General features: G+C 67.9%; 54 protein-coding genes and 2 tRNA genes (2 of these 56 only partly in view). 28 read left to right on the top strand and 28 right to left on the bottom strand.

Annotated elements, in window-relative coordinates:
- On the top strand, window positions 1-479 hold the 3' portion of the coding sequence (locus tag ACTIEW_RS07395) for an LptA/OstA family protein (RefSeq protein ID WP_439477255.1). 19 nt of this gene lie to the left of the window's left edge; the window shows 479 of its 498 coding nt (coding positions 20-498); its start codon lies beyond the left edge, outside the window; its stop codon occupies window positions 477-479.
- A 68-nt stretch (window positions 480-547) separates the two neighbouring features.
- Complete coding sequence (gene lptB, locus ACTIEW_RS07390) at window positions 548-1,291, top strand: LPS export ABC transporter ATP-binding protein (RefSeq protein WP_439477297.1); 744 nt, start codon at window positions 548-550, stop codon at window positions 1,289-1,291.
- Between the two features lies 1 nt (window position 1,292).
- Here the strand turns inward: lptB and ACTIEW_RS07385 are convergent, their stop codons facing one another.
- On the bottom strand, window positions 1,293-2,588 hold the full coding sequence (locus tag ACTIEW_RS07385) for a M20/M25/M40 family metallo-hydrolase (RefSeq protein ID WP_439477254.1): 1,296 nt from the start codon (window positions 2,586-2,588) through the stop codon (window positions 1,293-1,295).
- A 90-nt stretch (window positions 2,589-2,678) separates the two neighbouring features.
- A complete protein-coding gene (locus ACTIEW_RS07380) occupies window positions 2,679-3,899 on the bottom strand; it encodes a TadE/TadG family type IV pilus assembly protein (RefSeq protein ID WP_439477253.1) in 1,221 nt (406 codons plus the stop codon).
- 195 nt (window positions 3,900-4,094) lie between these two features.
- Here ACTIEW_RS07380 and rpoN point away from each other — a divergent pair, with 195 nt between their 5' ends.
- The 3 genes from rpoN to ACTIEW_RS07365 all read left to right on the top strand — a co-directional run bounded on the left by rpoN (window position 4,095) and on the right by ACTIEW_RS07365 (window position 7,074).
- Window positions 4,095-5,612, top strand: coding sequence for an RNA polymerase factor sigma-54 (gene rpoN, locus ACTIEW_RS07375; protein WP_439477252.1), 1,518 nt, complete (start codon window positions 4,095-4,097; stop codon window positions 5,610-5,612).
- Between the two features lie 253 nt (window positions 5,613-5,865).
- Complete coding sequence (gene hpf / locus ACTIEW_RS07370) at window positions 5,866-6,531, top strand: ribosome hibernation-promoting factor, HPF/YfiA family (protein WP_439477296.1); 666 nt, start codon at window positions 5,866-5,868, stop codon at window positions 6,529-6,531.
- 75 nt (window positions 6,532-6,606) lie between these two features.
- Window positions 6,607-7,074: a PTS sugar transporter subunit IIA gene (locus tag ACTIEW_RS07365; protein ID WP_439477251.1), complete on the top strand. Its 468-nt coding sequence runs from the start codon at window positions 6,607-6,609 to the stop codon at window positions 7,072-7,074.
- Between the two features lie 119 nt (window positions 7,075-7,193).
- Here the strand turns inward: ACTIEW_RS07365 and ACTIEW_RS07360 are convergent, their stop codons facing one another.
- The 4 genes from ACTIEW_RS07360 to ACTIEW_RS07345 all read right to left on the bottom strand — a co-directional run bounded on the left by ACTIEW_RS07360 (window position 7,194) and on the right by ACTIEW_RS07345 (window position 8,817).
- The gene (locus ACTIEW_RS07360) at window positions 7,194-7,454 is read right to left on the bottom strand and encodes a DUF1150 family protein (RefSeq protein WP_439477250.1); all 261 of its coding nucleotides are present in this window, start codon (window positions 7,452-7,454) and stop codon (window positions 7,194-7,196) included.
- An 86-nt stretch (window positions 7,455-7,540) separates the two neighbouring features.
- Window positions 7,541-7,963 (bottom strand): Hsp20 family protein, encoded by a 423-nt coding sequence (locus ACTIEW_RS07355; protein ID WP_439477249.1) that lies wholly within the window; start codon window positions 7,961-7,963, stop codon window positions 7,541-7,543.
- A gap of 150 nt (window positions 7,964-8,113) precedes the next feature.
- Window positions 8,114-8,189, bottom strand: a tRNA-Ala gene (locus ACTIEW_RS07350).
- A gap of 169 nt (window positions 8,190-8,358) precedes the next feature.
- Window positions 8,359-8,817 carry a TIGR02300 family protein gene (locus tag ACTIEW_RS07345; protein WP_439477248.1) on the bottom strand — a complete coding sequence of 153 codons (459 nt, stop codon included), beginning with the start codon at window positions 8,815-8,817 and terminating at the stop codon, window positions 8,359-8,361.
- A gap of 125 nt (window positions 8,818-8,942) precedes the next feature.
- On the opposite strand from ACTIEW_RS07345, the gene aroA reads away from it, so the two are divergent.
- The 4 genes from aroA to ACTIEW_RS07325 all read left to right on the top strand — a co-directional run bounded on the left by aroA (window position 8,943) and on the right by ACTIEW_RS07325 (window position 13,301).
- Entirely contained in the window at window positions 8,943-10,259 is a 1,317-nt protein-coding gene (aroA, locus tag ACTIEW_RS07340) for a 3-phosphoshikimate 1-carboxyvinyltransferase (protein WP_439477295.1), read from the top strand.
- Window positions 10,256-10,915, top strand: coding sequence for a (d)CMP kinase (cmk, locus tag ACTIEW_RS07335; RefSeq protein ID WP_439477247.1), 660 nt, complete (start codon window positions 10,256-10,258; stop codon window positions 10,913-10,915). The genes aroA and cmk overlap by 4 nt, the downstream gene beginning before the upstream one ends.
- 145 nt (window positions 10,916-11,060) lie before the next feature.
- On the top strand, window positions 11,061-12,767 hold the full coding sequence (rpsA, locus tag ACTIEW_RS07330) for a 30S ribosomal protein S1 (protein WP_439477246.1): 1,707 nt from the start codon (window positions 11,061-11,063) through the stop codon (window positions 12,765-12,767).
- Window positions 12,768-13,013: 246 nt separating this feature from the next.
- Window positions 13,014-13,301, top strand: a complete 288-nt coding sequence (locus ACTIEW_RS07325; RefSeq protein ID WP_292026284.1) for an integration host factor subunit beta — start codon at window positions 13,014-13,016, stop codon at window positions 13,299-13,301.
- Between the two features lie 9 nt (window positions 13,302-13,310).
- Here the strand turns inward: ACTIEW_RS07325 and ACTIEW_RS07320 are convergent, their stop codons facing one another.
- Window positions 13,311-14,408 carry an N-acetyltransferase gene (locus tag ACTIEW_RS07320; RefSeq protein WP_439477245.1) on the bottom strand — a complete coding sequence of 366 codons (1,098 nt, stop codon included), beginning with the start codon at window positions 14,406-14,408 and terminating at the stop codon, window positions 13,311-13,313.
- 204 nt (window positions 14,409-14,612) lie between these two features.
- Here ACTIEW_RS07320 and ACTIEW_RS07315 point away from each other — a divergent pair, with 204 nt between their 5' ends.
- The 3 genes from ACTIEW_RS07315 to ACTIEW_RS07305 are packed head-to-tail and all read left to right on the top strand — an operon-like array spanning window position 14,613 to window position 20,060.
- Window positions 14,613-15,266 carry a hypothetical protein gene (locus ACTIEW_RS07315; RefSeq protein ID WP_439477244.1) on the top strand — a complete coding sequence of 218 codons (654 nt, stop codon included), beginning with the start codon at window positions 14,613-14,615 and terminating at the stop codon, window positions 15,264-15,266.
- Entirely contained in the window at window positions 15,172-16,779 is a 1,608-nt protein-coding gene (locus ACTIEW_RS07310) for a Y-family DNA polymerase (protein ID WP_439477243.1), read from the top strand. Before ACTIEW_RS07315 ends, ACTIEW_RS07310 begins: the two co-directional genes overlap by 95 nt.
- Entirely contained in the window at window positions 16,776-20,060 is a 3,285-nt protein-coding gene (locus ACTIEW_RS07305; RefSeq protein ID WP_439477242.1) for an error-prone DNA polymerase, read from the top strand. The genes ACTIEW_RS07310 and ACTIEW_RS07305 overlap by 4 nt, the downstream gene beginning before the upstream one ends.
- Window positions 20,061-20,187: 127 nt before the next feature.
- Here ACTIEW_RS07305 and ACTIEW_RS07300 read toward each other — a convergent pair whose 3' ends face one another.
- The 6 genes from ACTIEW_RS07300 to arsH all read right to left on the bottom strand — a co-directional run bounded on the left by ACTIEW_RS07300 (window position 20,188) and on the right by arsH (window position 27,005).
- The gene (locus tag ACTIEW_RS07300) at window positions 20,188-20,373 is read right to left on the bottom strand and encodes a hypothetical protein (protein WP_304928519.1); all 186 of its coding nucleotides are present in this window, start codon (window positions 20,371-20,373) and stop codon (window positions 20,188-20,190) included.
- Window positions 20,366-21,469: a 4-hydroxyphenylpyruvate dioxygenase gene (hppD, locus tag ACTIEW_RS07295; protein ID WP_439477241.1), complete on the bottom strand. Its 1,104-nt coding sequence runs from the start codon at window positions 21,467-21,469 to the stop codon at window positions 20,366-20,368. Before hppD ends, ACTIEW_RS07300 begins: the two co-directional genes overlap by 8 nt.
- 109 nt (window positions 21,470-21,578) lie before the next feature.
- On the bottom strand, window positions 21,579-22,892 hold the full coding sequence (locus tag ACTIEW_RS07290) for a serine hydrolase domain-containing protein (protein WP_439477240.1): 1,314 nt from the start codon (window positions 22,890-22,892) through the stop codon (window positions 21,579-21,581).
- A gap of 3 nt (window positions 22,893-22,895) precedes the next feature.
- Window positions 22,896-24,848 (bottom strand): M1 family metallopeptidase, encoded by a 1,953-nt coding sequence (locus ACTIEW_RS07285; protein ID WP_439477239.1) that lies wholly within the window; start codon window positions 24,846-24,848, stop codon window positions 22,896-22,898.
- Between the two features lie 93 nt (window positions 24,849-24,941).
- Window positions 24,942-26,201: a multidrug effflux MFS transporter gene (locus tag ACTIEW_RS07280; protein WP_439477238.1), complete on the bottom strand. Its 1,260-nt coding sequence runs from the start codon at window positions 26,199-26,201 to the stop codon at window positions 24,942-24,944.
- 78 nt (window positions 26,202-26,279) lie between these two features.
- A complete protein-coding gene (gene arsH, locus ACTIEW_RS07275; RefSeq protein ID WP_439477237.1) occupies window positions 26,280-27,005 on the bottom strand; it encodes an arsenical resistance protein ArsH in 726 nt (241 codons plus the stop codon).
- A 22-nt stretch (window positions 27,006-27,027) separates the two neighbouring features.
- Between arsH and ACTIEW_RS07270 the strand changes: the two genes are divergently transcribed.
- From ACTIEW_RS07270 to arsC, 3 genes are read left to right on the top strand one after another with little or no spacing between them, the layout of a single operon-like run.
- Window positions 27,028-27,378: an ArsR/SmtB family transcription factor gene (locus ACTIEW_RS07270; protein WP_439477236.1), complete on the top strand. Its 351-nt coding sequence runs from the start codon at window positions 27,028-27,030 to the stop codon at window positions 27,376-27,378.
- Window positions 27,379-27,381: 3 nt separating this feature from the next.
- On the top strand, window positions 27,382-28,437 hold the full coding sequence (gene arsB / locus ACTIEW_RS07265) for an ACR3 family arsenite efflux transporter (RefSeq protein ID WP_439477235.1): 1,056 nt from the start codon (window positions 27,382-27,384) through the stop codon (window positions 28,435-28,437).
- 1 nt (window position 28,438) lies between these two features.
- The gene (arsC, locus tag ACTIEW_RS07260; protein ID WP_439477234.1) at window positions 28,439-28,843 is read left to right on the top strand and encodes an arsenate reductase (glutaredoxin); all 405 of its coding nucleotides are present in this window, start codon (window positions 28,439-28,441) and stop codon (window positions 28,841-28,843) included.
- Between the two features lie 41 nt (window positions 28,844-28,884).
- Here the strand turns inward: arsC and ACTIEW_RS07255 are convergent.
- The 9 genes from ACTIEW_RS07255 to ACTIEW_RS07215 form a co-directional block, all read right to left on the bottom strand.
- Window positions 28,885-28,969: transfer RNA gene (locus tag ACTIEW_RS07255), tRNA-Leu, on the bottom strand.
- A gap of 94 nt (window positions 28,970-29,063) precedes the next feature.
- Window positions 29,064-29,846 carry a hypothetical protein gene (locus ACTIEW_RS07250; RefSeq protein ID WP_439477233.1) on the bottom strand — a complete coding sequence of 261 codons (783 nt, stop codon included), beginning with the start codon at window positions 29,844-29,846 and terminating at the stop codon, window positions 29,064-29,066.
- Window positions 29,843-30,388 (bottom strand): DUF1453 domain-containing protein, encoded by a 546-nt coding sequence (locus ACTIEW_RS07245; protein ID WP_439477232.1) that lies wholly within the window; start codon window positions 30,386-30,388, stop codon window positions 29,843-29,845. Before ACTIEW_RS07245 ends, ACTIEW_RS07250 begins: the two co-directional genes overlap by 4 nt.
- Window positions 30,389-30,601: 213 nt before the next feature.
- Window positions 30,602-31,609 (bottom strand): fumarylacetoacetate hydrolase family protein, encoded by a 1,008-nt coding sequence (locus ACTIEW_RS07240; RefSeq protein WP_439477231.1) that lies wholly within the window; start codon window positions 31,607-31,609, stop codon window positions 30,602-30,604.
- Window positions 31,610-31,660: 51 nt separating this feature from the next.
- Complete coding sequence (locus tag ACTIEW_RS07235) at window positions 31,661-32,317, bottom strand: hypothetical protein (RefSeq protein WP_439477230.1); 657 nt, start codon at window positions 32,315-32,317, stop codon at window positions 31,661-31,663.
- Between the two features lie 183 nt (window positions 32,318-32,500).
- Entirely contained in the window at window positions 32,501-32,767 is a 267-nt protein-coding gene (locus tag ACTIEW_RS07230) for a hypothetical protein (protein WP_439477229.1), read from the bottom strand.
- Complete coding sequence (locus tag ACTIEW_RS07225; protein WP_439477228.1) at window positions 32,758-33,264, bottom strand: methyltransferase family protein; 507 nt, start codon at window positions 33,262-33,264, stop codon at window positions 32,758-32,760. Before ACTIEW_RS07225 ends, ACTIEW_RS07230 begins: the two co-directional genes overlap by 10 nt.
- Window positions 33,264-33,635 (bottom strand): cupin domain-containing protein, encoded by a 372-nt coding sequence (locus ACTIEW_RS07220; protein WP_439477227.1) that lies wholly within the window; start codon window positions 33,633-33,635, stop codon window positions 33,264-33,266. Before ACTIEW_RS07220 ends, ACTIEW_RS07225 begins: the two co-directional genes overlap by 1 nt.
- The gene (locus ACTIEW_RS07215; RefSeq protein ID WP_439477226.1) at window positions 33,632-34,696 is read right to left on the bottom strand and encodes an isoaspartyl peptidase/L-asparaginase family protein; all 1,065 of its coding nucleotides are present in this window, start codon (window positions 34,694-34,696) and stop codon (window positions 33,632-33,634) included. The genes ACTIEW_RS07220 and ACTIEW_RS07215 overlap by 4 nt, the downstream gene beginning before the upstream one ends.
- Window positions 34,697-34,971: 275 nt before the next feature.
- Between ACTIEW_RS07215 and ACTIEW_RS07210 the strand changes: the two genes are divergently transcribed.
- Window positions 34,972-36,912, top strand: a complete 1,941-nt coding sequence (locus ACTIEW_RS07210) for a peptide MFS transporter (protein WP_439477225.1) — start codon at window positions 34,972-34,974, stop codon at window positions 36,910-36,912.
- Between the two features lie 107 nt (window positions 36,913-37,019).
- Here the strand turns inward: ACTIEW_RS07210 and ACTIEW_RS07205 are convergent, their stop codons facing one another.
- Together ACTIEW_RS07205 and ACTIEW_RS07200 are read right to left on the bottom strand one after the other, a co-directional pair.
- The gene (locus tag ACTIEW_RS07205) at window positions 37,020-39,068 is read right to left on the bottom strand and encodes a TonB-dependent receptor plug domain-containing protein (protein ID WP_439477224.1); all 2,049 of its coding nucleotides are present in this window, start codon (window positions 39,066-39,068) and stop codon (window positions 37,020-37,022) included.
- A 112-nt stretch (window positions 39,069-39,180) separates the two neighbouring features.
- Complete coding sequence (locus tag ACTIEW_RS07200; RefSeq protein WP_439477223.1) at window positions 39,181-41,223, bottom strand: TonB-dependent receptor plug domain-containing protein; 2,043 nt, start codon at window positions 41,221-41,223, stop codon at window positions 39,181-39,183.
- A 170-nt stretch (window positions 41,224-41,393) separates the two neighbouring features.
- Here ACTIEW_RS07200 and ACTIEW_RS07195 point away from each other — a divergent pair, with 170 nt between their 5' ends.
- Window positions 41,394-42,365, top strand: a complete 972-nt coding sequence (locus ACTIEW_RS07195) for a TraB/GumN family protein (RefSeq protein WP_439477222.1) — start codon at window positions 41,394-41,396, stop codon at window positions 42,363-42,365.
- Window positions 42,366-42,513: 148 nt separating this feature from the next.
- Here the strand turns inward: ACTIEW_RS07195 and tldD are convergent, their stop codons facing one another.
- The 4 genes from tldD to ACTIEW_RS07175 are packed head-to-tail and all read right to left on the bottom strand — an operon-like array spanning window position 42,514 to window position 45,756.
- Window positions 42,514-43,944: a metalloprotease TldD gene (tldD, locus tag ACTIEW_RS07190; protein ID WP_439477221.1), complete on the bottom strand. Its 1,431-nt coding sequence runs from the start codon at window positions 43,942-43,944 to the stop codon at window positions 42,514-42,516.
- 39 nt (window positions 43,945-43,983) lie between these two features.
- A complete protein-coding gene (locus ACTIEW_RS07185) occupies window positions 43,984-44,778 on the bottom strand; it encodes a GIN domain-containing protein (protein ID WP_439477220.1) in 795 nt (264 codons plus the stop codon).
- A gap of 13 nt (window positions 44,779-44,791) precedes the next feature.
- Window positions 44,792-45,376 (bottom strand): DUF1700 domain-containing protein, encoded by a 585-nt coding sequence (locus tag ACTIEW_RS07180; protein WP_439477219.1) that lies wholly within the window; start codon window positions 45,374-45,376, stop codon window positions 44,792-44,794.
- Entirely contained in the window at window positions 45,373-45,756 is a 384-nt protein-coding gene (locus ACTIEW_RS07175) for a PadR family transcriptional regulator (protein ID WP_439477218.1), read from the bottom strand. Before ACTIEW_RS07175 ends, ACTIEW_RS07180 begins: the two co-directional genes overlap by 4 nt.
- A 255-nt stretch (window positions 45,757-46,011) precedes the next feature.
- Here ACTIEW_RS07175 and coxB point away from each other — a divergent pair, with 255 nt between their 5' ends.
- From coxB to ACTIEW_RS07120, 11 genes are all read left to right on the top strand, one after another.
- A complete protein-coding gene (gene coxB, locus ACTIEW_RS07170) occupies window positions 46,012-46,998 on the top strand; it encodes a cytochrome c oxidase subunit II (RefSeq protein ID WP_439477217.1) in 987 nt (328 codons plus the stop codon).
- Window positions 46,999-47,021: 23 nt separating this feature from the next.
- Window positions 47,022-48,692 carry a cytochrome c oxidase subunit I gene (ctaD, locus tag ACTIEW_RS07165; RefSeq protein ID WP_439477216.1) on the top strand — a complete coding sequence of 557 codons (1,671 nt, stop codon included), beginning with the start codon at window positions 47,022-47,024 and terminating at the stop codon, window positions 48,690-48,692.
- A gap of 173 nt (window positions 48,693-48,865) precedes the next feature.
- Entirely contained in the window at window positions 48,866-49,834 is a 969-nt protein-coding gene (locus tag ACTIEW_RS07160; protein WP_439477215.1) for a heme o synthase, read from the top strand.
- Between the two features lie 5 nt (window positions 49,835-49,839).
- Window positions 49,840-50,019, top strand: coding sequence for a hypothetical protein (locus tag ACTIEW_RS07155; protein WP_439477214.1), 180 nt, complete (start codon window positions 49,840-49,842; stop codon window positions 50,017-50,019).
- Window positions 50,016-50,603 carry a cytochrome c oxidase assembly protein gene (locus ACTIEW_RS07150; protein WP_439477213.1) on the top strand — a complete coding sequence of 196 codons (588 nt, stop codon included), beginning with the start codon at window positions 50,016-50,018 and terminating at the stop codon, window positions 50,601-50,603. The genes ACTIEW_RS07155 and ACTIEW_RS07150 overlap by 4 nt, the downstream gene beginning before the upstream one ends.
- A gap of 51 nt (window positions 50,604-50,654) precedes the next feature.
- A complete protein-coding gene (locus ACTIEW_RS07145; protein WP_439477212.1) occupies window positions 50,655-51,563 on the top strand; it encodes a cytochrome c oxidase subunit 3 in 909 nt (302 codons plus the stop codon).
- A 142-nt stretch (window positions 51,564-51,705) separates the two neighbouring features.
- Entirely contained in the window at window positions 51,706-52,053 is a 348-nt protein-coding gene (locus tag ACTIEW_RS07140) for a DUF983 domain-containing protein (protein WP_439477211.1), read from the top strand.
- Window positions 52,054-52,791 (top strand): SURF1 family protein, encoded by a 738-nt coding sequence (locus ACTIEW_RS07135; protein WP_439477210.1) that lies wholly within the window; start codon window positions 52,054-52,056, stop codon window positions 52,789-52,791.
- 50 nt (window positions 52,792-52,841) lie between these two features.
- A complete protein-coding gene (locus ACTIEW_RS07130; RefSeq protein ID WP_439477209.1) occupies window positions 52,842-54,053 on the top strand; it encodes a M16 family metallopeptidase in 1,212 nt (403 codons plus the stop codon).
- A 24-nt stretch (window positions 54,054-54,077) separates the two neighbouring features.
- The gene (locus tag ACTIEW_RS07125; protein WP_439477294.1) at window positions 54,078-54,668 is read left to right on the top strand and encodes a GNAT family N-acetyltransferase; all 591 of its coding nucleotides are present in this window, start codon (window positions 54,078-54,080) and stop codon (window positions 54,666-54,668) included.
- Window positions 54,643-55,005: the beginning of a putative bifunctional diguanylate cyclase/phosphodiesterase gene (locus ACTIEW_RS07120; protein ID WP_439477208.1), read on the top strand. 1,362 nt of this gene lie beyond the right edge of the window; the window shows 363 of its 1,725 coding nt (coding positions 1-363); the start codon lies at window positions 54,643-54,645; its stop codon lies beyond the right edge, outside the window. Before ACTIEW_RS07125 ends, ACTIEW_RS07120 begins: the two co-directional genes overlap by 26 nt.

Genomic DNA, 55,005 nt, shown 5'->3' with positions numbered 1-55,005 from the left:
TGGCGGTGATCGCGCTGACCGTGCTGGCGATGCCGGCGACCGGCGGAGCGCAGACGGCGCCGCCGGTCGCGCGCGCCGGCGGAGACGCAGTCTCGTTCGGCGCCGACGGCGGCGAATACACCTCGACGGGCATCGCCCTGCGTGGCCGGGCCGAAGTGGTGCAGGGATCGAACCGGCTGCGCGCCGACTCGATCAACGGCGCGATCGTCAGCGGCGACCTGACCCGGGTCGAGGCTTCGGGCAACGTCTATTTCGTCACGCCCGACCAGACCATTCGCGGCGACCGGGCGGTCTATACCCTCGCCAGCGACGAGGTTGTGGTGACCGGCGATGTGATCCTGACCCAGGGCCAGAACGTCCTGACCGGCGGCCGGCTGGTGTATAACACCCGCACCGAGTCGGCCCGCATGGAAGGCGGGGCCGGATCGAACGGCGGCCGCATTCGCGGCGTCTTCTACCCAGACAACAGCGGGAATTGAGCCCCGGCTCGGTCTGACCATTGGCGCGCAAGGAACTCTCAGCCCTCAATGTGATCGAGGCCCCGGCGATGCCGGCGGCCGAACCCGCGCGGATGACCGGCCTGCGCGTCGAACACATCGCCCGCTCATTCGGCCAGCGGCAGGTGGTGCGCGACGTCTCCCTGCACGTCGAGCGCGGTCAGGTCGCGGGTCTGCTCGGCCCCAACGGCGCCGGCAAGACCACCTGCTTCTACATGATCACTGGCCTGATCCCGCCCGACTCGGGCACGATCTGGCTGGACGGCGAGGACATCACGGCCCAGCCGATGTACCAGCGCGCCCGCATGGGTCTGGGCTATCTGGCGCAGGAGGCCTCGATCTTCCGCGGCATGACGGTCGAGCACAATGTCATGGCGGTGGTCGAACTGCATCACACTGGTCGCGCCGCCATAGCCGACGAAACCAGCCGGCTGCTGGAAGAGCTGCGCATCGACCACCTGCGCCACGCCCCGGCTGCGGGCCTGTCGGGCGGCGAGCGGCGGCGCTGCGAGATCGCCCGGGCGCTCGCCGGCAAGCCCAGCTTCATGCTGCTGGACGAACCCTTCGCCGGCATCGACCCCCTGGCCATCGCCGACATCCGCCAGGTCATCCGCTATCTGGCCGGCGAAGGCATCGGCGTCCTGATCACCGACCACAATGTGCGCGAGACGCTGGAGATCATCGACCACGCCTCGATCATCTCGGGCGGCTCGGTGCTGTTCGAGGGCAAGGCCGAGGACGTGATCCGCGACCCGGAAGTGCGCCGGGTCTATCTGGGCGACATGTACGGCTGAGTCACAGCCCTTCGAGACTTAACCGGCTGATCAGCACCGCCGCCCGTTGGGCCTGGCGCACCAGACTGTCCAGATCGACCCATTCGCCGTCGGCGTGCGCATTGCCGCCGGCGATGCCGAGGCCGCCCAGGGTGTCCACGTCCGCGGCCACAAAGCCGCTGTCGGCGGCGCCCCGCCGCGCCGGGTCGTATTCAGCCATCTCGGGCAGGCCGAGGTCGCGGTTTATGGCGTTCAACCGGGCCAGCAGGGCGCGGTTGCCCTCGGTCGGGGCCATGGGCGGATAGCCGTTCCCGGCGAAGACCAATTCGGCGCCCGTGCGCGGCAGGTGTTCGTCGACAATGGCCTGCATCCGGGTGCGGACGCGTTCGTCCTGTTCGCGGGTCAGGGTGCGCAGGTCGCCGCGCGCGATGGCCGTCGAGGCGACGATGTTGGTCTTGCCTGAGGCGGTGACATTGAACCCCTCGGCATCGATCGCGGCGGGCGTGCCGCCGGCGACGACCCCGACATTGTAGGTCAGGTTGGGCTCGGACAGTTCGCGGCGGAAGCCGTCGAGGATGCGGGCCAGCTCATAGATGGCGCCATAGCCCAGGGCGTCGTTGAACACACCGCTGGAATGACCGGTGCGGCCTGTCGTGGTCAGGGTCCAGTTGGAGGAGCTGCGCCGCGCGATCGTGCCGAAGTCGGCCTCGCCGTCGACGGCCAGGTTCTCGAACTCCAGCGCATAGGCCGCCGCGCGCCCGGCCTCGATCAGGTCGCGGCGGGCGATCGTCGCCGGCGATCCGATTCGCTCCTCGTCCCCGGTCAGGAAGACGGTGACATTGGCGTTCTCCAGCGTCCCGGCCGCCTGCATGGCCCGCAGGGCGGCGATTATCACCACCACCCCGCCCTTGTCGTCGCCGATGCCCGGTCCGACAGCGCGGGCGCCGTCGCGCTCGAAGCGCTGGAACGGGTTCTCAACCTCGAACACCGTGTCGAGGTGGCCGATCAGCAGGATGTTGCGGCCCCGGCCCTGACGGGTGGCGATCAGGTGGCCTGAGCGACCGGCTTCGGACATGTCGGCCCATCGGACGTCGAAGCCCAGCGGCTCCAGCTCGGCCCGGACCATGTCGCCGACGATCCGCACCCCGGCGAGGTTCAGCGTGCCGCTGTTCTGGTTCACCAGCCGCTCCAGCAGGGCGATGTGGCGGTCGTGCTCGCTCGCGACGGTTTGCATCATCGTCTGCTCGGCCGGGCTGGACTGGGCCTGGGCAGCGGCGGGCAGGGCCATGAGCATCAGGGCGGCAAGGATCAGGCGCATCGGGGCTCTCGCTCGGGACGGGTGATCCGGCAGGGGAGCAGGGCGCGAGCCCCAGGTCCAGCGGTTTGAGTGGCGACAGGAACCCGCGCGTTACTCGATCAGGCGCACGCCGGCCCCGGTCCTGGCCCTGGCCTTGCCTGCGTTCAGAAAGACGCGCCCGTTGCCGCGAAGTTCAAGCCGGTTGACCACAAAGGCCCGCGTCGCCCCGGTCGGGTCGGCGAGGCTTCCACCTCCCGTCAGGTATAGCAACTGGGTGGGCAGATAGACCGCCCCGTCCAGGACGATCTGCCCACCGCCCAGGATTTCGGATGTCCGCTCGGTGGCTTGGGGCTTCACGGCGATGGCGACGCCGGCCCACGGACCCGTTGTCGGAGCTGTTATCCTCAATTCGGACTGGGCCTGGATGTCGAGCGTGGAAGACTCGCCGACGAACACCAGGCTGGAGCCCTGCGTTGCGATCAGCCTCGCGCCCGCCCGCATGGTCAGGCTGCCCGTGATGATATGGACTCCGGGTCCCATCACCAGCTCACTGCCGGACCCGAGATCGATGTCGCCGCAGTGCACGCCGGCGGCAAGCGAGAGCACTGTCTTCTTCACACTGATGTCCAGGCGCGCGCAGGCGCCCGCGGCTGGCCAGTCCGTGTCTGCGTAGGGATCGGTCAATCGCGGCGCGCCGAGGGTCGGGGCCGGAGTGAAGCCGCCGATGTCCGTCCCGGAGCCGGTGACCCGGGTTTGCAGCATCTCGACCGTCCCGCTGCCGCGCGACTCGATTGCTTCGGGCGAGGAGGAGTTCACTTGGGCGACACAGTTCGGCCCTTCGAGCGACGAGGCTCCGCGCCGCGAAAGCGCCTGTGGCTGGCTGGCCGAAAGCACGAGCAGACAAACGGGTTTGCCGGCCTCGACGACGGCCGTAGCCCGCCGTGTGACCTGAACCGTCTCGCGCCCGATGAGAGGCCCGAGAATGGGGCGCACTTCGCGGGATGCGGTGAAGGACACGGTGATGGGCGTCCGGGAGATCAACTCAACCCGGTTGCGCCCGTTGCGCCCGCCTGTGCTGGTGTCCGCCAAGGCCTCAAGGGCGTCGGGATCGCCGCCGTCCCGGATGGCCACAGCGACGTTGACGGCCCCGGCGTCGGCGCTGTCTTGAAGATAGCCTCCGGCGGCGCTGACCTGGGCAAGCGACACGGCGCCGCCGATCAGGCCTGACAACGCCAGCGCCGAAATCCCGAACAGCATGGTGATGTTGCCGCGCGTGCAGCGCGCCGCGCGCGTGGCGAAAGCGAGAACGCGACCCCCGGTGAATCTGGACATGGCGGATTTTCCGATGACTTCGTGGAGTAGCGGGATCCATATCGCCCGGGGGTTAAGACCCCCGCACCGGAAACCGTTAATTTCAGAGGGGTGATGGGCCTCAGGTCGAGCGTTTAGAACGCCGTTAACCGCTGGGGCCACAAGGTGGCCCCAGCAAGTTTCGGGCCACACGCCTGACGCGGCAGGGGGACTAAGGTGCTCGGACAAAGGCTGGAGATTCGGCAGGGTCAGGGGCTGGTCATCACGCCCCAGCTGCAGCAGGCGATCAAGCTGCTGCAACTGTCCAACCTCGAGCTTGACGCCTTCGTCGAGGCCGAGCTGGAGCGCAATCCGCTGCTGCAACGCGAGGACGCCGAGCCCGGCGGCGAGGTCGACGCCCCGGCTGCGGCCGAGAGCCATGACGCCGCCGAGATGACCTTCGACGAGGGGCGGGTGCAGGACGCGGACCGGACGCTGGACGCCCGCTCCGACGATGTCTATGGCGACGCCAGCCCCGGCGAGCGCACCTCGGACCGGATGGAGGATGTCGGGACCGGCGAGGCCCAGATCGGGCTCAACGACTGGTCGCGGGCCGGTTCGGGTGGAGGCCTGCCTGACGGCGAGGGCCGCGAACAGCCCGACAGCCGCGAGATGACCCTGTGGGAGCACCTTCAGGCGCAGGCGTCCCAAGCTGGCTTCGACGCCGCCGACCACGCCATCGCCCTGACCCTGATCGATAGTGTCGACGAGGGCGGCTATCTGCGCGGCGAACTGGCCGAGATCGCCGACCGGCTGGGGATCACGCTTGAGCGGGCCGAGGCGGTGCTGGCCGTCTGCCAGGGCTTCGAGCCGACCGGCGTGATGGCCCGATCGGTGCCGGAATGCCTGAAACTGCAGCTGATCGAGCGCAACCGGTTCGACCCGGCCATGGGCTGTCTGCTCGACAACCTTGACCTTCTGGCCAGGCGGGACCTGTCGGGGCTGCGCAAGGCCTGCGGCGTCGACGCCGAGGACATGGCCGAGATGATCGCCGAGCTGAAGGCCCTGACGCCGCGACCCGGCGCCGGGTTCGGCGGCGAACCGGCCCAGACCGTCATCCCCGACGTCCATGTGCGGGCCGACCCGGCGGGCGGCTGGAAGATCGAGCTCAACTCGGACACCCTGCCCCGGCTGATCATGGACAAGCGCTATCACGGCGTGATTGCTGCGGGGTCGCGTTCCGACGTGGAGAAGACCTTCGTCGCCGAGTGCGCGGCCCAGGCCAGCTGGCTGGTCAAGTCGCTGGACCAGCGGGCCAGGACCATTCTGAAGGTGTCGTCCGAGATCGTTCGCCAGCAGGACGCCTTCCTCGCCTTCGGCGTCGAGTTCCTGCGGCCGCTGAACCTGAAGACGGTAGCCGACGCCATCGGCATGCACGAATCCACCGTCAGCCGGGTCACCTCGAACAAATACGTCTCCACCCCGCGCGGGGTGTTCGAGCTGAAATTCTTCTTCACGGCGGCGATCCAGTCGTCGGACGGCGGCGCGACCCATTCGGCCGAGGCCGTGCGTCACCGGATCAAGGCGATGATCGACGGCGAGGGCCGCGACGGCGATGTGCTGAGTGACGACCGGATCGTGGAGATTCTCAAGGAGGCGGGCATCGACATCGCCCGCCGCACCGTCGCCAAATACCGCGAGGCCCTGCGCATCCCCTCGTCGGTCGAACGCAAGCGGATGCTCCGGACGGGCTGACGCCGCGACTTGCAGAGCTTGTCAGGCTTGTCGTGGACCGATGTCGCGGTTGTCGCGGCGGATTGTCTCGCATGTCGCGCCGGATTGTCTCGCATGTCGCGGTCGATTGTCGTGCTTGTCCCGCCTGACAGTGGTCGAAGTCGTCTTCCAGGGACCAACTGGCGTGGTCGAATTCCTCGCGTCGAATGCGCCACGTCACCACAAAATTGTGATCGGCGTTGACACCAAACGCGGACGGTCGCGTTCTATCGACATGCAAATCCAGGTCAGCGGTAAGCACGTAGATGTCGGCGACGCGTTAGGCTCGCGCATCTCCCAGGAACTCGAAGACGGGATCGGCAAATATTTCGAACGAGGGGCTCAGGACGCCGAGGTCGTGGTGTCCAAGGACGGCCATGGCTTCAGGGTGGATTGCTGGGTTCGCCTCGCGTCCGGAGAGGCCATCGTCACCAGCGGCCAGGGCGGCGACGCCCACGGCGCCTTTTCCGACTCGCTTGAAAAGCTCGAGAAGCGGGTCCGACGATACAAGCGCCGGCTCAAGAACCACCACGCCGGCCCGCGCGGCCTGTCGCCCGAGAAAACCGAGAACGCCGCCCGCGACGTGGCCCGCAGCATGGTCCTGCGTAGCCCGGACAGCGTGGACGACGAGGCCTTCGGCGACGCCGGCGCCCCGGACGAGCCCCCGCCCGTCGGCATGGTCATCGCCGAGACGGAGCACGAAATCCGCACCCAGACCGTCGGTCGGGCGGTGTTGGAGCTCGACATGACCGGCTATCCGGTCGTGCTGTTCAGGAACGCCGCCCATGGCGGACTTTCGGTGGTCTATCGCCGCCCCGATGGCAATGTGGGCTGGATCGATCCTGAGCGAACGGTGAAGTCGATCAATGGACACGGTTCGGTAAACGGTAGCGGCGTATAGTCTTCCCCAATCGAGGCGGGTGGTCTAAAGGGCCCCCGCCCATTCGGGATGTATGGGCAGAGTCGGGAACTCCTCATGGACATCGGTGAATTGCTGGCGGACGGCGGCGTCGTCCTGCGCAGCGGCGCCTCGTCAAAGCGTCAGGCCTTGCACACGGTGGCTGAAGCCGCCGCGCAGACCCTTGGCATGCCGGAAGGCCGCATCATGGAGGCCTTGCTCGAGCGCGAGGCCCTGGGTTCGACCGGCCTCGGATCGGGTGTCGCGGTTCCGCACGCCCGGCTTGAAGGCATCTCGCGGGTGACGGCGGTGTTCGTGCGGCTGGAAACCCCCGTCGCCTATGGCGCGGTCGACGACCGGCCCGTGGACCTGCTGTTCGCCCTGTTCGCTCCGCCGCGAGACGGCGCTGAACACCTGCGCGCCCTGGCTGCGGTCTCGCGGGCCCTGCGCTCGTCCGAGATGCGCGGGCAGCTCCGTCAGGCCCGCACCACTGACGCGATCCGCGCCCTGTTCGTCAGGGACAGCCTTCCCGCCACGGCGGCCTGATTTTGTAGTGCGCTAACGACGCGCGCGCGGCGCGCGTCTGCTTGAGCGCGGCGCTTCGCGCAGACTCCGAACGCGCTCAAGCAGCCCCGCGCCGCGCACGGGGCGATAGCGCCCTTTACTCAGTGAACTGACACCGGCTCCAGTTCGTGGGCCACGGCGGCGGCGAAGGCGGCTTCGCGGTCCATCATCACCGCCAGACGTTCGCCGTCCGCGCCATGCACGGCGTACAGGGTGGCCTCGGGATCGATCGACAGGCCCTTGGTCTCCGTTACGGCGACATCAGCCATGACATCCGATGCCCGGATTTCGCGCACATAGACGAGGTCCGGCGCGCCGAGTCCCCTGAAATCTTCCTTGGTCATGATCGTGGTGGGCGTCATCGAGACCGCCTCCTTGTAGTGAACTAACGCCCGGAACGGGCTTTGGGGTCCGGTCCGGGAGGCGGCGACCGGAAAACAGCCGGCGGTCAGCCCGCCGTGATGGGGATCCGCCGGACCGCGGGCAGGTCTTCGGGCCGGCTCATGTCGACATGCAACAGACCGTGCTCGAGTTGGGCCGCATCGACGTCGAGCCCGTCGGCGAGGACGAAGCTGCGCACGAAGCCGCGGCCGGCGATGCCGCGATGCAGAAAGGCCTGATCGGCCTGGTCAGGCGCGGGCTCACGCTTGCCGGCGATGGTCAGCTGGCGGCCTTCCAGGGTGATCATCAGGTCATCGGGCCCAAAGCCGGCGACGGCCAGTGAGATGCGCACCGAATGCTCGCTGCGCTGTTCGACATTGTAAGGGGGATAGCTGTCCGCGGCGGCGCGGGCGGCCCGGTCGATCAGGGCCCGGGTATGGTCGAAACCGAGCAGGAACGGGCTGTCGAACAGGATGGTGCGCGTCGTCATCGTCTCTCGCCCCCGAAGCAGGCCTCGGGCCGTCTGCGCCCCCCGTCATCGGCGAGGCGTCGGCCAGCACCCTAGATGGGACGGGATAGCGGAGAGATCAACGGGAGCCGGATGGGACGAAGGCCCCGCGGTTTCCCGCGGGGCCTTCGATGGTGGAGCTTAGCGGAGTCGAACCGCTGACCTCTTGCATGCCATGCAAGCGCTCTACCAGCTGAGCTAAAGCCCCGAACCTCAGGCGTGCTGGCCTTTTGGTCGGATCGCGTGAGGGCCGGGAGGCCCTGCGGCGAGGCGGCGGAACCTATGTCAGGGCCTGATCGCGATCAAGCCCGGTTCAGCCATTTATTTTCGTCTCCGCCGGACCGCTGAAAAACAGCCCGACGGAGGACCGAAAAAGCTTATTCGTCTTCCTTGGGCGCCTTGATCTCGTCCTCGAAACCATCGTCATCCTCGTCCTCGATGAAGGGGACGGAATCGTCATCATCGTCGGCCAGGACGTCGTCGTCCTCGGTCGCCTCGCCCATGCCGGGCTCTTCGGTCGGGTCGACGGGAGCGTCGTCATCGTCGTCCGGCGTCAGGATGGGCTCGTGGCCTTCCTGATCGATCTCGGGCGTCGCGACCGCTTCTTCTTCCTCGTCCTCGTCGCCGTCGGCCTTCTTGTCCTTGACCTGATCCTCGGCCTCGTCGTCGGCGGGATAGCCGGCCGGCCGGCCGCGGCGGTTGCGCAGCTTCAGCGCTTCCTCCGGATCAAAGTCAGTCGCGCATTTGGGGCAATGGGCAGGGCGACGGCCCAGGTCGTAGAATTTGGCCTGGCAGTTCGGGCAGACCTGCTTCTGGCCCAGTTCGGGTTTGGCCACGGTTGAAGACCTTTGGCGGGAGTGGAGAAAAGGGGCGGCTCCCTTGCCACCCCCTGACGCCGCTGTCAAAAGCCATCTCCGCGCGCCCGCGCTTGTTGAGCCTTTCCGGAGACCGCCGGGTGTCGATTCCCACCCATCTGACCGCCCGCCGCAGCCCCGCGCTGTCCGGCCGGGTGCGAGCTCCGGGCGACAAGTCGATCTCCCACCGCGCCTTGATTTTCGGAGCCCTGGCGACCGGCGTGACGGAAATCGAGGGCCTTCTGGAAGGCGACGACATTCTGGCCACGGCTGGAGCGATCGAGGCTTTCGGAGCCAAGGTGGAACGGCTCGGCGAGGGTCGCTGGCGGATCACCGGGCAGGGCGGGTTCAAACAGCCCGCCGGCGCCATCGACTGCGGCAACGCCGGCACCGGCGTGCGGCTGCTGATGGGGGCGGCTGCGGGCTATCCGGTCACAGTGACGTTCGATGGCGACGCCTCCTTGCGGAAACGGCCGATGAAGCGGGTCACGGGGCCGCTGGCCGATATGGGCGCCCGGCTCGATTGGCAGGGCGTCGAGGACCGACTGCCGGTCGCGGTCGCCGGCGGCTGTCTGTCGGCCATCGACTATGTCCAGACCGTCGCCTCGGCCCAGATCAAGTCGGCCATCTTGCTGGCCGGGATCAACGCCGACGGCGTCACCACGGTGTCGGAGGCCGAGCCCAGCCGCGACCACACCGAACGCATGCTGAGGGCCTTCGGCGTCGAGATAGGCGTCCTGCCGGTTGGCGGCGGCTGGCGCGTCAGTCTCCAGGGCGGCCAGGCGCTGACCGGAACCGCCGTCGCCGTCCCCGGCGATCCATCCTCCGCCGCCTTCCCGCTGGCGGCGGGCCTGATCGTCCCCGGGTCGGAGGTCACGGTCGAGGGCGTGATGCTCAACCCGCTGCGCACCGGCCTGTTCGAGACATGGCGCGAGATGGGGGCGGACGTGACCGTCTCGAACCGACGCATGGCCGGCGGCGAGGAGGTCGGCGACGTCACCGCCCGGCATTCGGCGCTGAAGGGCGTGGTCGTGCCGCCGGAACGGGCCGCCTCGATGATCGACGAATATCCCGTCCTCGCCGCCACCGCCGCCTTCGCCGAGGGCGCCACGGTGATGCGGGGCATCGGCGAGATGCGGGTCAAGGAGAGCGACCGCATCGCCCTGATGGCCGCCGGTCTGACCGCCTGCGGCGTCCGGGTCGAGGAGGAGCCGGAGGGTTTCACAGTCTTCGGAGGTCCCGTGCGAGGCGGCGCGACTGTGACCACCCACGGCGATCACCGCATCGCCATGAGCCATCTGGTGCTGGGTATCGCGGCCGACGCGGTGGTCGCGATCGACGAGGCGGGTATGATCGCCACCAGCTTCCCGGGCTTTGTCGAGTTGATGCGGGGCCTCGGGGCCGATATCGCAACATCTGAATGACCGCACCCCTCATCATCGCCGTCGACGGACCCGCGGCCTCGGGCAAGGGCACCATCGCCGCGCGGCTGGCCCGGACCTATGGCTTGCCGTGCCTTGATACCGGGCTGCTGTACCGCGCCGTGGGCATGGGCGTGCTGGAGTCGGGCGGATCGCTAGACGACGGCTCGGCGGCCGAGGCTGTGGCGCGGGCGCTGATGGCGGAAAATCTGCAGGACGCCGACCGGCTGACCAGCGGTGATGCCGGGGAGGCCGCCAGCCGGGTCGCCGGCTATCCCGGCGTGCGCGCGGCCCTGCTGGAATTCCAGTGCGCCTTCGCGGCCCAGCCCGGCGGCGCGGTTCTGGACGGGCGCGACATCGGCACCGTCATCGCCCCCGACGCCCCGGCCAAGCTGTTCGTCACGGCCACGCCCGAGGTCCGTGCCCGGCGTCGCTGGAAGCAGTTGATCGGACGCGGCGACGCCATTGCCTATGAGGACATGCTGGCTGACATCATGCGTCGCGACGAGCGCGACGCGGGCCGGGGCGCCGCGCCCATGGTCCAGGCCGAAGACGCCGTCTTGCTGGATACGACCGATATGGATATAGAGACTGCCTTCGATGCGGCCCGCCGTATCGTCGAGGCGGCGCGTGTCCGGAACGGTCTCCAGGGACCTTAAGGCAAATCCAGCGCGTCATCCTCGGCTTCCGCGGGCGATCTGGCTTCATCTGCCTCGCATCCCGACGACCTGATTACCCTTTCACACTCACCTCGCGCGGGGCCGTCCGGTCGCGCGCCATAACCGTTAGAAACCCAACCACCGCATGACTGACACCAGCTTCTCTCCCTCGCGCGATGATTTCGCCGCGCTGCTCGACGAAACCCTTCAGGGCCGTGACCTCGGCGAGGGCCAGGTCGTCCACGGCCGCGTCGTCGGCATCGAAAAGGACATCCTGATCATCGACGTCGGTCTGAAGACCGAAGGCCGCATCCCGGCCCGCGAGTTCGGCATCGGCGAAGGCGCCGTTATTCCGAAGCTCGGCGACAATGTCGAAGTCTACCTCGAACGCGTCGAGAACGCCCTGGGTGAAGCCGTCATCAGCCGCGACAAGGCGCGCCGCGAAGAAGCCTGGACCCGTCTGGAAGTCGTGTTCGCCGAAGGCCAGCCGGTCAACGGCGCCATCGTCGGCCGCGTTAAGGGCGGCTTCACCGTCGACCTCGGCGGCGCCTCGGCCTTCCTGCCCGGCTCGCAGGTCGACATCCGCCCCGTGCGCGACGTCGGCCCGCTGATGGGCAAGGAACAGCCCTTCGCCATCCTGAAAATGGACCGTCCGCGCGGCAACATCGTTGTCTCGCGTCGCGCCATCCTGGAAGAAGCCCGCGCCGAACAGCGCACCGAGCTGGTCGGCCAGCTGCAAGAGGGTGAAGTTCGCGAAGGCGTGGTCAAGAATATCACCGACTACGGCGCGTTCGTTGATCTGGGCGGCATCGATGGCCTGCTGCACGTCACCGACATGTCTTGGAAGCGCGTCTCGCACCCCTCGCAGGTCCTCGCCGTCGGCGACACCGTCAAGGTCCAGATCGTCAAGATCAACCCGGACACCCAGCGCATCAGCCTCGGCATGAAGCAGCTGCAGACCGATCCGTGGGACGGCGTCGAAGCCAAATACCCGGTCGGCGCCAAGATGACCGGCCGCATCACCAACATCACCGACTACGGCGCGTTTGTTGAGCTGGAAGCCGGCGTCGAAGGCCTGGTGCACGTCTCGGAAATGTCCTGGACCAAGAAGAACGTCCACCCGGGCAAGATCGTCTCGACCTCGCAGGAAGTCGATGTGGTCGTGCTGGACGTCGACGCCTCCAAGCGCCGCATCTCGCTGGGCCTCAAGCAGGCCCAGGACAATCCGTGGGACGCCTTCGTGGCCGCCAACCCGATCGGCTCGACCGTCGAGGGCGAGGTCAAGAACGCCACCGAGTTCGGCCTGTTCATCGGCCTGGACAACGACATCGACGGCATGGTGCACCTGTCCGACCTGGACTGGAACGTCTCCGGCGAGGAAGCCATCCAGCGCTACCGCAAGGGCGAAACCGTCAAGGCCAAGGTGCTGGACGTCGACGTCGAGAAGGAACGCGTCTCGCTGGGCATCAAACAGCTGGGCGGCGATCCGATGGAAGGCGATGTCTTCAAGAAGGGTCAGCAGATCACCGTCACCGTGACGTCGATCGAAACCGGCGGCATCGAGGTCAAGTTCGGTGAAGACGACGCTCCGGCGACCGCCTTCATCCGCAAGTCCGACCTTTCGCGCGACCGCGCCGAGCAGCGCACCGAGCGCTATTCGGTCGGCGACCGCGTCGACGCCATGGTCACCGGCATCGACAAGGCCTCGCGCCGCGTCTCGGTGTCGATCAAGGCTCTGGAAATGAAGGACGAGGCCTCGGCCATCGAACAGTTCGGTTCGTCCGACTCGGGCGCTTCGCTGGGCGACATCCTGGGCGCGGCCATGCGTGAGAAGGCGGCGGCGAAGGAATAGTCCCCTTCATTCCGGTGAAACGGATCAGGCGGCCGGAGCGATCCGGCCGCCTTTTTCGCGGCCCGGGGCCGTACCGCATTGACGGCATTCCCCGCCTTCGCGCCCGTTAACCGACATTTCGGCGCTGAATCCGTCACGGGGCCTTTTTCCCCCGACGGGTGAAGGCTAGGGTGGGGTTGCATCCTGCGCTCGGATGCACCCGTATGCGTCTGGGGAAGCGCGGAACAGGGCGGGGGATCTGGCCAGATGATCAAGTCGGAGCTGATCGAGAAGCTCGCAGCCGAGAACACCCACCTGACCCATGCCGAGGTCGAACGGGTGGTCAACATCGTGCTGGGGCGGATGGTGGATTCTCTGGGCGACGGCGGTCGGGTCGAGCTGCGCGGCTTCGGGGCCTTTTCCGTGCGGGGTCGCCCGGCGCGGGCCGGGCGTAATCCCCGGACCGGCGAGACCGTCGATGTGCCCGCCAAGGCGGTGCCCTTCTTCAAGAGCGGCAAGGAGCTGCGCGAGCGGCTGAACGCCGGGGACGCCTGACCCCGCCGTTCAGGACGGGGAAGCCGCCACCTGATGCTCGGCATGCGCCCGGACGGGTGCTCCGGCCCGGGCCGGAACGGGCCTCAGGCACATGGCGTAGTCGCCGTCGTAGGGGGTCGGCGACCACAGGGTCGGATCGGGACCGCCGGGCGCGAACCGCACATGGCAATGTCCCCAGCCGCCCTCGCGACGCGTGCGCCGGGTGTGGTCACCCAGCCGTTCCAGCAGCCGGGGGCTGACCATCTGGAGGCGCAGCTTGGCCGTACCCATCTGTCCGGCGGCGCCCCTCAGGGCCTTCATCAGGGCCGGAATGGCCTCGGCCTCGTCGGCCAGGGCCTCAAGGTCCAGGATTTCCAGAACCGGCGGCTCCAGTATGTTGGACTTGGCGACCATGGCCATGGCGTAGCCGGTGATCTCGCGTCCCCGGTTGAAGGCGATCACCAGCGGCGGATCGGTCAGGTCCGGGTCGGCCAGCCGCCAGCGGAGGACCTCGGGACTCCGGTCGGCCAGCAGGCGGCCTTCAGCGCGCAGGGCCGTCCAGAATTCCGCATATCTTGACTGATCCCGAAAATCGCTCAGCAGCGACACCCCCGGCGGCAAGGCCAGGCGGGGCTTTGCAGACAGACGGTTGTTCAGCAGCCGCTCGCCCCACCGGGACACGATATCGGGCGCCAGCCCGTGGGCCGCGCGGTAAAACCGGCCGCAGGCCAGTGTCACGGGATTTATGATCCAGCTCAGTTTCAGCGCGTGGGTCGGCTCGGGCCAGGGGCCCATGCCGTGATGGACGTACAGGGGCTGGGACTTGCGATTGGCGTTGAAGACCCAGGCGGCGAACATGCCGGGCTGGCGGGCGAAGGCGCCGAGCATCTCTCTGCTGGCCCCGCGAACTGGCGGGGTCACGATGATCGAGAAACCCGTCGCGCCATGAAGCGGCTGATCGTCCAGCCAGAATCGCTGGACCAGATTGCCGACATGTCCGGCCGGTTGGCCGTCCGGGCCATCGACGACCCAACCCGCGGGCGCGCCCACGCTGACCCGCGCCGGATTGGCGTACAGCCATCGCCAGCCGGCCAGCGACCTCTGGGGCCAGCCTACATGGCGGTGCAACGCCTGTAGGGCTGGAAAGTCGGTTTCGGATATGGGTCGACAGATCATGGCGAGCGAGCGTCTCGTTATGGAGCGAAGCCTGCCCACGAAGGCTTCCGCTGCATCAGCCGGGCCATTCAGACACGAAGATGACGCCACCAGGATTCAGGTTTGACTCCCGGACAATTTGGAACAAAGAGTGAACAATCTGATCTCCGGACTCCCATGACTTCCGCTCACGCTCCTTCTTCAGAACCCTGGCCCGAGCGGCCCGCGCCGCTGGAGGAGGCGTGCGCGTCCGGGCCGCGCGACATGGCGGCCCTGCTGCTGTTCGCCCTGTCGCGGCGGATCGGGGGCGACCGGCGGCCGGTGCTGCTGACCGCGCCGCGGGCCTGGTTTGCGGAGCATGGACGGCCCTACGGGCCTGGGACGGCGGGGGCCTCGCTGATCCTCGCCCCGACGACGACGGCGGCCGAGGCGCTGTGGACCCTGGAACAGGCCCTGCGGTCCGGGGCCGTGGCCCTGGCCTTGGGGGCGGTGGATGGAGCGACCCTGGCCCAGACGCGGCGGCTGGATTTTGCGGCGAAACAGGGCGAGGCGGTCGGGCTGGTCCTGCCCCGACGGCTGGACGGGCTGAGCGCAGCGCGGCGGCGCTGGCGCATCTCGACCTGCGAAAGCGCGACGGACCCCGACGACCCCAGGGCCCCCGGCCCGGCCCGGCTGATCGCCGAACTGGTACGTGGTCGGGGCGAGCGGCCCGGCGCCTGGATTCTGGAGCAGGATGATGAGACGCATCGTCTCTGTCTGGCTGATCGACTGGCCGATAGCGGTCTGGCGGCGATCAGCCATGCGGGCGCGCCGTCCGGCCTCGCCGCCTGACCCCGCGCTCGATCCCAGGAACCCGTTCGCCCTGATCCTGAACAGTCGGGGCGCGGCGATCCTGCATGCGCTCAATCCGGCCGCGCGCCGGGCCGGCCTGCGCCGTGGCCAGACCCAGGCGGACGCCCGGGCCATGATCCCGCACCTGATCTGCAAGCCCGCAGATATCGAGGCCGACGCCCGCGCCCTGACGGCGCTGGCGGTCTGGGCCGAGCGCTGGTCGCCCTCGGTCAGCGTCGATCCGGCCGGAGAGGGTCTGGAAGGCCTGTTCCTCGACCTAACCGGCGCGGCCCATCTGTTCGGCGGCGAGGCGGCGGTGGCGGCGCAGATCCGGGAGCGGCTGGCCGAGGCCGGGGCGCCGGCGCGCGTCGCCATGGGCCCGACGCCCGGCGCGGCCTGGGCTCTGGCCCGCTGGGGCGGAAGGGAAGGCCATCCGCCCATCGCGGACGAGGAGACGGCGCGCGACCTGCTGGCGCCCCTGCCGGTTGAGGCCTTGCGGATCAACGATGGCGCCCTGACGCAGGCGCGGCGCTTCGGGCTGAAGCGGATCGGCGACCTCTATCCCATGCCCCGCGCAGGGCTGGCGCGACGGTTCCGGGACGGGGCCGGGGTCGGTCTGGTCCAGCGGCTGGATCAGGCGCTGGGGTTCGCGGGCGAGGCCCTGACGCCGGTGCGGCCGCCGCCGAAATACCGGGCGTGGCGGACCTGGATGGAGCCGGTCGAGGATATCGAGGGGGTGGAGGCGCGGCTGACGGAACTGGCCGCCGACCTGTCCGCGCCGCTGGTGCGTGACGGGCAGGGGGCGAAGGCCCTGACCCTGACCGGCTTCCGCTCTGACGGCGGAACCACCCGTCTGTCGGTGCGGATGGGTCGGCCGGGGCGGGACGCGGGAATATGGCTGCGGCTGTTCCGCGAGGCGGGGCTGGGGCGGCTGGAGCTGGGCTTCGGCCTCGACGCCCTGATGCTGACCGCCGACGCCGTCGAGCCCATGACGGCGCTCCAACGGGCGCTGGAGAGCGAGGCCGAGGCGAAACAGGCCGAGAGCTTGGCCGCCCTGATCGACCGCCTGACCGCGCGGCTGGGCGAGGACCGGGTGCTGACTCCGGAGCGGGTAGACAGCTGGATTCCGGAACGGGCGGAACGGTGGCGGCCGGCGCTGGGGCGGTCACCGGCCACGACGAGTGGCGATACGGGACGCCGCCCCCTCCTGCTGCTCGATCCGCCGGAGCCGGTGGAGGCCATCGCCGAACTGCCCGACGGGGCGCCGGCCCGCTTCACCTGGCGCAGGCTGTCACGGCGGGTGACCCGCGCCGACGGCCCCGAACGACTGTCGCCCGAATGGTGGCGGCCCCGCTCCGACGACCGGCAGGTCCGGACCCGCGATTATTACCGCGTCGAGGACGAGGCGGGCGGACGCTACTGGCTGTTCCGCGAGGGCCTGTATGGACGGGAGTATTCCGGCGACCCTGAGGAACGTGCGCCCTCATGGTGGATGCACGGGGTGCTGCCGTGAGCGGCTGGGACGGCCAGTACGCCGAGCTCGGCGCCATGACGAACTTCAGCTTTCTGGAGGGGGCGTCGCATCCGGGTGAACTGATGATGCAGGCGAAGGCCATGGGCCTGGCTGCCGTCGGCGTCGCCGACCGCAATACCCTGGCGGGGATAGTGCGGGGGCTGATGGGGGCGGAAGACGTCGATATCCCTCTGGTCGTCGGATCGCGGCTGGGCTTCACCGACGGGACCGAACTGATCGTCTTTCCCCGCGACCGCGCCGCCTGGGGACGGCTGTGCCGGCTGCTGTCGCTGGGCAAGAGCGAGGCTGTGCCCCAGCCCGGAGCCGACCCGGATGTTGATCGAATTGAAAAAGCCGAAACCCGGCTGACCTTCGAACAGGCGGTCGGCATGGGCGAAGGCATGATCGCCCTGGCCCCCGCGCCGGATCAGCCCGACGCCGCCTTTGAGGCCCGGTTGTCAGCGTGGCGAAAAGCATGGCCCGACGCCCTGTATCTGGCGGCGGCCCCCCTGTGGCGCGGCGACGACCGGAAGCGGTTGAACCGGCTGGCGGCGATGGCGCATCGCACGGGCGCGCCGATGATCGCGACAAACGCCGTGCTGTACCACCACCCCGACCGGCGGATGCTGCAGGACGTCCTGACCTGCATCCGCGAGGGGACGACCATCGACAGGGCGGGCCGGCGGCTGCAGGCCAACGCCGAACGTCATCTGAAGCCGCCGGCCCAGATGGCGCGGCTGTTCCGGGGGCATGAGGCGGCGCTGGCGCGGACGATGGCGGTGGCGCGGGCCTGCACCTTCTCGCTCAGGGAGCTCAGCTATCAGTACCCGGACGAACCGGTTCCGCCGGGTTATTCCGCCCAGGGCTGGCTGGCGCGGCTGACGCTGAAGGGGGCCCGGTCGCGGTGGCCTGAAGGCGTCCCGAAAGCGATCCGGGCGATCATCCTCAAAGAACTCCGGCTGGTTCAGGAGCTGAACTACGCCGCCTATTTCCTGACCGTCCACGACATCGTCGCCTGGGCGCGGTCCCGGCCCGATCCCATCCTGTGCCAGGGCCGGGGGTCCGCGGCGAATTCGGTGATCTGCTTCTGTCTGGGGATCACCAACGTCGATCCCACCCGGCAGGAGGTGCTGATCGAGCGGTTCATTTCGTCGAACCGGTCAGAGCCCCCTGACATCGACGTCGATTTCGAGCACGAGCGGCGCGAACAGGTGATGCAGCATGTCTACGACCGCTACGGTCGCGACCGGGCGGCGATCGTGGCGACCATCATCCACTACCGGCCGCGCTCGGCGATCCGGGACGTGGGCAAGGCGCTGGGACTGACCGAGGATGTCACCGCCCGCATGGCCGACACAGTCTGGGGCTCATGGGGTTCGAAGGTTGATGAGGCGCATGTCGACCGGACCGGGCTGAGCCGCGACGACGTCCGCCTGCGGCTGGCGCTGGACCTGACCGCCGAGCTGATCAAATTCCCGCGCCACCTGAGCCAGCATGTCGGCGGCTTCGTGCTGAGTCAGACCCCGCTGATCGAGATCGTGCCCGTCGGCAATGCGGCCATGGCCGACCGGACCTTCATCGAATGGGACAAGGACGACATCGACTTTCTCAAGCTGATGAAGGTCGACGTCCTGGCGCTGGGCATGCTGACGGCGATGAAGCGCGCCTTTCGCATGATCGAAACGACCTACGGCCGGCCTCTGCCCGACACCGCCGCCGTTCCCGCGGAGCGACGCGGGGTCTACCGGATGCTGTGCAAGGCGGATTCCGTAGGCGTCTTCCAGGTCGAGAGCCGGGCGCAGATGTCCATGCTGCCGCGCCTCCGGCCGGTGGAGTTCTACGATCTGGTGGTCCAGGTCGCCATCGTCCGGCCCGGACCGATCCAGGGCAAGATGGTCCATCCGTATCTGCAGCGGCGGATGGAGCGGCGGGCCCATGAGGCGAGACACGGCCCGGGCAGCTATCGCTTCTCCATGCCGGGCTCGGCGAAGGATCCGGACGAACTGGCCAATGTGCTGCGCAAGACGCTGGGCGTGCCGCTGTTCCAGGAGCAGGCCATGAAGATCGCCATGACAGCCGCCGAGTTCAGCGGCGAGGAAGCCAACGGCCTGCGGCGGGCTATGGCCACCTTCCGGCACAATGGAACCATCGGCGATTTCGAGGAGAAGATGGTCGGGCGGATGATCGCGCGCGGCTACGACGCCGAGTTCGCGCAGAACTGCTTCAACCAGATCAAGGGCTTCGGCGAGTACGGCTTCCCCGAGAGCCACGCCTGCGCCTTCGCCCACCTGGTCTATGTCTCGGCCTGGGTGAAATGGCTGTACCCGGACGTGTTCGCCGCCTGTCTGTTGAACAGCCAGCCAATGGGCTTCTACGCCCCGGCCCAGATCGTCCGTGACGCGCGCGAACACGGGGTCGAGGTCCGGCATCCCGACGTCAACGCCAGCGACTGGGACGCCACGCTGGAGTCGCGCCCGCGCCGGCGCCGTCGCGCCCTCCGTCTCGGCATGCGCTCGATCGACGGGTTCAAGAAGGTCTGGGCCGAGGCGATCATGGAAGCGCGCAAGGCCGGGCCCTTCGCCGATCTCGACGACCTGCGCCGCCGCGCTGCCCTGCCGCCGTCGGCGCTGGACCGGCTGGCGGAGGCGGACGCCTATGGCTCGCTCGATCTGACGCGCCGGCAGGGGGTGTGGGCGTCGAAGGGCTCGGCGCCCGCGTCGTCAGCGCCACTGTTCGAGGCCATGGGGCTGAACGAAGCTGACGGCTGCCCGCCCGAAGCCCTGCCGGTCCTGGCCCCGTCGGAAGAGGTGGTCGGCGACTACCAGACCATCCGCCTGTCGCTGAAGGGCCATCCGGTCAGCTTCCTGCGTGAGCGGTTGGCGCAGGCCGGAGCGCTGACGTCAAAGGACTATCCGGCCCGGCCCAACGACCGGACCGTCGCCGTTGGGGGCGTGGTGCTGGTCCGTCAGAGGCCCGGCACGGCCAAGGGCGTCTGCTTCATGACCATCGAGGACGAGACCGGCGTGGCCAATCTGGTGCTGTGGCCCGACGTGTTCGAACGCTTCCGGCCGGTCGCCATGGGCGCGCGCATGGTGCTGGCGCGGGGCAAGGTCCAGACGGCCGAGGGGGTGACCCATCTGGTCGTCGACCATCTGGAGGACTGGACGCCCATGCTGGGCCATCTGACGCCCGACAATGCGCCGGGATCAGGGCATTCGCCGGCCCGCGGCAGGCATCCGCGCGACGTTCGGGTGCTGCCGGGATCACGGGATTTTCATTAGCAGTGGAAGCATCTTGTCATCCCGGCCGAACCCCGGCGAAGGCCGGGGAGAGCCGGGACGGCATGCCCCTGCCGATGCGGCCCTGCTAGGTCGCGTTTTCCTTGGAGGAATTCCGAGCGACCCCAACCTACCCCCGCCGCTGAAACCGCCACTTCCACACGCGGTACCCCACGATCGGCGCGAACCCGCACACCAGCGCGGCGATCAGGACCGTCCAGAAGCCGCCGCCGAGGCCGTATTCACCGACCGCCGCCCCGACCCCGGCCGCGAGCAGCGGGCCGAGCCAGGGCAGCCACGCCGGAGGCTTAGGCATCCACCTTGATGACGCCGCGCCGGATCTGATCCAGCTCGATGGAGTCGAACAGGGCCTGGAAATTGCCCTCGCCAAACGCCTGGTTGCCCTTGCGCTGGATGATCTCGAAGAAGATCGGACCGAAGGTGTCCTGGGTGAAGATCTGCAGCAGCAGGCCGTCCTCGTCGGACCCGTCGATCAGGATGCGGTTCAGACGCATCCGGGCGACGTCCTCGCCATGGCCGGGCAGGCGCTTGTCGATCAGGTCGAAATAGGTCTCGATCGTATCCTGGAAGGGGATGCCGCGACGCTTGAGCTCTTCCACCGTCTCGAAGATGTCGTCAGTGGCGAGGGCGATGTGCTGGATGCCCTCGCCGTTGTAGCGGCGCAGGAACTCCTCGATCTGGGAGCTGTCGTCCTGGCTTTCGTTCAGGGGGATGCGGATGGCGCGGTCGGGCGCGATCATCGCCTGGGACAGCAGGCCGGTCGCCTTGCCCTTGATGTTGAAGTATTTCTGCTCCTCGAAGGCGAAGACGTCGCCGTAGAAGCCCGACCAGGTCCGCATCTGGCCGCGGCGCACATTGTGGGTCAGGTGGTCGAGGCTGAACAGCCCGACGGAGTTCTTGCGCTCGGCCTCCTCCCAGCCCTCGATCTCGTCCCAGCCGTCGTACAGAGAGCCGGCCTCGCCGTATTTGTCGACGACGTAGAGCAGTGAGCCGCCGATGCCCTGCAGCACATAGGGATAGCCGCCGCCGAGGGCGCCGCCGTCGTGGCGCTCTGCCGGCTTGGCGCCGCGCGAGACCGCCCCCTCGAAAGCGGCCTTCGCATTGTTGACGCGGAAGGCCATGCCGTTGGCTGAGGGGCCGTGTTCGGTCGCGAACTCTCCGGCCTGCCCCTTGGGCGAGCGCTGGACCAACAGGGTGATGTCGCCCTGCTTGAGCCGCACCACACCATTGGCGGGGTTCACATGGGTCTGGGTGAAGCCCATCAGCTCCAGACGCGCGACCATGGCCGCCGGATCGGGACCGGTAAATTCCACGAACTCGAAGCCGTCGACGCCGAGCGGGTTTTCCTTGTCGAGGCGGGCGGCCGCTTCGGACTGGGGCGCGTCATGCATGGGGCGTCTCCTGAAAGCGCGTGTCGGCGTTGGCCGCCGTTTGTGGGGCGGAAACTAGGGGCGGAGAGACAGGAAGGGAAGGCTGGGCGTGGTCACAGGACCGGGAGCGTCACCCGCGGTCCGTCCAGGCGGCCCGGGCGGCGTCGAAAATAATCTCCTCCCACGGCGAGGCGGCCGAGCGGGCGCCCGACAGGCCCTCGGGCTCGCGCGGCGTGCCCGGGATCATGTACGCGAGCGTGCGGCCGTCCCGGCGGTTCCAGAACAGGCCGGACTGCATGCCGTAGGCCTGACCGAAATGGCCGCACCAGTCGGGGGAGTCGGGTCCGAAGAAGGCGTCGCCGTCGCGGCCGGTCGGAATGTGGACGGAGAGACCGTAGCTCTGGAGGAGGCCGCGGTCGGTATGACCGTTCGAACCGGCCAGGTCCCGGGTCCAGAGCGGCGTGCTCATGCGGTCGAGGGTCTCGCGGGAGACGACCGGGGGAACCCCGTCATGACCGGCATACGACCGGGCCAGACGGTCGAGGTCGCGGACGGAGGCTCGCAGGCCGCCCTGCGGCGAGAAGACAAAGCCGTTCTCGCCGGGACGATAGTCATCTGCGGTTAGGTCGGGCGCTTCGGGCGATGTGGTGACGCGGATGGCGGGGGCGGGCGGGACCTCCGCGTCCACCTGCGGGGCCCAGATGCCGTCGATCAGGCGGCAGGCGGCCGAGGCACGGGCGCGGACCGGGTCGGATACGCCGCTCCAGTTCAGCCCGCTGTCGAGCCCAAGCGGATCCAGCGCCGTTCGTTTCAGAAAGCGGTCGAACCGCTCGCCGGATACGCGCTCGGCGATCTGGGCGAGGACCGCAAAATTGACGTCGGCATAGGTGAAGAAGCCGGGCGGTTCGGATGCCGGGGCGAACCAGCCGCCGTCGTCGAAATGCCGGCCGCCCGGCGTGAAGGCTTCGAGTAGCCCATGGCCCAGCGGAACGGGATAGCTGGGGCCGTTGCGCAGGGCCGAGGTGTGGCTGGCCAGCATGGCGGGCGTTATGCGGATGTCCGGATGGGCCGGGTGGCGCAGGGGAAAGCCCGCCAGATCGCCAGCGTCGTCGTCAAGCGACAGCCGGCCGGCTTCGACCAGGGTCATCAGCGCCGTCATCGCGACCAGTTTGGTGATCGAAGCGATCCGCATCGGCGTATCGAGCGTGAAGGCGAAGGTCTGGAGCCCCGCGTCGATCGTCCGCAGGCCCGACCCGTGGGCCTGATCCAGCACGGTCGCACCGCCGCCGTCGCGGGCGATCATACCCACACCCATGACCGTGTCCGGCCGGGCCGGATCGGCGAGGGCCGCAAGCGCCGCCGTGTCCATCTCCGCCCGTGCCGCGCCGCCGATCCACGGCAGGGCGGCGGCGGCGGCGATCAGACTGCGGCGATCAAGGCGCATGGGTCAGGGCCGTCCCACCACCGCATCAACCGAATTGGTCGTCACCGGGTGATAGCCGGGGCGGGCCCGGGCGTAGAGCGGGGTGGCGATGGTCCGGCCCCAGTCCCCCTCGGCCCACAGGCTGGTGAACAGCGGCAGCACGAATTTGCGCCGGCCCATGGTGGTCAGGAACCGCTCCAGCGTCGGCATGGCGGGCTGATAACGATGCTGGACCGCGATCTGAAGCCAGGCGAAGACGACCTCGGCATTGCCCTCCTCGCGCATCTTCAGCGTCGCCTCGAGATCAGCCAGCTGGGCCGGGGTCAGCCAGTCGGCGCCCGCTGCGCGGCCCTCGGGCCGCCAGGCCAGGAAGCGCTGGCGCTCCTGCGTCGACCAGCCTGCCCACGGGATGGCGGAAGCGGGGCCCCCATTCGCGAAGAAGGCGCTGGCGGCGGCGTCGACCGGCGCAAAGGCGCCCGACACCGGCGGGACCCAGTTCGACGGCATGCCCGGCTGATAGATCCAGGCGTCCATCATCAGCTGGTCTTCCAGCGCGCGCGTCGTGACCAGATGGGTGCGGATGTCCTCGAGGAACATCTCGGTGGTCATCGGGCGGAAGGCGTTGCGCTCGAAATAGCCCTTGAGCCAGGCGTCGAACCGTTCGCGGCCGACGGTGCGTTCGATGGTGAAAAGGAGAGCCGCGCCCTTCTCATAGGCCACATCGGTCAGGCCCTCGTCGGGATCGCGGCCCGCCAGGTCGAGCTTCAGGCGGGTGTCGGCGGGGGGAAGATCGGCCAGCGTCGACTGCAGGTCGCCCCAGCCCAGCGACTGCAGCATCAGGGCGCGGTCGCGGCCGTAGACGGCCTCCATGATCCGGTTCTCGAAATAGACGGTGAAGCCCTCATTGAGCCAGAAGTCGGCCCAGGTGGCGTTGGTCACCAGATTGCCGGACCAGCTGTGCGCCAGCTCGTGCGCCACCAGAGACACCAGCGACTGGTCGCCGGCGATGATGGTCGGGGTGGCGAAGGTCAGGCGAGGGTTCTCCATCCCGCCGAAGGGGAAGCTGGGCGGCAGGATCAGCAGGTCGTAGCGGCCCCAGCGATAGGGGCCGTAGAGCGCCTCGGCCGCATCGACCATCTCGGCCGTGGGGACCATTTCGGCGTGGGCGCCGGCCAGCATCGAAGGCTCGGTCCAGACTCCGGTGCGCTCGTCTATGGCCTGGAAGGCCACATCGCCGATGGCGACCGCGATCAGATAGGGCGGCACCGGATTGGTCATGCGGAAGCGCCATGCGCTCTGGCCGCCGCCGACGGGTTCGCCGCTGGTGGTCAGGCCCTCGGCGCTCATCACCACCTTCAGCGCGGACGGGGCGGTGATGCGGGCTTCCCAGGTCTGGCGGATTCCGGGGCTGTCCTGGGTCGGGATCCAGGTGCGGGTCAGGATCGCCTGACCCTGGCTGAACATATAGGGCTGCCGGCCGCCCGCGGTCTGGGCCGGAGTCAGCCATTGCAGGGCCGCGGCATCGGGCCGGGTGGCGTAGCGGATGATGATGCGGCGCTGTTCGCCCGCGGCGAAGGCGGGGAAGCGAATGATCAGGGGCTGACCAAGGTTCGGGTCGTCAGCGCCCGTCCGGAACTGTAGCGGCCCACCGGATGCGTCCCGCACGTCCTGAATGTCGAGATTGCGGACATCGAGAATGATCTCGGTCGCGCCCGCCTCGGCCGTGATGTCCAGCGCCGCCGTACCCGAGAGTGTTCCGGTCGCGAAGTCGGTGGTCAGGTCGAGAGTGACGTGTTTGACCCGGGCGATCTCGGGCCGGGCATGGGAGTGGATGTCGCGCACATATTCGACCGGCGCGGTCGCCGAGGGCGGGACCGGCGGCATGTCGGACCCCGATCCGAAGCCGGGAATCATGGCGCAACCGCCCAGGGCCGTGGCGAGCGCGATCACGGAGACCAGTCCAAACTTGCGGATCATTGAAAGTCCTTGACCAAAAGTCCCGCCGACCTTGTTGGTCGGTCGGGCCGGGTTCGTTTCCTGCCGGGACAACGCCCCGGCGGGCCAAAAAGATCAAGAGGGCGCCAGAACCGGGGGCCGGTTCCGCGCCTTGAACAGCCGTCCGCGCTCGGCGAACAGGACGAAGACCAGCGCCGTCACGCCCATGGCGACGAAGCCGACCGTCATCGGCACGGCCGAGCCGTCGAACTGCTGACCGATCAGAAAGCCCAGCGACGCCCCGAAGGTGGTCGAGATAAAGCCCTGGGCCGAGGACGCCGTGCCCGCGATATGGCCCATCGGCTCCATGGCCATGGCTCCGAAATTGCCGGCGATGAAGCCGAAACAGAACATGGTCAGGGCCTGCAGGATCGCGAAGCTCCATATCGTCTCATGGCCGGTCAAGGCGACCGTCGCATGGATGGCTGACATGACGATGAAGCCCAGCAGGGCAGTGTGCGAGATCAGCCTCGACCCCAGCCGTTCTACCAGCCGGGCGTTCAACAGCGACGCCACGGCGATGCCGCCGGCGATGGCGGCGAAGACGGCCGTGAACAACTGCGGCTCATGGAAGACGTCGAAGAAAATCTGCTGGCTGGAGTTGATGAAGCCGAACAGGGCGCCCGAAATGGCGGTGATGGCCAGGGTGTAGCCGATCGACCGGCGATTGGTCAGAGCCTCGCGGAAGGCCGAGGCGATGCGGCCCACCTGGATCGGCATTCTGTTTTCGGGGTGCAGGGTCTCGGGCAGGCGGATGGCGGCCCACAGCGCGAAGGCGGCGCCGCCGACAGCGAGCACTCCGAACACCCAGGGCCAAGGGGCCACGGTGAGGATCAGCTGGCCCAACGCCGGCGCCAGGATCGGCACGCCGAGGAAGACCAGAAAGCTCAGCGACATGACCCGCGCCATGGTCCGTCCGGAATAGCGGTCGCGCACGATCGAGACCGCCAGCACCCGCAATGCCGCTGCGCCGATCCCCGTGCCGACCCGCGCGGCGATCAACAGTTCGAACGTCGGCGAAAAGGCCGCCAGCACGCTGAACAGGACATAGAGGCCGAGACCGATCATCAGGATCGGCTTGCGCCCGAACCGGTCGGCCAGCGGGCCGTAGATGATCTGGGTCACGCCGAAGCCCAGCAGATAGGCGGTGATGACCCACTGCCGACTGTTCTCCGACGTCACGCCCAGAGCGTCGCCGATGGCCGGCAGGGCGGGCAGCATGGAGTCGATGGCGAGAGCGTTCAGCGCCATCATCATGGCGATCAGCGCCACGAACTCGGGAAACCCCGGTCCCTTGAAGACAGGCTTGTCGGCATCGGCGGCGGGGGAGGTCATCGGGGGCAGATGGGGCCGAGGCATTCGGGTGCAACCGCCGGGGCGGGAAATCGCCTGAGCAATGGGCGATGTGTGCCCTCAGCGCACCGGCGTGAGGACGGCGCCGGCGATACGGTCGCCCTCGCCGACCCGGCCCGAGGCGCGCCGTTCGCTGTAGCGATCGACCAGATAATCCGACCGGTCGCGGGTCAGCAGGGTGAATTTCACCAGCTCCTCCATCACATCGACCATGCGGTCGTAGTAGGCTGAGGGCTTCATCCGCCCCGCCTCGTCGAACTCCTGCCATGCCTTGGCGACCGAGGACTGGTTGGGGATGGTGATCATCCGCATCCATCGGCCCAGCAGACGCAAACCGTTGACGGCGTTGAAGGACTGCGACCCGCCTGAGACCTGCATCACCGCAAGGGTCCGTCCCTGGGTCGGGCGCACGCCGCCGCTGCTCAGCGGCAGCCAGTCGATCTGGCTCTTCATCACCCCGGTCACAGCGCCGTGGCGTTCCGGACTGCACCAGACCTGGCCCTCGGACCAGAGCGAGAGCGCCCGCAGCTCTTGCACCTTCGGATGGTCAGGGGCGACTGCGTCGGGCAGGGGCAGACCACGCGGGTCGAAGATGCGGGTCTCGCAACCGAGGTGCTCCAGAATGCGGGCGGCCTCTTCGATGGCGAACCGGCTGTACGACCGCTCGCGCAAGGAGCCATACAGCAGCAGGATGCGCGGCGGGTGGTCAGCCCGATCCACAGGCTCCAATCGGGCCGGATCGGGAGTGTCGAGAAATCGATCGGCGAGGGCGGGTTGATCAGTCATTCATTTCTGATATTCTGGAAATATGGAAATGACAACGGCCATCGAGAGCCTGTCCGCCCTGGCCCACGAAGGTCGTCTGAAGGTCTTCCGCCTGCTGGTGACGGCCGGCCCGACGGGCATGGCCGCCGGAGAGATCGCGCGCCGCCTCGGCACGCCGCCCAACACCCTCTCAGCCAATCTTTCGCTGTTGGCACACGCCGGTCTGGCGCAGTCGCGCCGGCACGGTCGGTCGATCATCTATTCGGCCCGGTTTGAGCGGATGGGCGAACTGATGGCCTGGCTCGCCGAGGATTGTTGCGGCGGGGCGGCGGAGGTTTGCACCCCGCTCGCCGCGGCGGCCGCCCGCTCGCGCTGCGTTCCCGCGGGGGCCTGAGCCATGTCGGTCTTCGAACGCTGGCTCAGCCTCTGGGTCTTCCTGTGCATCGTCGTCGGCATCGGCCTGGGCTGGCTGTTCCCCGGCGTCTTCGCCCTGATCGCCGGGGCCGAGATCGCCGAGGTCAATCTGCCGGTCGCCGCTCTGATCTGGCTGATGATCACCCCCATGCTGCTGCGCGTCGACTTCGCCGCCCTGGGACAGGTCAGGCGGTACTGGCGCGGCGTCAGCGTGACCCTGTTCGTCAACTGGGCGGTCAAGCCCTTCTCCATGGCGCTGCTGGCCTGGCTGTTCATCGCGGTGGCGTTCCGGCCATGGTTGCCCGGCGACCAGATCGGCAACTATATCGCCGGCCTGATCATCCTGGCGGCCGCGCCCTGCACCGCCATGGTCTTCGTCTGGAGCCGCCTGACGAACGGCGAGCCGAACTTCACCCTCAGTCAGGTGGCGCTCAACGACGCCATCATGATCGTCGCCTTCGCCCCGATCGTCGGCCTGCTGTTAGGGCTGGCGGCCATCACTGTTCCGTGGGCGACGCTGCTGATCTCGGTCGGCCTCTACATCATCCTGCCGGTCATCGTGGCCCAGGTCGTACGGCGGATGGTGCTGGCGGGGCAGGGCGAGACGGGCCTCGAGCGGCTCCTGGCCCAGCTCGGCCCGGTCTCGATCATCGCCCTGCTGACCACCCTGGTCCTGCTGTTCGGCTTCCAGGGCGAACAGATCCTGGCCCAGCCGTTGGTTATCGGCATCCTGGCCATCCCGATCCTGATCCAGGTCTATTTCAACTCCGGTCTCGCCTACTGGCTGAATCGGGCGACGGGCGAGGCGCATTGCGTGGCCGGGCCGTCGGCTCTTATCGGGGCCTCCAACTTCTTCGAACTGGCCGTGGCGGCGGCGATCAGCCTGTTCGGCATCAACTCCGGCGCGGCCCTGGCGACGGTGGTCGGCGTCCTGATCGAAGTGCCGGTGATGCTGTCGGTGGTGTGGATCGTGAATCGTTCGAAGGGCTGGTACGAGGCCGGGCCCGCCGTCCGCCGCAACACCGAAAAGGAGCACTGAGATGTCCGACGCCTTCCCCGTCACCGTCTTTCACAACCCCGCCTGCGGCACCTCGCGCAACGTCGTGGCCATGGTCGAGGCGGCCGGCTATCAGCCCGAGGTGGTCGAATATCTGCAGGCCGGCTGGACCCCGGACCAGCTGGGCGCTTTGTTCGCCGAGGCGGGGATTACGCCGCGCGAGGCCTTGCGGGAGAAGGAAGCGGTCGCCGCCGAGCGTGGCCTTCTGGACCCGGCGGCGTCCGACGCGGCCATCCTCGCCGCCATGGTCGAGCATCCGGTGCTGGTGAACAGGCCGCTTGTGCGCACGCCGAAGGGCGCTGCGATGTGCCGGCCGTCGGAGAAGGTGTTCGATCTGCTGGAGCGGACGCCGGACCGCTTCGTCAAGGAAGACGGGGAAGTGGTCTGAACCGGCCCTGCTTCGCCAAGGCTTCGCAGGGCGAAGCAGGATGGTGCGGGCGGCCGGGGTCGAACCGGCACTCCTTTCGGAACCGGATTTTGAGTCCGGCGCGTCTACCAGTTCCACCACGCCCGCACAGGCCGGTTGCTCGCTTCGGCAGGCGCGCTTGGTAGCGTGGGGGGTCCGATCAGGTCAATCGGGATTGGCGGCGAGTTGGCCTGAGGGCCCGTTACTCCGGTGCGCGGTACCGCATGGTGTAGACGACGACCTTGCCGACCAGACCCGGGTCATTCTCTGGCAGGGCCACCCGGGAATTTCGCGCGGCCACAAGGGCGCTCCGGCCGAAGCCAAGGCGTTCCGGCGTCTCGGACAGGACCCGGCACTCATTGAGCCGACCGTCAGCCGGGACGATGCAGGCCAGCCGCACGGAGGCTAGGGGAATCCCCCGCATCGCTGCGACTACGGGGTACTCGGGGAGGGCCTGATGCTCCCAGACAAGGTTCCGGGAAGACACTCTCGGCAGCAGGTCCCAGTCATCCGTCAGGGATGCGCCACAGGCCGATAGCACCCGATCTACCGACGCGGCCGAGGGCGGCGTCGTCAGGCGCAAGCGCATCGCCCGCTCTCCCGGGGTAGCGGGTTCGATCCGTAGGTCGAGGTCGCCGCCGGCCCGCAACTGGCGCGCCAGCCGTTCCGGCTCTGACGCCGACAGTACTGGCATGCCGGCGTGGGTCTGCCAGCTCTGACGCTCCTCGGAAATCGCGCCCGCGGTGACCCGGACGATCCGGAAGTCTTCCGTCGACACCGGCGTTCCGGTCAGCAGAAGGTCCAGCACACCCGCCTGGCAGCGGAGGGCGAGCGCATTGCCGCCGAAGTCGAGGCTGGCGAGCGTCAGTTCCCGGGCCGGATCGACGGTCAGGTCCCAGTCCTCCGCCGCGTCCTGGGCGAAGGTGGGCGATGCGGCGGCGAGGCTGTTCAGCAGGGCCCAAAAGATCAGGGCGAACCGCGTCATCCGACCGTCTCGACATGGCTGTCGCCCGAGCCGGACTGAATGCGGCGTGCGCGGATGAACATCTCAACGCGCTGGACGACGATCATGCCGACGACGAACAGGAGGAAGGCGTCCGTGATGGCCAGCGCATTCAGCCCCCATTCCGCGGCGTGCGGCTCAAGGAAGGCACTCAGGGCGCGGCGGCCCAGCATGACGGCGATGATCAGGATAAGGCCGATGGGCGAGGCCTGCGCCTTCAGCGTGCCGTCGGCGTGTTTCTCGATCGTGGTCATCTTGCCCCGCCACCAGCCGAAGGCTCCGCCGAGAATCAGGCCGATCGCCAGGATGGCCCAGGCGACCCCGTCAAAGGCGACGGGCGGCATCGTCGGGTCCATACTGGTTCCCCAGAGCGCGAAGCCCATCAACGGGACGATGATGGCGGGCATGACCCACATCCACTGCGGATTCAGGGTCCGGGGCCTGCGGTTGCGCAGGAAGATCAGCGGCAGGGCGATCGCCAGTCCGATCAGCGGTCCGAGAACCTGAGGCGACATATCCAGCATGGAAGCTCATCTCGTCCCGATGGCGCCCTGCTTGCCCCCCTCGGGCCGCAGACGTGGCCGAAGCTTAATCCGTCCCGCGCATCCGTAAAGCGCCGGCGCGGCCTCTGGTCCGGGAAACGATGGGATGCGCGCGATGAGACGATGTGTGACGATCGCCCTGGGCGGCCTCGTGCTGTCCTGCCAGGGACCCGCGGCGGTGATGGCGCGTGAGACCTATACCGCCGCGACCGTCTGCTCGATGGCCCCGAAGATCGAGTGGTGGTGCTCGTCCAGCATCTCGATGCGGACCGTGTCGCCGGCCTTGAGGAAGGGCGTCTCGGCCTTGCCGCGCAGGATGGTCTCGACCGTGCGGACCTCTGCGATGCAGGAATAGCCGAGGCCGCCCTCGCTGACCGGCTTGCCCGGTCCACCGTCGGCGTCGCGGTTCGAGACGGTGCCCGAGCCGATGATGGTGCCGGCGCACAGGCTACGGGTCTTCGCGAGGTGGGCGATCAGGGTCCCGAAGTCGAAGGTCATGTCGGTTCCGGCGTCGGCCTTGCCGAAATCGGCGCCGTTCAGCTGGACGTTCAGTTCGCCCCTGAGCTTGCCGTCGATCCAGCGGTCGCCGAGCGCGCGCGGGGTGACGAACACCGGCGACAGGGCGGAGGCGGGCTTGGACTGGACGAAGCCGAAGCCCTTGGCCAGTTCGGCCGGGATCAGGTTGCGCAGGGAGACGTCGTTGACCAGTCCGACCAGCCGCACACAGGCCAGCGCCTCTTCGCGGCTCACGCCCTGGGGCACGTCGCCGGTGACGACCACGACCTCGGCCTCGAGGTCGCAGCCCCAGCTTTCGTCGGCCAGGGGGATGGGGTCGCGCGGGGCGAGGAAGCCGTCGGACCCGCCCTGGTACATCAGGGGATCGGTCCAGAAGCTGTCGGGCATCTCGGCGCCGCGCGCCTGACGCACGAGGGCGACGTGGTTCACATAGGCGGAGCCGTCGGCCCACTGATAGGCGCGGGGCAGGGGCGCCGCGGCCTCGCGTTCGTGGAACCGACCGCGCGGCACGCCGCCGTGCTCGAGGCTTTCGGCGAGAGCCCGCAGGTCGGGCTCGAGCCGGTCCCAGTCGTCCAGCGCCGCCTGAAGCGTCGGGGCGATCAGGAAGGCGTCGGTGAACCAGGCGAGGTCGCTGGAGACGAGGACGAGGCGACCGTCACGGCCGTGCTTGAGCGAGGCGAGTTTCATGGCTCAAGGCTTAGGCGGTTTCTCCGTCAGGGGAAACTGTCCGTCGTCCGGTCAATGCTGGCTTGAGGATCCACTGAGGCCGTCGGCTGGTCCGTGCGTGTGCTGGGCCGGCTTGGGTCCAGGATTTGTCAATTCGGCGACTACCTCCCGGATATCATTCTCTCGATCCTTCTTGTGACGCCAGTAGTCGTCAAATTTCGCCACCGCGAGGCGAAGGGCGTCGTTCCGTTCCTGGGTCGTCATGGGTCGTTTTCCGGGCTTGGCGGAAGGTGCCGGGACGACGGGCGATGAGGCAGGCTGGGAGAGCACTGAAACGATCGTGACATTGGCGGCGGCGGCCGCCGCGCTCGAATCTTTTGTCGCCGCCGCGGCCAGGGCTGGCTGGGGCGGCACCGGGCTCTTGTCCTCGATCTCGCCCTTGATCGCCAATTCCAGCACCTTGACGTTGGAAGCCAATTCGCCACCGAATTTCAGCGTCTTGCCGAGCCGGGCTTCCAGTATGCGTCGCAAGTCGGCGGCGTGCGCGGGCAGGGCCTCGGTATTCGCCTTCATGGCGTCCTTCACGGCGTTATTGACCGCTATCCAGATCGCTTCGGCCGCGTCGGTCTTCGACCGCGAAAAGTAGTAACCGATCAGCCAGCCGATCAAGCCGGCGGCCAGAATGCCCAGCAGGATCGCGCCCCAGAAGAACGGGTCGGCGCCGATCATGATCGTCGGATCCAGCGGAGCGTTGGCCGGGTCGGCGTTGGCGAAGTCTGCGCCGTAGGACATGCTGCTCTCCCCTGAAGACCGTGAACTGTTGGGGGCGCATCTTGCCCCCACCGCTCCGCTTGGCAACGACAAAGGTTAACGGCGCGACCGATTCCCGTCAGGGGTGATTTTTGGGGGCGCTCAGCGCGGCGGGGTGATCAGCGCCCGCGCCTCGGCGCCCGTCCGGGCGCCGATGTCCCGGACCTCGATCTCGACGGCCACGGCGCCTTCCGGCTCATGGGCCCACAGATAGCGGCGCTCGATCTCGACCTCGCGGCCCGACGGGGCGATGCCGATGAAGCTGTCGCCCCAGGGCGTGACCTTCACCAGCTCGGGCCAGATCAGGCTGCAGGCCTGATCCAGTTCCTCAATGGCCATGGCCGAGAGTTCGTCGTTGCTCACAGCCATCGCCGAACCTTCTGGCGATAGGCGTCATAGGCGGCTCCGAATTTGGCGGCCAGATAGCGTTCCTCCCGCTGGATCACGAACTGGTCGACGACCGCCAGACAGGGCAGCAGCAGGAACAGGGCCAGGGCGCTGTCCATGGCGATGGTCAGTCCGGCGTAGGTCACCGCGAAGCCGACGTAGATCGGGTTGCGGCTGAAGCGGTAGGGACCCTCGTTGATCAGGAAGGTCGACGGCTTCCACGGCTCGACGGCCGTGCCGCGGCGGCGGAACAGTCCGGCCGCCATGCCGTCCAGCAGCAGGCCGCCGATGATCAGGGTCAGGGCGACGCCGCGACGCACTTTCATCTCCAGCCCGAACCCGGCCGACAGCCAGCCGAGACCGGCCTCGACCGCCTCGGGCCGGGCGCCCAGCTCCGCCAGACCCCAGCCGACGAACAGGAAGCCGAGATAGATCAGCGGCGGCGGCGCGATCACGCCGGGAATGTCGGACTTGCCCATCAGATCGTCTGCCCCTGCGGCGCGGTGAAGTCGGAGACGGCGGCGTCGCCGGTGTTGATCACCTCCGACGGTTCGAAGATCAGCACCTCGGCCTCTTCGTCGGCGGCGGTGCGGTGTTCGACGCCGCGCGGCACGACGATGAACTGGCCCGGATCGAGGGTCTCGACCCGGTTGCGGAACTCGACCCGGAACCGGCCTTTCCAGACCAGGAACATCTCGTCGGCGTCGGCATGGCTATGCCAGGGGAAGGTGCCCTGCACCTTGACCAGCCGCACGTCCTGTCCGTTCAGCTGCGCCGCCACTCGCGGCCGCCAGTGGTCGGAGAAGCCGGCGAACTTGTCGGCCAGATCCAGCACGGCGCCGTGGGTCACGGACGGAGGTCTTCGTCGCCGTAAATGGCGACGCCCGCAGCTCTGCTGTCGGAAACGGCGCCGCGATACATGCCTGAACTGGTCATGGCGAAACTGGGTTGTCCCTGCAGGTCCATGACGATGACGCCGCCGGAACCGCCCAGCGACAGGGCGTCGTCTACCTCAGCCTGCGCTGCTGTTTGCGTGGTCGATCCGTCCGCGATCCGGCCGCAGATATCGCGGGCCACGCTGGCGCGGATGTAGAACTCCCCGTCTCCCGTGGCCGAGACCGCGCAGCCCTCGCGGTTCGACGCATAGGTCCCGGCCCCGATCACCGGCACGTCGCCGACCCGGCCCCAGCGTTTGGCCGTCATGCCGCCGGTCGAGGTGCCGGCCGCCAACCGGCCCTGGCTATCCAGAGCCACCGCGCCGACGGTGCCGAACTTGCGCTCGTTCAGCGGCGGGGCGGGCAGGGTGTTCTCGGCCTGCGGCCCCGGCGCCCCGGCGGGCCGTTCCGGGATCGGCAGGTTCTGCGCCCGCAGCGCCGACTCCAGCCCCCGCCACCGGCGCTCAGTGAAGAAGAAGGCTGGGTCGACCTGCTCCAGCCCGACCGAGGCGGCGAACGTATCCGCGCCCTCGCCGATCAGCATGAGGTGCGGCGACCGCTCCATCACCGCCCGGGCGGCGGCGATCGGATGGCGGGTGGTGGTCAGGCCGGCCACCGCGCCGGCGGTCAGGTCCGAACCGTTCATCACCGCGGCGTCCAGCTCGTTGCGGCCGGCGGCGGTGAAGACCGCGCCCCGTCCGGCGTTGAACAGCGGATCATCCTCCATAAGCTCGATCGCCGCCTGCACCGCGTCCAGCGCCGAACCGCCCGCGGCCAGCACCGCCGACCCGGCCTCCAGCGCCCGATGCAGGGCGGCGCGATAGGCGGCGTCCTGTTCGGGCGTCAGGCTGGTTCGCTCGATCACCCCGGCGCCACCGTGGATGGCGAACGACCAGCGCGGCGCGTCCTGCGCGGCGGCGGGTGAGGCGAACAGGGCGAGGGCGGCGGCGGCGAGGGTCAGGCGGGAAAAAAACATGGTCGGCCTTCCGGAAAACGATGCGTCAGGGTCGGGCAAGTGGAGGTTCAACTCAAGGCCTGCTCCCATACTGCCGCCTGCCCCTTCGACGCGCCACCTCACAGCCAATTTACCCTTAACACTTGTCCGGTCTTGCGCCCCGTGCTGCTTATGCGGCCTCGCGCGTCAGGTGGGGCGCAGCAACATGGGAGTGAGCCGTTGAGTAGGACGGACATTGGGGGGGCGCTTTCGGCGCCTGGCGGGTTCGAATCCCGACGTATCCGGGGAGACCAGACATGAACATCGTCATCATCGCAGGTCTGATCATCACGCTGCTCACGGGCATCCCCGTGCTGATGCAGATCCTGAAGAACCACCCGCGCGGACTGATCATCCTGTTCTTCGCCGAGATGTGGGAGCGATTCTCCTACTACGGCATGCGCGGCATCCTGATCTTCTATCTCACCCAACATTTCCTGTTCGACGACGCCACGGCGGCCTCGACCTACGGTTCCTACACCTCACTGGTGTACCTGCTGCCTCTCGTCGGCGGCATCCTCGCCGACCGCTACATCGGCACGCGCAAGGCGATCGCCTTCGGCGCGCTGCTGCTGGTCGCGGGTCACAGCCTGATGGCCTATGAGGGCGGTCCGGCGACTGAGACCCTGACCTACGCCGGGGCTCAGTATGAAGTCGTCAGTGAAGGTCGGGGCGCCGCCCGCGAGGTCGGCATCATGGTCGACGGCCAGCGTTACGACTTCACCGCCGCAGAGAGTGGCGGCCTGGCCCTGACCAACCTGCCGGCCAACGCCAGCCTTCCGCCGGTGATGGAGCCGGGCACCTACGTCATGACCGCCACACGCGACACGACGGGGGTGAACAGCTTCTACCTCGCCCTTTCGCTGATTATCATGGGCGTCGGTTTCCTGAAGCCGAACATCTCGACCATCGTCGGCCAGCTGTATCCGCAAGGCGATCCGCGGCGCGATTCCGGCTTCACCCTCTACTACTACGGCATCAACCTCGGGGCCTTCTGGGCGGCGGTGTTGTGCGGCTACCTCGGCCAGACCGTGGGCTGGTGGGCCGGCTTCGGTCTCGCCGGCGTCGGCATGGCGCTGGGCTTCGTCGTCTTCACACTGGGCAAGCCCCTGCTGCAAGGCAACGGCGAACCGCCGAATCCGGAGCTGCTCAAGCGGCCCCTGTTCGGCCCGTTGAATCGCGAATGGCTGATCTACATCCTCGCCATTCTCGGCGTCGGCATCGTCTGGTTCATGGTCCAGCGCAACGCCCTGGTCGGCTCCGTGCTGGCGGTGTCCACCCTGTTGTCCCTGGCCTTCATCGCCTGGATCATCGCCTTCGTCTGCAAGACCTGGGTCGAACGCCAGCGGATGATGCTGGCCGTGGTGCTGATCTTCGGCGCCGTGGTCTTCTTCACCCTGTTCGAACAGGCCGGCACCTCGCTGAACCTGTTCGCCGACCGTAACGTGGATCTGACCATCGCTCCGACCGCGATGCAGTTCCTCGGCATCACGGTCGGCACGCCGGCCCAGCTGGCCGCCGCGGGCATCACGCCCACGGACTTCTGGATCGACGCGACCATCACGGCCGCCCAGGTCCAGTCGTTCAACGCCGGCTTCATCCTCATCTTCGCGCCGATCTTCGCGGCCCTGTGGGCCTGGTTGACCAGCAAGAAGATGGACCCCAACCCGACCATGAAGTTCGGTCTCGGCCTTGTGCAGGTCGGTCTCGGCTTCCTGGTGGTGGTCTGGGCCGCCGGTTCCGGCATGGTCAGCAGCGCCTTCCAGATGCCGCTGATCATCCTGGCCCTGCTCTACATGCTGCACACGACCGGTGAGTTGTTCCTGTCGCCCGTGGGCCTGTCGGAGATCACCAAACTGTCGCTGCCCTCCGTGGTCAGCTTCATGATGGCCGTGTGGTTCCTGGCCAGCTCCATCGCCCAGTTCGTCGGCGGCAAGATCGCCGGCCTGATGGGCACCGAGACCGTCGGCGGCCAGGTGCTGGACCCGCAGGGGGCGCTCGCCACGTCGCTGGACGGCTTCGGCAAGCTCGGCTGGTGGGGTGTCGGCATCGGTATCGGCTTCATCCTGATCAGCTTCCTGATCAAGGGCTGGTCCCACGGGGCCAATGACGCCGGCAATCATCCGGGACCGACCCTGACCGATCGTGGTCAGGAAGACGGCAACGTCGCCAAACCGGAAACCAGCACTGCAGGCTGATCCGGAAGAGCGGCTGAATACAGGAAGGGCGGAACCGCGAGGTTCCGCCCTTTTTGGCGCGTCGAGGGCAGGCGCGCCGTCAGTTTTGGGGGTGTGGGACGCCTTCTTCAGAAGGTCTTTCTTATCTGGACGAACAGCCACGGGCTCATCTTCGTGCGGCGCACCTCGCGGAAGGCCAGCGGGGCCGTGTCGCGGGGGCCGGTGTAGATTTCGCGGTCATAGCCTCTGGCCCGGTCGGTCGCATTGCCCAGATCGACCCGGACCGTCAGGTCGCGCTCCGGCTTCCACTGGACGAAGGCGCTGACGCCGGGCTCGGCGTAGAAGGCGCGGACCTCGCGCACCCGGAAGGCGCGGCTCTTGTCGATATTGCAGCCGTGGTCGAAGCCCCAGGACCAGCGGCCGCCCATGAGGTCCTGATTGAAGGCGACGCCGCAGCCGAAGGCCTGGTTGCCCTGGAACCGGCGCTCCTCGCCCGTCACCGGATCGAGCACGGCGGTCGAGGACCAGCTGCCGCGCGTCTGGAGGCGTCCGTTGGGAATGCCCAACGGATCGGTCGGCAGGGTCAGGCGCAGCTGAAAGAAGCTGCCGGTTCCGTCCCCGATGTTGCCGACGCCATCGAAGCCGCCGGTCAGGGGGATGACGTCCACGACATCCTCCACCTCGGCATATTGATACGTGGCGTCGAACACGCCCTCCCCCCAGAAGCGGCGTTCGTAAATGCCCTCGAGAACGGTCGACTTCTCCGGCTCCAGATCGGGGTTGCCGCCCTCGACCTGGCCGATGTCGATATCGGCCGAGGCGATGAAGTCGCCGAAGTCCAGCTGCCCCACCTCACGCTCGGCGCGGAAGCGGAACTGATGGCCTGTCCACGGCGTCCAGGTCGCCTGAATGCGGGGCTTGGGATAGACGAAGGACTTGTTCAGGTCGCTGTCGCCGGACTGGCTGATCTCCGACACCTCGACGCGCAGACCGCCCTCGACGGTGAGGGTGGGGCTCGGCCGCCAGGTCGCCTGGCCGAAGACCTCGCCGCGCAGTTCCTCGACCTTGACCGAGGAAGACGGCAGCGGGATCGGGACGCCGTTCTGTGAATAGGCGGTGGCGCTGTCGAGGAAATTGTAGGCCACCTCGCCGCCGGTCTCGAACGACCATCGGTCATTGGGGCGGAAGCGCAGGATGGCGCGTCCGATGGATTCGCCCGAGGTCGCGTCGGCGGTGAAGGTCGAGCTGTCGCCGCTGCCTTCCGAAACGCCAGTGTATTCCTCGGTGGAATAGCGTTTCAGGCCGGTCAGCTCCAGGCCGGTGCGCGGGCCGAGGTCCCACGTCCAGTTGACGCCCAGCTCGCTGTTGACGTTGTCCGCTTGCTCGTCGTTGAAACTGTCGACGCCGGCGCCCGAGCGGATCAGCAGGTCCTGCGAATTCTCATTGCCGAACCAGCCCAGCAGGCCGTTGACGCGCAACAGGCCGCGGCCGATCCGGCGCTGGACAGCGCCGGTGGCGCGCAGGTTCCGGATTCGGTCCCACAACACCAGGTCGGCGTCCTGGATCAGATTGCCGCCCGCGTCGTAGCGGCGGCGGAAGCCGTCGCCGGTCCCGTCGGTGCGGTCCGAGAAACCGCTGATCGAGCCCTCGATCTGGCTGTCGCCCTCGCGACGCGAATATCGCGCCGACAGCACCGGGCCGAGGTAGCCGTCGGGATAGACATAGGTGTTGGCCTCGATCACCCGCTCGGTCGTCACGGTGCGGATCAGCACAACGTTCGCGACCACGGACCGGCCCTGCATGTCGATCCCGGGCGCGCCGCCCCGGACCAGTTCGACCCGGGCGACGCCGGCAGCCGAGATGCGGCGCAGGATCTGGTCGAGGTTGTCGCTCTTGGTCGAGGGCCGGCGACCGTCGATCAGGATGTTGCCCGCCGTGCCCGCCAGACCGCGCGTCCCGCTGTCGCCCAACTCGAAGGCGAAGCCGGGGAGGCGGGAGATCATGTCGAGGGCCGTATCGGGACGGGCGTCGGCGAAGAAGGCGGGTTCGAAAACCAGCACGCCATGTTGCGCGCCGCCGGCGACCGGCGCGCTCTGGACCGGCGCAGTCTGGGCCATGGCCGGGCCGCCCAAAAGCGCGCAGAAGGCCGCCCCGGCCAGCCAGATCGCCTTGATCATATGTCCCTCTTCCTGTTGGGCGAAGGGTGGCCGGCGAGCGGCTGCGCATACAGTTACAAGCGGGACAGGTGCATTAAATCGCTGACAGGCTTGGGGCGGCGGAATGCGGTCGTCAGAATGTCTTGCGCACCCGGATCTGCCAGAAGGTTCGCGGATCCGTGGGGCGCAGTTCGGTGAAGGCGACGGGGCGAGCGAGCGTCCGGTCGGCGAAGACCGTGCGTTCCACCTGGAAGTCGTTCCAGACGTTGACCTGGGCACGGATGGCCAGGGTCCGCGTCGGCTTGTATTCGATGTTGGCCTCGAAATAGTCGCTGCCGGTGAAGCCCGAGATCTGGTCCGGGTCGTAGCGGAACTGGCGCAGGCCCTCGAGGTAGGTCATCGCCCAGTTGATCTTCCAGCTGGTGATGTCCTGGGAGATGGTGAAAGCCGGTTGCGAAGGTCGCACGCCCGAGATGGGCCGTTCCTCGCCCGAAGTCGGGTCGGTGACGGCCGTGTCGTTCCATGTGTTCCTGAACTGGAACTGACCGCCCGAGAAGCCGGTCCAGTCGAGCGGCAGAACGAAGTTGACGGCCAGTTGATCCAGCGTCCCGTCGCCGATGTTGCCGACCGCCGACAGGCCTTGCGGCAAGGGCAGGCGGTCAATGACGCCGATGATCTCGTCGTGGCGGTAGCCGATGGAGACGATGCCGTCGCCCAGGAACCGGCGCTCATAGGTAAGTTCGGAGATCCAGCGCTCCTCGGGCTCGAGGTTCACGTTGCCGCCGAACAGCTGTTCGTCTTCCAGGTCTGCGCCCGCCGCAAAGTCGCCGAAATCCAGCTGGCCGACGTCGCGCTCAAAGCGGAAGCGGACCTGATTCTGGGGAAGGGGCGTCCAGGTCAGTTGCAGGCGCGGCTTGGCGAAATAGAAGCTCTTCTCCTGATCGGCGTCACCGGACTGGGTAATGGTCGAAGCCTCGAGCCGCAGTCCGCCTTCAAGATTCAGGTCCGGCCGCACGCGCCACGTCGCCTTGCCGAACAGCTCGCCCCGGGTCTCCTCGACCATGATCTGATCGGACGGCAGGGGAATGGCGACCCCGCCGTCCGTAAGCGCCTGGTCGATCTCGAGCATATTGTAGGCGACCTCGCCGCCAGCCTCCAGCGTCAGGGCCGGCGAACGTTCCCAGCGCAGCAGCGACCGCAGGATCGTCTCGGAGGCATTGCCCTCGGAGGCGAAGCGTTGCTCGGGGCTTGCGACGGCATTTGTCGTTGTTTGAGAGGTCGAGGCGTTCTCGAAATCGTTCCACTCGCGGATGAAGCGGGTTTCCGACGTCAGACCTTCACCCATCGGACGGGTGAAGACCGCGCCGACCTCGCCGCTCGTGCCTTCCTCGTCGAAGCGGTTGTCGCGCAGGATGCCCGGCCCGTCCTGGAGGCTGTACTGACTGTAGTCGTTGCGCCCCAATCGGGCGGTGAGGTCGATCTTGCCGCCCATGAAGGCGTCGGCGAAATTGACCCGCACCGCCTGGCCACCGCCGTTCTGGTCGCTGTAATAGCCCTCGTCGCGCAGGAGCACGCCGTTGGCGTCACGGCGGATGACCCTGCCTACGCCGTTGGAATCGTCGATGGACACGCCGTCGGCCACGGTGAAGCCCCAGACCCGGTCGCCGTTGCGGCGGGTGAACTGGTACTGGCCGAAGCCGCGATCGGCGCCGCCTTCGAAAAAGGCCATATTGCCCGTCAGGATCTGTTCGGTGCTGGCCTGGGTCCGGGTGATGACATTCACGACGACGGAATAGCCCTGCATGTCGATGCCCGGGGCCCCGCCCCGGATCAGCTCGATGCGCTCGACCTGGGGCACCAGGGTCCGCGACAGGACCGAGGAGCCGGTGTCGTTCTTGGAGGCCGGTCGCGACCCATTGACCAGGATGTTGCCGACCGCGCCCTCGAAGCCGCGTGAGCCGTCGCCGTCCTGAACCGAGAAACCGGGCACCCGGCTGACCATGTCGAGGGCAGTGTTCGGGCGCTGGGCGGCGAAGAAGTCGGGGGTGAAGACCAGTACGCCCTGCTGTGAGGCTTCCGCCTGGGGCGCCGGGGCCGGCGGCGGGGGAGTCTGGGCCGCGGCCGCGCCGGCGCTCAACAGGATGGCCGTCGTCGCCAGCAGGATGGTCTTGGTCATTGCAGGATTCCCCTCGTCGTGTGACGAAGGTTTGGCCTCCTGTCGCCCGGCTCTCCAGTTACAAGAGAGACAGGTGGATTAAATCTCGGACAGATTACGTGCCGGTCACAAATGTGTTCTGAAAAAGACCGCGCGTTGCTGAATGCTGTTCAGGTAAGGAATGTATTGACGTGAGATTGTTCGTCTCTGTTGCTGCCGCCCTCGTCGTTCTGACCGCCGGGACGATCTCCGCGGCGCCCGTGTGGGGCCAGACGCCCGAGCCGGCCGCGGCGGCGCAGCTGGACGACGTCGTGGTCCAGGCCCGCCGCTCGGGCGCGCCTATGTGGACCGTGACCCGGGGCGACAGCACCCTGATCCTGGTCGGCGCCATCACCGGCATTCCCCGCGACCTGTCGTGGCGCCCCAATGATCTCGAGGCGGCGGCGGCGCGTTCGGAGCAGATACTGACGCCGCAGGTGGGACGCGCCTCGTTCAGCGATGTGTTTCGCGTCATATGGCGTATCCGCACCATCGCCCGTATGCCGAACGGGCAGACCAGCGCCGACTATCTGACGCCTGAATGGCAGGCACGGCTCGAGGCCGCTATGGCCGACGAGGGCAATCAGGACTGGCGCACCAGGAGCCTGCTGATCGTCGGCTTCGACCTCATGCAGGACAAGGCTGGCTATACCGGTCGCCGGGGCGGCGATGACGCCATGGACGTGATCCGGCGCGCGGCGCGGCGGGCCCGGGTGCCGGTTCGCCCGGTCGGCACGGTCCGCGGCGACGAACTCATCGACAGCCTGATCACCGCGCCCCAGACCGCCCACGTTCCCTGTGTAGAGGCGGCCATCGCCGCCGCCGAACTGGGACCGGACGCCGCACGCGAGCGAGCCGAGGACTGGCGAGCCCTGCGCGTCGCCGATGTCGTCGCCTCGCCGATCGACCGGGCGCTGAATCAGTGCTGGCCGTGGGGCGACCCGGAGATCGCGCCGCAGCTGAGACAGCAATGGGCGGCGGCGATCGAGACGGCGATGATCTCGCCGGGAGTCACCATGGGCGTCGCCCCGATCCGTCTGTTGGCCGATGAAGGCGGCGTGCTGGACGGGCTCGTGGCCCGTGGGTTCGACGTCGTGGGGCCTGAGTGGAAGCCGGCTCCCTGAAAAACACAGTGCGAAGCGTCCGCTCCGTCCGCTCCGTCCGCTCCGTTCACAGCGGTCACTTCAAACGAGGAAACGACGCTTCGGGCATCCCGGGCGACAGACATGACCGGCAGGATAGCACCTGCCTACGACAGAACCGGTCGCAGTCTCAGACCGCCGTACCGCCCACCGTCAGGCCCGCGATCTTCAGGCTGGGCTGGCCGATGCCGACCGGCACGCCCTGGCCGCCCTTGCCGCAAACGCCGACACCGGGATCGAAGGCGAAGTCGTCGCCGATCATCTGAACGTGCTGCAGGGCCGTGGCGCCGTCGCCGATCAGGGTCGCGCCGCGCACCGGGGCGGTGATCTTCCCATCCTCGATGAGGTAGGCCTCGGTGCACTGGAAGACGAATTTGCCGTTGGTGATGTCGACCTGGCCGCCGCCGAAATTGGCGGCGTAGAGACCGCGCTTGGTCGAGGCGATCATGTCAGCCTGCGAGTCCCTGCCGCCTTCCATGAAGGTGTTGGTCATCCGCGGCATCGGCATGTGGGCGAAGGACTGGCGCCGGCCGTTGCCGGTGGCCCGGGCGCCCAGCTGACGCGCCGACAGCCGGTCGTGCATCAGCCCGACCATGATCCCGTCCTCGATCAGCACGGTGCGCGAGGTCGGCGTGCCCTCATCATCGACCGACAGCGAACCCCGGCGGCCCGCGATCGACCCGTCGTCGACCACGGTGACGCCCGGGGCGGCGACCCGCTTGCCCATCATGCCGGTGAAGACCGAACTGCCCTTGCGGTGGAAATCGCCCTCGAAACCATGGCCGATGGCCTCGTGCAGCAGCACGCCCGGCCAGCCGGCGCCCAGCACCACATCCATCTCGCCCGCCGGGCAGTCGACGGCCTCGAGGTTGACCAGCGCCTGACGCAGGGCCTCGTCGACCTGCCATTGCCAGCGGTCGGGGGCGATCCAGGTCTCAAACCCGGCCCGGCCGCCGGCGCCGGACGAGGCGCTCTCGCGCTTGCCGCCCTTCTCCACGGTGACCGAGACATTGAGCCGGACCAGTGGACGGATGTCGGTGACGCGCCGGCCGTCGCCGCGCAGGATCTCGATATGGCGCCGCTCGCCCACCATGGTGGCGGACACCTGGACCACGCGCGGATCCCGGGCCCGCGCCCAGGCGTCGATCTCACCCAGCAGGGCGATCTTGCCGGAGAAGGCGGGGGAGGCCAGTGGATCGATGGTCTCGTACAGTTGCTGATTGGTGGCGCGGGGCGACTCGGCGATGACCCCGGCATGGCCGGAGCGGGCCAGACCCGCGCTGTCGGCGGCGCGGCGGATGGCAGGGCCGCTGATCTCATTGGCGTGGGCGTAGCCGGCCGTCTCTCCGGCCACCACCCGCAGACCGAAGCCTTCGGAGGCGTCATAGGCCGCGGATTTCAGTCGGCCGTCGTCAAACACCAGCGATTCGAGCTCCGACCGCTCCAGGAACAGTTCGCCGTCATCCGCCCCGGTCAGGGCGTCCTGGAGGATGGAAAGGGCTTCATCGGAGCCGACGTCGGCGGAATCGAGAATCGCGGGGAGGGGAACGGGGACGGTCATGGAGCCTAAGTAGGGGCTGACCGTCCCCGCGTCACCGGGTCAGTTCTGGTCGATGTCGCCGGAACCGGAAAGGGTTTGCTGCAGATTGGCCGGGCGGCGGGTCAGCTGGACGTCACCGGAACCGGAGATGTCGATCCGGGCGGTTCCGGTGGGACCGACGCGAACATCGCCAGAGCCGTTCAAATCCACGGTGGCGTCCGTTGTACGCAGGGCGGTCAGGTCGACCTCCCCCGAACCGCTCAGATCAACGGTGACCGCACCGGTCTCACCGACCGCGGCGACATCGCCCGCGCCATTCACCCGCACGGTGAGGGTTGGCTGGTTATAGTCGCGGATGGAGAGGTCGGTGCCGCTGTTGAGTTCAAAGCTGCGGACCGACGGGGCGGTGATGAAGACCTGAAGTTTGTCTGACGGCCCATAGGTTTTGGAGTTCCAGCGCATCGACACCCAGCCCTGCCTGACGCTTTGTGCGCCATCGCTGTCGAGCGGCAGATCTTCGAGAGCCAGGCGCCCGTTCACGAAACGGAGGCGATGGACCAGGGATTGGGGCCCGGTCGCGCGAACCTCCACCTTGGTCCCCTGGGTAAAGACGACCTCGGCGGGCGCGTCGATCTCGAGACGGTCGCCGCCGGCCCAGGCCAGGGTACGAGTGACGGCGGGGCTGTCGTCTTCGGGTTCGGCGAAGCTCACCGTGTGGTGTTCGTCGCCGTCGCGGAAGGTCCATTCCCAGTTGTGGCTGGCCAGGTCATTGCCGCCGATGGCGGCGGCTCCGGACAGGGCGGCGATGCACAGCACGATGCTGGCGCCGGTGATGATGAGAAGTGTGCGGATCATGTCAGTTCCTCCCTCAGAACTTGCCGTCTGCGGGGGCTTGTTCCCCGAGGGCCGGCTTCAGCAGGCGGTAGTGCAGACGCGCGAACCAGACCGTGGCGTTGACCAGCAGGATGGTGGCGATGGCCGTCAGCGCGCCCAGCGCCGTGGCTCCGGCCATCATGCCCAGACCGCCGAGGACCGCTGCGGCCACCCCGCCGGGTAGTCCTGCGAAGGGACCGGCGACCATGGCCACGCCCCCGCCGATGAAGAGGCCGACGGCGGCCATGAAGAAGCCGAACAGGACGCCGACCACGCTCAGGAAGATGGGCAGCAGGATCAGCAGGTCGATCGCCCCCAGTCCGAGAACTGCGAACACGGCCCCGGCGGCGGCCGACGGGTTTTTCTCCTGATGCCAGCGCTGGGCGCCGGCCTCGGCGCGCAGTTCGCGGGCCAGACGATCGGGATCGCCCAAGGCGGCCGCGACCTCGGCCTCGGATCGTCCGGCGGCGGCGCCGTCCTCGAAATGGATCTGATAGTCCGAGGCGATGTCGGCCGCGGCGGACGTCGGCATGCCGACCAGTCCCCGGCGCAACCGGCCCATGAATTCGTCGCGGGTCATTGTTCAGCTCCCCTTTTGGCGGTGACATCTGTGGCCTGGGCGGGCGTCGCGGATTGAGCCGGCGCCTCCAGAACCGATTCGACCGCGCGGGCGAAGGCGCGCCACTCGGTCGTCTGGGCGTCAAGCGCCCGGCGACCGGCGTCGGTCAGGCGATAATATTTGCGCGAAGGCCCGGAAGGCGATTCGACCAGATAGGTCTCCACCTGTCCGTCGGACTGCATCCGCCGCATCAGCGGGTAGATGGTGCCCTCGCCCATGTCGATCGCGTCCGACAGGGTCGAGGCGATTTCATAGGCATAGCTGTCGTGCCGGTTCAGCAGGGCCAGGACGCAAAGCGTCAGCACCCCCTTCTTCAGCTGTATCTCGATTGTTTCAGGCACTGTGGGCCCTCCTTGTGAGGACCAAGACGTATCGCAAGGTATCTGGTCATGCAAGGTAGCTGTCATAACATGACGGAGAATTAATCCGGAGACGGGAGGCCCTGCGTCGTTCATTCCATCGGCAATCGCTTGGCAAGCGCGGGAGGGGGCGATATGGACCGCGCGAAGTACCGCTGCGGACCGCCGGGTCCCGGCGATTGTTTGCGATTCACTCGCAAGCGTTTGCGGCGAAACGGTTTAATGAGGATATCTCGCATGGGGATGGGCACGCGGGCCCGGGCGATCGTCGGTGGTGGCATCACCGCTATGAGCCTGGCCGTTTTCTCCGCCACACCGACGTGGGCCCGGCCGCTGGTCGGCCAGCCGACTGACGGCGGATTGGGGCTGCAGCCTTCGGCCTCGCCGCTGAAGGTCGAAGCGACCTTCTTCCACGACATCATCCTGATGCCGGTCATCACCTTCATCACCCTGCTGGTGCTGGGCCTGATCATCTGGATCTGCATCCGCTACAACAAGAAGGCCAACCCGGTTCCGGCCAAATGGAGCCACAACACCCTGATCGAGATCGTCTGGACCGTCCTGCCGGTGCTGATCCTGGTGGGCATCTCGCTGTTCTCGTTCCGCCTGCTCTTCGCCTATCACGACATGCCGACGCCGGACCTCACGGTGAAGGCCACGGGCAACCAGTGGAACTGGTCCTATGAGTATCCCGACCAGGGCATCGCCGAATACGTCTCCAGCATGATCCCCGAAGACGAGATTGTGGCGCGCGGCATGCCGCACAGCCTGTATCGCCTGGCCGCCGACGAGCCGATCATGGTGCCGGTCGGCAAGACGGTGCGGGTGCTGGTCACCGCGACTGACGTGATTCACGCCTTCGCACTGCCGGCCTTCGGCCTGAAGGTCGACGCCGTCCCCGGCCGGATCAATGAGACCTGGTTCCGCGCCGACCGCGTCGGCGCCTTCTACGGCCAGTGCTCCGAGCTGTGCGGCGTCGACCACGCCTTCATGCCGATCCAGATCAATGTCGTCACCGAGGCCGAATTCGCGGCCTGGGTCGCCTCCAAGGGCGGCTCGATGACGCCGCGCACGCCGGATCAGGCCCCGGGCGGCACCGCCGCCCAGATCGCCGCCGGCGCTACCGGCGCCCCGACCGCCTCCGACGCGGCTGTCCCCGCCGCCGCCACCGCTCAACCCGCAGCGCCCGCCACGGCTTCCGCCGTCGCTCCGGCCGCTCAGTAACGAACCGCGAGAGCCCCAAAGATATGGCCACCGCAGCCGAAAACCTCGCCCACGACCACGACGGGCATCATGACCACAAGCCGGGTTTCTTCACCCGCTGGTTCCTGTCGACCAACCACAAGGACATCGGCACGCTGTATCTGCTGTTCGCCATCATGGCGGGCATCGTCGGCGGCGCCCTGTCCGGCCTGATCCGCTGGGAACTGGCTGAGCCGGGCATCCAGATCTTCACGGACGGTTCGGTCGTCGACCTGCTCGGTCTCGTCCAGCAGTCGAAGCACGGCTACAATGTCGTCGTCACCGGCCACGCCCTGATCATGATCTTCTTCATGGTCATGCCGGCGATGATCGGCGGCTTCGGCAACTGGTTCGTGCCGATCATGATCGGCGCGCCCGACATGGCCTTCCCGCGCATGAACAACGTCTCCTTCTGGCTGCTGGTGGCGGCCTGGGTGCTGCTGATCCTCTCCCTGTTCGTTCCGGGCGAGCCCGGCGGCGGGCTCGGCTTCGGCGGCGGCTGGACGATCTATCCGCCCCTCTCGACCATGGGGCATCCGGGACCGGCCATGGATCTGGCCATCTTCTCGCTGCACATCGCCGGCGCCAGCTCGATCCTCGGCGCGATCAACTTCATCACCACCATCTTCAACATGCGCGCGCCGGGCATGACCATCCACCGGATGCCGCTGTTCGCCTGGTCCGTGCTGGTCACCGCCTTCCTGCTGCTGCTGTCGCTGCCGGTCCTGGCCGGCGCCATCACCATGCTGCTGGCTGACCGCAACTTCGGCACCTCCTTCTTCGATCCCGCCGGCGGCGGCGACCCGGTGATGTTCCAGCACCTGTTCTGGTTCTTCGGCCACCCCGAGGTCTACATCCTGATCCTGCCGGGCTTCGGCATCATCAGCCACATCGTCTCGACCTTCTCGAAGAAGCCGATCTTCGGCTATCTGGCGATGGCCTACGCCATGGTCGCCATCGGCTTCGTCGGCTTCATCGTCTGGGCCCACCACATGTTCACGGTCGGCATGGGCGTGAACCTGCGCGCCTATTTCATCGCCGCGACCATGATCATCGCCGTGCCCACAGGCGTGAAGATCTTCAGCTGGATCGCCACCATGTGGGGGGGCTCCATCAGCTTCAAGACGCCCATGCTGTGGGCGATGGGCTTCATCTTCCTGTTCACCATCGGCGGCGTGACCGGCGTGGTCCTCGCCAACGCGGGCATCGATTACAGCCTGCACGACACCTACTACGTCGTGGCCCACTTCCACTATGTGCTGTCACTGGGCGCCGTCTTCGCCATCTTCGCCGGCTTCTACTACTGGTTCGAGAAGATGTTCGGCGTGAAGTACAACGAGTTCCTCGGCTGCATGCATTTCTGGATCATGTTCGTGGGCGTGAACCTCGTGTTCTTCCCGCAGCACTTCCTGGGCCTGCAGGGCATGCCACGCCGGATTGTCGATTACGCCGACGGTTACGCCTACTGGAACTACGTCTCGTCGATCGGCTACGTCATCACCATCGCCGGCGTGCTGGTCTTCCTGATCATGCTGGTCGAGGCGGCCATCCGTCGCCGTCCGGGCGTCGACAATCCGTGGGGCGAAGGCGCCACGACCCTGGAGTGGACCCTGTCCTCGCCGCCGCCCCACCACCAGTTCAACGAACTGCCGGTGGTCAAGGACGACGAGCACTAGACGCTGCCTCAATCCCGTCATCCCCGGGCTTGTCCTGAGGACCCATGGCAGGGCTGAGCGATATCGAGTGAGAAGGGGGGCTCAGACGTCGATGCGTCTGGGCCCTCATCAATTGCGACGGATGAATGGGTCCCCTGGGACAAGCCCGGGGATGACGGAGTAGAAGGTAGCGGATGCGCGCCGACGCCACGCCCACAGCGATCTCCACGGCCCAGCCGGAAGATTTCTTCCAGCTGCTGAAGCCGCGCGTGATGTCGCTGGTGGTCTTCACCGCCGTGACCGGGCTCGTGGTCGCCGGCGGCGACATCGACTGGCTTTCGGCGGCCATCGCCATCCTTTGCATCGCTGTGGGCGCTGGCGCGGCGGGCGCGCTCAACATGGCGCTGGAGGGCGAGACCGACGCCCTGATGCGGCGCACCCGCGGTCGTCCCGTGGCGGCCGGGCGGGTCAACAAGAACGACGCCATGACCTTCGGCGTCATCCTGTCGATCTTTTCGGTCATGCTGCTGGGCATGACGACCAATTGGCTGGCCGGCGGCCTGCTGTTGATGACCATCCTCTACTACGCCGTCTTCTACACCCTGCTGCTGAAGCGCCGGACGCCCCAGAACATCGTCATTGGCGGGGCTGCGGGGGCCTTTCCGCCGGTGATCGGCTGGGCTGCGGCGACGGGCGACGCGCCGTGGCAGGCTTGGCTGCTGTTCTCCATCATCTTCCTGTGGACCCCGCCGCACAGCTGGGCGCTCGCCCTGTATTCGGCCGGCGACTACGCCCGCGCCGGCATTCCGATGATGCCGGTGGCGCGCGGGGCGAGGAGCACGCGGCTGCAGATCCTGCTCTACAGCCTGGTGTTCGTGCCGGTGGCCGTGGCTCCCGGCCTGGTCGGCCTCGGCGGCCTCCTCTATCTGGCGGTGTCGATCGCCGGCGGCCTCGCCTTCCTGTTCCTCGCCGTCCGCCTGTGGCGCAGCCGCGCCGGGGATCAACCCGACAAGGCCGAGGCCGTGGGACGAGAGGCCGCATTGTATGATGTCCGCGCCGAGGCCAAACCGGCGCGCAACCTGTTCGCCTTCTCGATCCTGTATCTGATGGCCCTGTTCGCCGCCCTGCTGGTCGAGAGCCTGACCGCCCTTCCCGGACTGTAATGATCATGCGCCGCCTGACCCCCGAAGAACTGTCCGCCCGCAACAAGCGCAACCTCGCTATCGCCGGCGCCCTGGTGGCCTTCATCGTGCTGGTGTTCGCCGTCACCGTGCTGAACCTGAAGCGCAACATCGAGGCCCGGGCCGACGCCATCGCGGCCGGCCAGCTGGTCGAATACGCCCGATGAAAAAGCCCACCGCCAACGCCTTGGCGGCCATCGCCTGCGCGGGCGGGGTGATGTTCATGACCGGCGCAGCCTTCGCCGCCGTGCCACTCTACCGCATATTCTGTCAGGTCACCGGCTTCGACGGCACGGTCCGCAGGGCCGACAAGGCGCCGGACGTGCAGCTGGACCAGTCCGTGCTGATCCGCTTCGACACCAATGTGCGTGGCCTGCCCATGACCTTCCGCGCCGAACAGGTCACCCAGCGGGTGCGAATCGGCGAGACCGGCATCGCCTTCTTCGACGTGACCAACACCTCGGACGAACCCATCCACGCGACGGCGTCCTACAATGTCGTGCCGGAACGGGCGGGACCCTATTTCCAGAAGCTGCAGTGTTTCTGCTTCGAGGGGCAGACCATCCAGCCCGGCCAGACGATGAAATTCCCGGTCCAGTATTTCGTGGCGCCCGAAATGGCGACCGATCGCGAGAGCCGCGGCGTTGAGGAAATCACTCTCAGCTACACCTTCTATCCCACTCAAGGCTTCGATCAGGCCGCAAACGCGGGTTCGCCCGCAAATACCCAAAGGTCTGGCGCGGCCGGGTAGCCGACGCTATAGCCTGCCTCACACGACTCTCGACTGTTGCAAGAGACCCAGATGGCCGACGCCCACGCCACTCCGCATCACGACTATCACCTGGTGAATCCGAGCCCCTGGCCGCTGATCGCCTCGATCGCGGTCACGACCATGATGGTCGGGGCGGTGGTGTGGATGAAGGGTCTCGCGCCCGCCGACGGCGACCCCATCGCCGCGGCCCTGCTGTCAGAGGGCAAGGCGGCGCTGTTCTTCGCGGGCCTGGCCGGCGTGCTGCTGTCCGCGTTCGCCTGGTGGGCGGATGTGATCAAGGAAAGCAAGGGCGGCGACCACACGCCGGTCGTCTCGATCGGCCTGCGCTACGGCATGATCATGTTCATCGCCTCCGAGGTGATGTTCTTCGCGGCCTTCTTCTGGATTTTCTTCGAGATGGCGGTCTTTAACGAGGCCCGCGCCCACATTCCCGAGGTCAGCGGCTGGGCCGAGACCGCCGCCGCCTGGTCCACCTGGCCGCCCAAGGGCGTCGAAACCCTGGACGCCTGGCAGCTGCCGCTGCTGAACACCGTCATCCTGCTGCTCAGCGGCACGACGGTGACCTGGGCCCACCACGCGCTGCAGGTCGGCGACCGCAAGGCGGCCAAGCTCGGCCTGCTCATCACCGTGGTGCTCGGCGTCCTGTTCACGGCCGTGCAGGTCTATGAGTACCAGCACATTCTCCACGAGAACCTGTTCTTCAACGAAGAGGCGGCGAACTCGGGGCTCTACGGCTCGATCTTCTTCATGGCGACCGGCTTCCACGGGTTCCACGTCCTGCTCGGCACCATCTTCCTGCTGGTTTGCCTGCTGCGTCTGATGGCCGGCCAGATGACGCCGAAGAAGCATTTCGGCTTCGAGGCGGCGGCTTGGTACTGGCATTTCGTGGACGTGGTCTGGCTGTTCCTCTTCGCCTTCGTCTACGTCACCTTCGGGTGAACCCAACCCCGCCCGCTCATCCCGGCGAATGCCGGGACCCAGATCACGATCTCGGTCCCGGAAGGCCTGGACGGCGGACGGGGATCAGCGTCGGCCACCGCAGGCATTCCATCTGGGTCCCGGCATTCGCCGGGATGAGCGGATGAGCGAGGTTAATCCCATCCGCGCCGGTCTGCTTTGCCGCTGTCCCCAGTGCGGAAAGGGCCCGCTGTTCAAGGGCTTCCTCAAGGTGGTCGATCGCTGCGCCGCCTGCGGTTTCGACTTCACCCGCCTGAACACCGGCGACGGCGCCGCCATCTTCATCATGCAGATCGCCGGCGGGATCGTGGTGTTCGGCGCCCTGTTCGTGCAGGTCGCCTACAACCCGCCGATCTGGGCCATGCTCCTCGTCGCCCTGCCGCTGGTCGCCGGCCTGTCGCTGGGTCTGATGCGCCCCGGCAAGGGCGTGATGATCGCCCTGCAGATGCGGAACAAGGCGGGGCGACCCTAGATGCGCGCCCGCTTCCCGTGGGTCCTGACGATCGTGTGCGCCATGGCCTTCGCCCTGTTGTGCGGCCTGGGCGTCTGGCAGGTCCAGCGGATGCAGTGGAAGAACGGGCTGATCGCCCGGGCCGAGGCGGTGGCGAGCCTGCCGGCCTCGGGCCCCGAGACAGCATTCCTCCACGGCGAGTTCGCGCGGGTCGTCATGGACTGCCCCGGTCTGGCTGCCGCGCCATACGTCGAGCTCCAGACCATTCATGAAGGCCAGTCAGGGGTACGGTTGATTTCGGCCTGCCGTCCGGCGAGTTTCGATTCCGCGATTCTGGTCGACCGCGGTTTCGTGTCGGAGGGCCTTTCCGCCCGACCTCCCGTGTCGGCGTCGACCGCGCCCACCCGCATTGAAGGCCAGCTACGACAGCCATCGCCCCCGGGACCCATGGCCCTGCCTCCGGAAGGCAATCGCTTCTTCGCCCGCGACCACATGGCCATGGCCGAGGCGCTGGGCGTCCGGTCTGACGTGATGGCGCTGATGGTCTATGCGACGACCTCGTCCAATCCCGAATGGCAGGCGCTCCAGCCGTCCGCACCGCCCGCCGCCTTCTCGAACAACCACCTCGGCTATGCGTTGACATGGTTCGGGCTGGCGCTGGCGCTGGGCGGTTTCTATATCGCCCTGCTTCGTCGAAAGCCTTCCCTCAAGCAGCCTCGCTCCGCGAGCGAGGCGCCAGGGAAAAAGGAAAAGCCCTGACCGCCACGCTCCATACCCTGTCCAATGGCGTCCGCGTCGTCTGTGATCCCATGCCCGGTCTGCGCACCCTGGCCCTGACCGTCGCCGTGCGCGGCGGGGCGAAATGGGAGACAGAGGCGACGTCCGGCTGGTCCCACTGTCTCGAACATCTGGTGTTCAAGGGCGCTGGCGGCATGGGCGCGCGCGAGATCGTCGAACGGATCGAGGCCGAGGGCGGCTCGCTGAACGCCGCCACGGGCTATGAGCGCACCAGTTTCGAGGTCCGGGCCCTGCACGGTTCCCTGCCGCTGGCCATGCAGGTGGTGTCGGACCTGGTCTTTCGCCCCACGCTCGATCCCGCCGAGATCGAGCGCGAGAAGGATGTGGTGGCCCAGGAGATCGCCGAGGCCTTCGACACCCCTGATGACCACGTCTTCGAAATGGCCCAGACCCGCGCCTTCGAGGGCCAGCCGCTGGGGCGGCCGATCCTGGGTTCGGTGAAAAGCCTCAAGCCGATCACCCGCGCCTCCATCGGCGACTGGCGCGCGCGCCTGTACTCCCCCGACCGGATGGTCGTGGCCGTCTCCGGCGCGGTGGACGAGACCGAGCTTCTGGCCCTGGCCGAGCGCTGGTTCGGCGGCGAGGGCTCCACCCCGGCCGAAGCGCCAGCCTCCCCCCGCTTCACCGGCGGCGATGCGGCCCTGACGCGCCGGATCGAACAGGCCAATATCGTCTTCCAGCTGCCGGCGCCCTCGGCGGCGGACCCGGCCTATGCGGCGGCGCGGCTGATGACGGAAATCCTCGGCGGCGGCATGGCCTCGCGCCTGTTCCAGAGCGCCCGCGAGGAGCGCGGCCTCGCCTACGCCATCGACGCCTATCACGAGCCCTATGAGGATGCCGGGGTGCTGGGGATTTTCGCCGGGGCCGCCGCCGACCGGGCCGTCGAACTGGCCCGGGTGTGCGCCGCCGAGCTGAAGGCGCTGGCCGAAGCCGGTCCGACCGCCGCCGAAATGTCCCGCGCCAAGGCGGTGCTCAACGCCGGACTGTGGATGTCGGACGAAAGTCCCGCCGCCCGCGCCGGTCGCGCCGCGGCCCAGGTGCTGATCTTCGGTGCGCTGATCCCTTCGCAGACCATGTCGGAACGCACCCTGGCCCAGACGGCCGAGACCGTGCGCGCGGCGGCGGCGATGTCGTTGAGCGCCGGAAAGGCTGCGACGGCTGTGCTGGGACCCAGGGTCGCCGCCCCAGCGGGCGCGGCGTTCCACGAGGCCCTTTTCGGCTGATCTTCCGGCCGCTATCGTTTGCACATGGCCCTGCTGGACTGGATCAACGAGGCGACCGGGCCGGTGGTGAAGGGCCAGGGCGTGACCCTGCGTCCGCCCCGCGCATCCGACCATGAGGCCTGGGCCGCCCTGCGGCAGGCGTCGCACGCCTACCTACAGCCGTGGGAGCCGATCTGGCCCGAGGACGACCTGACCCGCGCGGCCTTCAAGCGCCGTCTGTCGATCTACGGGCGCGAGATGGACGCGGGCAACGCCTGGCCCTTCTTCATCTTCGCTGATTCGGATCAGTCGCTCGTGGGAGCCATCACCCTGTCCAACGTCCGTCGCGGCGTGGCCGAAACCGGGACGCTGGGCTACTGGATCGGTCAGGGATTCGCCGGGCGGGGCCTGGGCACGGCCGCCGTGCGGGCCATGATCGCCTATGCGTTTGACGATCTGAACCTGCACCGGGTCGAGGCGGCCTGTGTGCCGGACAACACGGCGTCGCGGCGCGTGCTGGAAAAGACCGGCTTTCAGCTTGAGGGACAGGCCCGGGCTTATCTCAAAATTAACGGCGCTTGGGCAGATCATCTCCTGTTCGGCGTCGTCAATGACGGAGCTGGGCGCGGCGGCTGATTTCGGCCGTCCTGTCGGGACCCTTCAGGCGTTGAACACTCGCTCCAGAAGTCTGGCCTGGGACGCGACGACAGCCATTGAGGCGCTGGCCGCCGCGGACACCGCCCTGTGGATCTGGACGCCGTCCGACGACCAGATGCGCTTCACCGGCGCGACCCGGGCGCTGGGCCTCGGCCCGCTGGCGCCGGAGTGTTCGGGCGCCGCCTTCACCGCTGTGGCCATTCCGCAGGATCGTGCGCTGGCCGAGAAGATTCTCAAGCCGCAGGCCGAGGGGACCGAGGTCGCCGTCCGCCTGCGCATGCGTGATTCCGAGACCTGTATCTGGCGCGGCGTCTGG

Origin of the sequence: Brevundimonas sp., assembly GCF_051860745.1 — a bacterium.
GTDB lineage: Bacteria > Pseudomonadota > Alphaproteobacteria > Caulobacterales > Caulobacteraceae > Brevundimonas.
This window is presented reverse-complemented; position numbering and strand designations above follow the sequence as displayed.

What these genes read in the sequence shown, in the direction of transcription:
- lptB (WP_439477297.1), top strand. Translation starts at nt 548, where the DNA reads ATGCCGGCGGCCGAACCCGCGCGGATGACCGGCCTGCGCGTCGAACAC.
- ACTIEW_RS07385 (WP_439477254.1), bottom strand. Translation starts at nt 2,588, where the DNA reads ATGCGCCTGATCCTTGCCGCCCTGATGCTCATGGCCCTGCCCGCCGCT.
- ACTIEW_RS07380 (WP_439477253.1), bottom strand. Translation starts at nt 3,899, where the DNA reads ATGTCCAGATTCACCGGGGGTCGCGTTCTCGCTTTCGCCACGCGCGCG.
- hpf (WP_439477296.1), top strand. Translation starts at nt 5,866, where the DNA reads ATGCAAATCCAGGTCAGCGGTAAGCACGTAGATGTCGGCGACGCGTTA.
- ACTIEW_RS07365 (WP_439477251.1), top strand. Translation starts at nt 6,607, where the DNA reads ATGGACATCGGTGAATTGCTGGCGGACGGCGGCGTCGTCCTGCGCAGC.
- ACTIEW_RS07360 (WP_439477250.1), bottom strand. Translation starts at nt 7,454, where the DNA reads ATGACGCCCACCACGATCATGACCAAGGAAGATTTCAGGGGACTCGGC.
- ACTIEW_RS07355 (WP_439477249.1), bottom strand. Translation starts at nt 7,963, where the DNA reads ATGACGACGCGCACCATCCTGTTCGACAGCCCGTTCCTGCTCGGTTTC.
- cmk (WP_439477247.1), top strand. Translation starts at nt 10,256, where the DNA reads ATGACCGCACCCCTCATCATCGCCGTCGACGGACCCGCGGCCTCGGGC.
- rpsA (WP_439477246.1), top strand. Translation starts at nt 11,061, where the DNA reads ATGACTGACACCAGCTTCTCTCCCTCGCGCGATGATTTCGCCGCGCTG.
- ACTIEW_RS07325 (WP_292026284.1), top strand. Translation starts at nt 13,014, where the DNA reads ATGATCAAGTCGGAGCTGATCGAGAAGCTCGCAGCCGAGAACACCCAC.
- ACTIEW_RS07315 (WP_439477244.1), top strand. Translation starts at nt 14,613, where the DNA reads ATGACTTCCGCTCACGCTCCTTCTTCAGAACCCTGGCCCGAGCGGCCC.
- ACTIEW_RS07310 (WP_439477243.1), top strand. Translation starts at nt 15,172, where the DNA reads ATGAGACGCATCGTCTCTGTCTGGCTGATCGACTGGCCGATAGCGGTC.
- ACTIEW_RS07300 (WP_304928519.1), bottom strand. Translation starts at nt 20,373, where the DNA reads ATGCCTAAGCCTCCGGCGTGGCTGCCCTGGCTCGGCCCGCTGCTCGCG.
- hppD (WP_439477241.1), bottom strand. Translation starts at nt 21,469, where the DNA reads ATGCATGACGCGCCCCAGTCCGAAGCGGCCGCCCGCCTCGACAAGGAA.
- ACTIEW_RS07290 (WP_439477240.1), bottom strand. Translation starts at nt 22,892, where the DNA reads ATGCGCCTTGATCGCCGCAGTCTGATCGCCGCCGCCGCCGCCCTGCCG.
- ACTIEW_RS07285 (WP_439477239.1), bottom strand. Translation starts at nt 24,848, where the DNA reads ATGATCCGCAAGTTTGGACTGGTCTCCGTGATCGCGCTCGCCACGGCC.
- ACTIEW_RS07280 (WP_439477238.1), bottom strand. Translation starts at nt 26,201, where the DNA reads ATGACCTCCCCCGCCGCCGATGCCGACAAGCCTGTCTTCAAGGGACCG.
- arsH (WP_439477237.1), bottom strand. Translation starts at nt 27,005, where the DNA reads ATGACTGATCAACCCGCCCTCGCCGATCGATTTCTCGACACTCCCGAT.
- ACTIEW_RS07270 (WP_439477236.1), top strand. Translation starts at nt 27,028, where the DNA reads ATGGAAATGACAACGGCCATCGAGAGCCTGTCCGCCCTGGCCCACGAA.
- arsB (WP_439477235.1), top strand. Translation starts at nt 27,382, where the DNA reads ATGTCGGTCTTCGAACGCTGGCTCAGCCTCTGGGTCTTCCTGTGCATC.
- arsC (WP_439477234.1), top strand. Translation starts at nt 28,439, where the DNA reads ATGTCCGACGCCTTCCCCGTCACCGTCTTTCACAACCCCGCCTGCGGC.
- ACTIEW_RS07250 (WP_439477233.1), bottom strand. Translation starts at nt 29,846, where the DNA reads ATGACGCGGTTCGCCCTGATCTTTTGGGCCCTGCTGAACAGCCTCGCC.
- ACTIEW_RS07245 (WP_439477232.1), bottom strand. Translation starts at nt 30,388, where the DNA reads ATGCTGGATATGTCGCCTCAGGTTCTCGGACCGCTGATCGGACTGGCG.
- ACTIEW_RS07240 (WP_439477231.1), bottom strand. Translation starts at nt 31,609, where the DNA reads ATGAAACTCGCCTCGCTCAAGCACGGCCGTGACGGTCGCCTCGTCCTC.
- ACTIEW_RS07235 (WP_439477230.1), bottom strand. Translation starts at nt 32,317, where the DNA reads ATGATCGGCGCCGACCCGTTCTTCTGGGGCGCGATCCTGCTGGGCATT.
- ACTIEW_RS07230 (WP_439477229.1), bottom strand. Translation starts at nt 32,767, where the DNA reads ATGGCTGTGAGCAACGACGAACTCTCGGCCATGGCCATTGAGGAACTG.
- ACTIEW_RS07225 (WP_439477228.1), bottom strand. Translation starts at nt 33,264, where the DNA reads ATGGGCAAGTCCGACATTCCCGGCGTGATCGCGCCGCCGCCGCTGATC.
- ACTIEW_RS07215 (WP_439477226.1), bottom strand. Translation starts at nt 34,696, where the DNA reads ATGTTTTTTTCCCGCCTGACCCTCGCCGCCGCCGCCCTCGCCCTGTTC.
- ACTIEW_RS07210 (WP_439477225.1), top strand. Translation starts at nt 34,972, where the DNA reads ATGAACATCGTCATCATCGCAGGTCTGATCATCACGCTGCTCACGGGC.
- ACTIEW_RS07205 (WP_439477224.1), bottom strand. Translation starts at nt 39,068, where the DNA reads ATGATCAAGGCGATCTGGCTGGCCGGGGCGGCCTTCTGCGCGCTTTTG.
- ACTIEW_RS07200 (WP_439477223.1), bottom strand. Translation starts at nt 41,223, where the DNA reads ATGACCAAGACCATCCTGCTGGCGACGACGGCCATCCTGTTGAGCGCC.
- tldD (WP_439477221.1), bottom strand. Translation starts at nt 43,944, where the DNA reads ATGACCGTCCCCGTTCCCCTCCCCGCGATTCTCGATTCCGCCGACGTC.
- ACTIEW_RS07185 (WP_439477220.1), bottom strand. Translation starts at nt 44,778, where the DNA reads ATGATCCGCACACTTCTCATCATCACCGGCGCCAGCATCGTGCTGTGC.
- ACTIEW_RS07180 (WP_439477219.1), bottom strand. Translation starts at nt 45,376, where the DNA reads ATGACCCGCGACGAATTCATGGGCCGGTTGCGCCGGGGACTGGTCGGC.
- coxB (WP_439477217.1), top strand. Translation starts at nt 46,012, where the DNA reads ATGGGGATGGGCACGCGGGCCCGGGCGATCGTCGGTGGTGGCATCACC.
- ctaD (WP_439477216.1), top strand. Translation starts at nt 47,022, where the DNA reads ATGGCCACCGCAGCCGAAAACCTCGCCCACGACCACGACGGGCATCAT.
- ACTIEW_RS07160 (WP_439477215.1), top strand. Translation starts at nt 48,866, where the DNA reads ATGCGCGCCGACGCCACGCCCACAGCGATCTCCACGGCCCAGCCGGAA.
- ACTIEW_RS07155 (WP_439477214.1), top strand. Translation starts at nt 49,840, where the DNA reads ATGCGCCGCCTGACCCCCGAAGAACTGTCCGCCCGCAACAAGCGCAAC.
- ACTIEW_RS07150 (WP_439477213.1), top strand. Translation starts at nt 50,016, where the DNA reads ATGAAAAAGCCCACCGCCAACGCCTTGGCGGCCATCGCCTGCGCGGGC.
- ACTIEW_RS07145 (WP_439477212.1), top strand. Translation starts at nt 50,655, where the DNA reads ATGGCCGACGCCCACGCCACTCCGCATCACGACTATCACCTGGTGAAT.
- ACTIEW_RS07140 (WP_439477211.1), top strand. Translation starts at nt 51,706, where the DNA reads ATGAGCGAGGTTAATCCCATCCGCGCCGGTCTGCTTTGCCGCTGTCCC.
- ACTIEW_RS07135 (WP_439477210.1), top strand. Translation starts at nt 52,054, where the DNA reads ATGCGCGCCCGCTTCCCGTGGGTCCTGACGATCGTGTGCGCCATGGCC.
- ACTIEW_RS07130 (WP_439477209.1), top strand. Translation starts at nt 52,842, where the DNA reads ATGCCCGGTCTGCGCACCCTGGCCCTGACCGTCGCCGTGCGCGGCGGG.
- ACTIEW_RS07125 (WP_439477294.1), top strand. Translation starts at nt 54,078, where the DNA reads ATGGCCCTGCTGGACTGGATCAACGAGGCGACCGGGCCGGTGGTGAAG.